Source organism: Leucobacter viscericola (assembly GCF_011299575.1).
Taxonomy (GTDB): Bacteria; Actinomycetota; Actinomycetes; order Actinomycetales; family Microbacteriaceae; genus Leucobacter; species Leucobacter viscericola.
The window spans coordinates 2415164-2472834 of sequence record NZ_CP049863.1 but is presented as its reverse complement, the minus strand read 5'-3'; the positions used below and the strand labels follow the sequence as shown (position 1 = coordinate 2472834).

The window sequence follows — 57671 nt, the reverse complement described above, 5'->3', positions numbered from 1 at the left end:
AGTCACCGTGAACGGCTCGATCTCGCCCGCAAAGAACTCGGAAGCGGCCGCGGCGCGCTGGTGCGACTTCGCGGCGATCTCGTCCTGCTGCTCACGGGTGATGCCGAGCGGGGTGTTGCCCTGTTCGGTGAGGGCGCCCATCGCGGTGCGCTCGAAGGCGTCGGTCAGCCCGTCGTGGTCGACGGTGTCTACGAGTTGCGCCGTTCCGTACTTGGTGCCGGCGCGCATCGGGATCACGTGGGGCGCGAGCGACATCGATTCCTGCCCAACGGCGACAACGATCTCAGCCTCGCCCGCGTTGATCAGGCGCACGGCCTGCGAGACCGCCTCGGTGCCCGAGAGGCACACCGCGTTCAGCGTGATGGCCGGTACGTTGAGCGGGATTCCCGCTCCAACCGCCGTCTGCCGCGCCGGGTTCTGACCAGCGCCACCCTGCAGCACCTGGCCAGCAACGAGCGTGTCGACCTGATCCGCTGCAACACCGGCGCGCTGCAGCGCAGCCTTCACCGCGTGCGCGCCGAGCACGGTCGCGGGCTGCGCGGCCAGCTGTCCGGTGAACTTGGCGAACGGGGTGCGGGCGTATCCCGCGATCAACGCAGTCATCAGATTGGCTCCTCACGAGCAATTGGTTGGACCCTGGTCTAGCTGGATCGGGCAGTGGTTTCACACCCTCACCAACAGTGTGCCTGATCCTCGCTGCAATGGGTTGGCTGACCTCGCACGGCACAGCCGCCACTCAGTGTGCAAAGTGGACCACAGCGGGACTCTTACATCCCGGTCGCCTAGGCTGGTTCTGTGACTCTCCCAGGCTCGAGCGCCACGGCTCCAATGACTCCTACGCCTCCCGCACCCGCAAAGCGCAGGGGGCTGCGCGCGACGGTGGCGATCCTCGCTACCCTCATTCTTCTGCTCGCGGGTTACACCTTCGCCGTTGCGAGCGCTGCGCTGCCGGAGCCAACCGTCAAGCTCGAAATGAGCGCGGAGGAGACCTTCACGGCCGCGACCGACGATGTCCAGGCCGCCGTCGACGCGCAGACGCTGCCGACCGCCATTGGCTGGGCCGATCAAGACGAGGTGTGGTCGAACGATCCCAAGACGTACCCGCTCGCGAGCATCTCCAAGTTGATCACCGTGCTGGTGTGCCTAGAGAGACAACCGCTCGACCCCGGCGCGGACGGCCCGGTCCACATCTGGAGTGAGGCCGACGCCGCGCGGCAGCAGGCGTATCTCGCTGACGACGGGGTGGCCTACCCGATTCCGGTTGGCACCGAGCTCACGCTGCACCAGATGCTGACCCTCATTTTTCTGCCCTCGGCCAACGATTACGCCGCGGCATACGCGTACTCCGTATTTGGTGACAACGACTCCTTCGTTGCCGCCGTCAACGATTGGAAGCAGCGTCACGGCTTCGACTCGGTAACGCTGGTTGAGCCAACCGGCATGGACGAGTCCAACATCGCGAGTGTCAGCGACATTCTGCGTATTGGCCGTCTGGCACTCCAGAACCCCACGATCACGGAGTTCACACGCATGCCATCGGCCGACATGCCGTGGGGCATCGGCACGATCGAGAACACGAATCCACTTCTCACCGAGTTGCCTGGCGTCCTGGGCCTCAAAACCGGCCGTTCGAGCTCCGCCGGATTCAACTATCTCGTCGCACAAGAAGGTGAGGCCTTCGGGCGGCCCCTCGTGAAGATCGCGGTCACCTTTGGCCGCGCTTCCAAAGAGGGCCGCGCACAGTCGGGGCGCGACATGCTGGGGGCGCTTGAGGGGCTGCCTCAGCAGGTCGAGGTGGTCGAACAGGGTGCCCGAGTGGGTGTGGCGACCACGGTCGATGGTGTTGAGATTCCGCTCGTTGCGGCGGAAACTGCGAGCGCGGTGCTGCTGCCGGGCGAGGTCGCGACCAGAACGACCAAGGTTTCCGACGTGGGTGCCGCGAAGGCGGGCGCCAAGGTCGGCTCGATCGGGATCGCCTCCCCCACGGGCGACACCCGGATGGATGTCACCACGGCCGCAGCCGTCACGGAGCCCGATTTCTGGTGGCGCTTCACGCACCCGGCCGCCGTGTTTGGCTGGGCGTGATCCTCGACTCACATTCTCGATCAGGCTACGAGCGCACCCTCCGCTAGGCGGCGCACCACGCCCGTGAGCTGGTGGAGGCCATCGATCAGGTCTTCCTCGCGCGTGAACTCGTCGAGGTTGTGCGAGACGCCGTCGACGCTCGGCACAAAGAGCATCACCGTCGGCACCTTGTCTTTCATGTTCGTCGAGTCGTGGCCCGCCACGGTCAGCACACGGTCGTTGCTGAGGCCCAGTTGCTCGGCCACCTCGCGGGCCAGCTCGACCCCGGGTTCAGAGTACGGATTCCGGTCCCAGCTGTGCTCGGCGATGATCTCGATGCCGACACGATCCTCGTGTTGCACCTTCTCGACCGTCGCCATGAGCGAGGTGTACGCCGCTTTCAGCACGTCCTCGCTCGGCGAGCGGAAGTCGAGCAGCAGCTTCACCTGGCTCGCCACCACCACGGGAGAGTTGGGGTAGACGTCGATCTCGCCGCAGGCCGAGTGCAGCATGCCCTGCTCGAACTCGTCGACCAGCTCGCGCACGGCGACGATCAGGCGGGCAGCGCCCAGCAGAGCATCGCGACGATCAGACATGAGTGTCGAGCCGCTGTGCGCCTGCTCACCCGTGATCTTAAACTCAAACTTGTGAGCCGCCCAGGTCGCGTCAACGAGGCCGATCGTCACCCCGTCCTGCTCCATGCTGCGCCCCTGCTGCACGTGAATCTCAGCGTAGGACGCCACGTCGAGACCTTCAAAATTACCGCGCTCACCCAGAGCGTCGAGGGCCTCCACGACGGTCACGCCGCCGCGATCCTCGGTCGCCAGCGCCGCCTCCAGAGACAGCTTGCCGGTAAAGACACCGCTGCCCATCATGGAGGGCTTGAAGCGGGATCCCTCCTCGTTAAACCAGTTCACCACTGCAAGGTTGAAACGAGCGCTGGCAGGATCGGCCCGCAGTTCGTCGGCAACTCGGAAACAGGCGTGAGCCGACGCCATCACACCGTAGGCTCCATCGAAGCGACCGGCGGTGGGCTGCGAGTCCATGTGGGATCCGGTCAGAACGTACGGTGCACCGGGTACGAGCTCGAGTAGCCCGAACTGGTTGCCGATCGCATCGCGCTGCACCGTGAAGCCGCGCGATTCGAGCAGCTCAGCGAACCAGCGGCGCTGCTCACCGTCGGGTGCGGTTGCGGCCTCGCGGTCGACCCCGTGGGTGCCAGCGACGGCGCCGAAGGCTGATTGCACGGCCCAGTCGGCGAGAAACGCCTCATCGTGTTGTGTCATGGTTTAGTCCCTTCCGCGGGCGTCGTAGCTGAGGTTTCCGCCGAGCACGGTGGCGACGATGTCGAGTTCTGCGATGCTCGGTGCATCGAGTGGCGAGGCAGAAAACACCGTGAAGTCGGCGAGTTTGCCGCGCTCCAGGGTGCCCTTGTCGGCGAGCTGGCCTGTTGCTCGCGCCGCCCACTCGGTGTGGGTGCGCAGCGCTTCCTCTCGCGTGATCGCCTCGCTCGCGGTGAGCACCGCGCCGCTGTCGGTCACACGATCGACGGCAGCCTGCATGCCGCGGCGCAGGTTGTTGTCGGCGACGGGCAGATCGGAGGATCCGGCGAGCACGATCCCCGCGTCGATCACCGACCGTCCGCGGTACAACCAGTCGGCGCGCTCCGGCCCGACCATCTGCGCCATCTGATCACCGATCGGCCCGATGAAACCGGCCTGCGGGGTCACGGCGAGGCCGAGCGCCCCGGCACGCGACACCTGGTCGGGCCGGGCGATACCGAAGTGTTCGATGCGGCAGGGAGCCGCCAGGCGACCGTAGCGGCTCTGGGCCTCCTCGATCAGGTCGAGCGCGAGGTCGATCGCGGCGTCTCCGATCGCGTGGAGCGCGAGCGGCCAGCCTGCGCGATAGGCACCCAGCACGCGGTCGCGGTAAACCGCTGGATCGTCGAGCAGGTATCCGGTGTTGTGGGAGTGCCCGCAGTAGTCCTCGGTCACCGCGGCCGTTGCGCCGAGCAGCGAGCCATCGAGAAACACTTTGACGTGGCCGAAGCGCACCAGGTCATCACCGAAACCGTAGCGAATGCCGAGGTCGAGACCCGATCCAGATCCCTCACCCGCGAAGTCGGCCGCGTGCGCCCGCAGCGGGTGGAGCGCATCGAGCGCGGGCATCAGCTGGGCCCGCGCGTGCAAGCGCCCGCGCTCGGCGGCCGCCTGATACGCCGCAACCTCAACGGGGCTGTGGCCGATCCAGCCCCCGCCGACTCCCGCCTCAGAGAAACTCGTAATGCCCTGTTCGGCGTAGCGCGAGGTTGCGGCCTCCAGCGCCTCGACCAGCCGATCGGTTGCGTAGGGCAGCAGTAGCGCCTGCACGAGCCCCTGGGCGGCTTCTTCGACGAGCCCGGTCGGGGCACCGGCAGCGTCACGCACAACCACCCCGCCCGTGGGGTTTTCGAAGCCGGGCTCGAGGGCGCCCACGAGCCGCAGCGTCGCCGTGTTAGTGATGGACGCGTGCCCCGAGGTGTGCCGCAGGTAAAGCGGGCGGTCGCCGGTCAGCTCGTCGAGGCGCGCGATGTCTGGGAAGGCGCCACCGTGGTGAGCCTGGTTGAAACCGGTGCCGTGCACCCAGGCGTGCGGATCATCGGCCAGGCGTTCAACCTCGGCTTCGACCAGCGCGTAGATCTCGTCAAGCCCGCGCGCCTTGCTGAGGTCGATCGCGGCGAGGCCGAGCCCCCACCACGCCGTGTGGCAGTGGGCGTCGATCAGGCCGGGCGTGACCGTGGCGTCACCGAAGTCCTCAACGCGGACGGCTTCGCAACCGTCGAGCTCCGCGTCGAAGCCGACGATGCGGTCGCCGATCACGCCGACACTGGTGGCAACGGGGTTCGCGGGGTCAAGCGTCAGAATCTGCCGCGCCCGCACAATCAAGTCGAGTTTCATGGTTACACCTCACTCGATGCCGGGGGCATCACCGAAGAATCAATGACAACGTGGATCAGCGCAGGCCCGTCTGCGGCGAGCGCTCTGTCGAGCGCAGCAGCGAAGTCTTCGGTGCGCTCGACGTGTTCGCCGTGCCCGCCAAAGGAGCGCATCCAGTCCGCGAAATTGGGGTTCGCCATGCGAGTGCCCGAGGGCCGCCCCGGGTACTCGCGCTCCTGATGCTGCACGATCGTGCCGTAGATGCCGTTGTCGACGACGATCACCAAGGGTGCGCCGCCGTGAGCGAAGGCGGTTGCGAGTTCCTGACCGTTCATCAAGAAGTCGCCGTCGCCGCAGACCGCAACCGCGCGGCGCTCGGGAAAGGCGAGAGATGCGGCAACGGCGGCGGGAACCGCGAGGCCCATGGCGCCGTTGCGGGCACCGACGAGGCTCGCTGGGGTGAGGTGCCGCACGAAGCGGTGCGCCCAGATGGTGGCGTTGCCCGCGCCAAAGGTGAGGATCGCCTCGCCCCCGAGCCGGTCGTCGAGTATGCCGAAGGCGGTTCCGAGGTCGACGCCGAGGTCGACTGTGGAAGTGGTACCGGCCACGACGGCGGCTGGCCCGGAGGCTTCCGCGATCCCGACCCCCGCGTTCACCGACGCATCGGAACGGTGCTGCGCAAATCGCAACTGGGCGTCGTGGCGGCCGGCCATCCAGTCGTCGCTTCGTGCCCCACGCGCCGCGGCGTGATCCGTCTCACCAAGCGCGCGGGCAAAGGTCTCCGGCGTCGCGAGCAGCTGCTGGTCGATCCGCCCGGCGTGAGTGGCCGCGTTCGGGTCGGCCAGCACCAGTACGGTCTCGGTGTCGAGCCCGCGCGTATACCCGTCGCTCAGCACGTCGGAGCGGGTGCAACCGACAAACACCAGCAGATCGGCTTCCGCGTACCCGGCGGCCACGGCGTCAGCGCGCCCGTAGCCGAGCCAGCCGGCCCAGCTCGCGGCGTCGTGCGGCACGGCGTCGTAGGCGCGCCAGTCGGCAAACACCGGGATACCGGCGGCCGCAGCGAACGACGCAAGGTCGCGACCGCAGCCGCTCTGCCAACCGTCGCCGCCGACCACCAACGCGGGGCGCTGGGCTCGCGTGAGGCGATCTACGAGCGAAGAAACGTCCGACTCCGCTGGAACCGGCCGCGCAGCCGCAACAGGCGTGGGCACAGAAGCATCGGTCACGTGCGTCAGCACGTCTTCGGGCAACCCCACAACAACGGGCCCGGGTCTACCACTCGCGGCGATCCGCAATGCCTCGTTGACGAGTTCGCCTGCCCGCGACGCATCGTCGATCGTCATGACGCGCTTCGCGGTGGAGCCGAACCAGCCGGTCAGACTGAACTCCTGAAACGCATCGCGCTCGCGATCGGCAACGGGCACGAGCCCGACGAACAGCACCAGAGATGTCGCGTCTTGCCAGGCCGTGTGCACCGCGATCATGGCGTTCGCAGCGCCCGGCCCGCGAGTCACCATCGCGATCCCGGGCTGCCCGGTCAACCGCCCCTCGGCCAGGGCCATGAAGCCCGCCCCACCCTCGTGACGGCACACGACCGTCTCGATACCTGAGTCGTGCAGGCCGTCGAGCACGTCGAGATAGCTCTCTCCGGGCACGGCGTAGACCCGTCTCACTCCGTGGGCTTCGAGGGTGCGCACGATCAGGTGACCGGCTGACTGTGACATGTTGGTTTCTCGTTTTCTGAAGGGCGGTGGGGGCTGGCGGGGCGGTGAGCGGGTAGCGCTAGTGCTTGAAGCCTGGCAGCTTCACGCTGAGGCGCGGCGCGATTGATCCTGCAACCGCGGTAAACAGCGACAGGAACACGAGCATCGCTGCAGCGGGCCACCAGTGGTTCGCCGCCGCGGCAACAAATCCGGTCGCGAGCAGCGGGATGAAGCCCGAGAGCATGCCAGCAACGTTCTGCGCGAGACCAACGCCGGTGTAGCGGGTCTTCGCGGGGAAGAGGCCGGTGAGCACGGTGCCCGAGGCGGCGTAGGGAAGCGACAGCGTGCCAACGGCGAGTGTCATGGCGAGCACCACGAGCACCGGAATGCCGGAGACCAGCAAGAGGAAGGACGGCACCGCAACAACAGCGGAGGCGATCCCGCCCCAGAGAATTACGCGGCTGGCACCGTACTTGGCGCCCAGGTGTCCACCCCACAGAAGGGTAAGAATCTCGACCGCCGCCGCGACCATGCTGCCGAGCAACATCAGCGTTGACGGGTAGCCGAGCACATTGACGCCGTACCAAACGCAGAACGCGGTCACGAGGTAGAAACCGCCAACACCGAGCAGCGCGGCTGCCATGCCGACGATGATCTGGCGCCAGCTGTACTTGAAGGTGTCGAGCACCGGGCTCTTCACGATCTCGCCCGACTCTTCGAGCTGGCGGAACACGGGGGATTCCTCAAGCTTGCTCCGAATGTAGACGGCAATGAGCAGCAGTGGCAGCGCGATGAGGAACGGGATACGCCAGCCCCACGCGTCAAAATTCTGCTGCGAGAAGATGAGCGTCATCACGAAGAATCCACCGGACGAGAGGATCGTGCCAATCGGCGATCCAATCTGCGGAATTGCGGCGTAGCGTGCGCGCAGGTGCAGCGGAGCGTTCTCGACAACCAGCGTCATCGCACCCGACCACTCACCACCAACAAAGAGGCCCTGCAGCACACGCAGCAGTACGAGCAGCACGGGCGCTGCGATGCCAATGGCGGCGTAGGTCGGCAGCATGCCGATGAGGCCGGTCACGAGGCCAATACCCACGATCGTGATCATGAGCACCTTGCGGCGGCCGACGCGGTCTCCCATGCGGCCGAAGATCATGCCGCCGAGCGGGCGGGCCGCGAGGCCCACGCCAAACGTGGCGAACGAAGCGAGCGCGGCGGCTGTTGCGTTCTCGCTCGTGAAGAACTGCACGTTGAACACCAGCGCGGCGGCGGCGCTGAAGAGGAAGAAGTCGTACCACTCGAGCGCGGTGCCGATGAGGGCGCCCAGGGCGACCTTGTTGGCGTCTTTTACGCTGAGTTCTTGGGTGGCATCGTATTCGATCGATGTCGTGTGTGTGAGCTCGCTCATGTGTCTCTCCGTTGAGGGGCGGGTGGGGATCGGCAACGCCCAGCACACGGGCCCAGCGTCTAGGTTCGAGCATGCCAGGGAATGCGCCCGCTTTGGCGCGTCATAGTCACCCGATTATCGCGCAGAAACAGTGCATATGCACATAAACTGTAGAAATGAGTCAGGATCACCCGCTTCCCCTCAGCGGCACACCCCTTCCAGAGGACGCGCGACGCTGGCGAGAGCTCGTCAATCAACTCGACGTTGACGAGCTGACGGAAACGTTTCTCGCACTCATCAGCACGGTCCCGGACTACGATCCCCCGCCGGTTCCACTCTCCGAGGTTCGGCGCACCGGCCGCCTTTCGTTCGAAGCTCTGGTCGTGGGGCTCGGTGCCGGCGGAGAGCTGGAACCCGTGACCGCAGCGAGTGATGTGGGTGTTTCGCGCGCTCGCGCGGGGATCCCGATTACGTCACTCATGACGGCGATCCGGCTCGACTTTACGGTGCTGTGGGAGGCGCTCACGAGGGTGGCGCGCCCCTCGGACGCTGAGCTCATCGTGCGCCACACCGGAATCGTGCTCCGCACCGTCGACGGGTACGCCGGGCAGACTCAGCGCGCGTATGTCGCGGAGCAGCAGCGCATGCACGATGAGGCCTCGTCAGTGCGGCAGGGGCTGATTGCGGGGTTGTTTCAGGATCCGCAGCCCTCCGAAGAGCGCCTATCGGTCATTGCCGACGGACTCGGCATTCCAGTCTCGACACCGCTCGCCGTTGCTGCGGCCGTCTCAGAAGACATCGCGGCGCTGCGCGTGTTTGTGTCGGAGGCGGAGCGCGCGGGAGCGACCGTGTTCACCCACCACCTCGGAGACACCCTGGTGGTGTTTTCGCGGCTGCGGCCCCTCCCCGGCTCGCGGCTCGAGAAGCTCGGCCACCGTCTGAACGCCCTCCGTATTGGGCTCCTCACCTCAGAGTCGGGGTTGCGCGGGCTGCGGCAATCCGCGACAACCGCTCGTGATCTCGCCCGCATTCTCGGCCCCGACGAAGAGGGCGCGATGACCTGGTCTCGCGGCTGGGCACGACTCGCGAGTCGGTGCCTGCTCGAGATCGGTAATCCGATCCTCTCCGACGTGGTCGCGGCTCTCGCAAGCTGCGGCGAGGCCGAGCGCACTCGACTCGAGGAGGCCGTGCGCAGTTACCTCGCAACGGGCAACATCGGCGAGACAGCCGCGGTCCTCTACTGCCACCGCAACACCATCACGAACCGCTTGCGGCGCTTCGCGATCCTCACCGGCGTCGACCCGCTCGTGCCTACCCAGGCGGCGCGACTCGTGGTGGGTTGGGCGTGATCCTGTGCCTACTCACCGTACAACCGAAGCGGCGCGACCTCGGCTATGTACTTGAAGTCTCGATCTCGATGGAATAACACCGCATCTCCGCGAATAGCAACTGCCGCGATGAGACAGTCGCTCAACCCCCTAAGGGGATGTCCATTCTGCAGAGATGCGACAAAGAGCTGCGCCGCGGCCCGGTAGTCGATCGCCGCATCAATAGGAATCACTCGAAGACCATTCGTGAGCTGCGAAATGCGCGATTCACGGAGCGGTGTCGTTGCCCCGGCGAGTAGCTCCATAATGATTGGCTCGGTGATTCTGACGTCTGCTTCTCTCATGAGCAAACGGTCAAGCTCCTCAACGACGGGGTCATCAGAATCGCGCAGATACTCAATCCATACCGAAGAATCAACGAGGATCAATCGCGCACCCCATTCACGGGAACGTCACGCATGGCATCAAGGTCTCCATCCCAACCGATACCACGCAGATCACGCAGAAAGCCTTTCGTCAGCGGGACTCCCACAAGTCGTCGGAGCGCAAGATCGACAGCTTCCCGCTTAGTCGACACTTGGAAGCGGCTCATCACCTCCGCGACGAGTGCGTCATCAATATCAATGTTTGTGCGTCCCATACACCAAGAATACACCACAGGATCACATGAGGCCAGAAGCGGCACCAGCTTCGAATTCGCCCCGAGTCCGCGGGATACCGGGACGGATCACCACCCACTCCCTTAGCCTGGAGGCATGAACTGCCCTACTGACGGAACAACCCTCCTCATGAGTGAACGCCAGGGGATCGAGATCGACTACTGCCCGCAGTGCCGGGGCGTGTGGCTCGACCGTGGCGAGCTCGACAAGATTCTTGAGCGCGCGAAGGCCGAGTCCGACGTTGCCGCCGCACCCGAGGTGCCGCAGGCACCGCAGATGCAGGCGCCGCAGCAGCCGCTGTACGGCCAGCAGCAGCCTTACAGCCAGCAGCCGCCACAGCAGCCACGCTACGACGACCGCGGATACGACGACCGCCGTGGCCACGACTCCCGTGACGACCGCCGCTACGACTCGCGCGACAACCGAGGCTACGACTCGCGCCAGGGCGACTACCGCAAAAAGAAGAAGAGCCCCTTCGATTTTCTCGGCGACATCTTTGAGGGCTAGCGTCTAACCGACACGCTCGGCAACGATGTGGCGCAGCGCGGCAAGCGAGAGCTCAATTGACGTGAGGTCAATCCGCTCGTTGTGCCCGTGCACGCCCTCGCGATAGCGCTCGTACGGCCACTCGGGTCCCAGCAGCCCAAACCCGTACGCGGGCACACCGATCTCGCGGAAGAAGCGCGCGTCCGATCCGCCCGCCGCCATAATCGGCACCACTGGCGCAGAAGCCACCGCTTCGACGGCCCGCTCGATCGCGGCGAACAGGGGCGTTTCGGTGCTTGATCCGGTCGCGTCCCACCCGCGCAGGTGGGTAATCTCGGTCACGTCAGCGAGCGGTCCCAGCACGGCGCGCAGCAGTTCATCCACGTCTTCGTCGCTCGTGCCCGGCAGAGTGCGGATGTCGAGCTGCACGGATCCTGACCCCGGGATCACGTTGTGGGCCGATCCTGCCCGCAACACCGTCGGCGAGATCGTCACCCGTGACACCGCGTACGCGTACCCCGCGATGCCTCCAAGCTGCGCAATGGCGCTGTCAAGCCGCACGGGATCTCGCAGCCGCTCAGCCAACTCGGCGTCGCTGATGCGCGCCGTCACAAACGCGTCCCACAGCTCGCCCAGTTCTGCGGCAGGCACGACCTGTGAAAGCTGCTGCAAAATCTCGCCCACCGCAAACACTGCGCTGCGGGAACCGTACGGGATCGACGCGTGACCCGGCTTCCCCTGCACGGTCAGCAGCCTGCCCGCGGACCCCTTCTCGGCCACACCGATCGCCACGTGCGAGCCCATGCGCATGCCGCCGGATTCCGTCAGCACCTCACTCACATCGACGATGTCGGGGTACTGCTGCATCAACCACTTCAGACCGTAGTCTCCCCCGGCTTCCTCGTCAGCGACCGCGAGGAGCACGAGATCGCCGCGCGGCTTCTCGGGCGCGAGCGCGACCTCGCGCAGCACCGTCGCAAAGGCCGCCGTCAGGTAGAGCATGTCGACGGCGCCGCGACCCCAAACCTCGCCGTCAATCAGGTCACCGCCGAACGGATTGCGGCTCCAGCCGTCAGGATCAACCGGCACCACATCAATGTGCCCGAGCAGGCCGAGTGCGGGAGCCGTCGGATCGGTGCCACGCACGCGCGCGATCAGCGAGGCCCTGCCGGGTGCCGCCTCCAGCACGTGCGTCTCGACGGGAACATCGGCGAGAAAGCGCTGCAGCACCCGCACATTGCGAATCTCTTGCCCGGAAGCTTCCGTGCCCTCGTTGACACACGCCTCACGAATCATCTCGCGCAGCAGCTCAACGGTTGCGTCAACTGCCGCCTCAACCCCCGCGTTCTCCGTTGACACCCGGTGCACCTCCGCTCGCGATTGGGCCACGCCCACTGATCGCTCCAGCTTACTCGCCGAGGTCTTGCGCAGACCGCTCAATTGAGTCGAGGATCGCGGCGACCCCCGCCCGATACACCGTGAGGCCATCGATGGCGAGCAGGGCGTCCCGGTGCTCACGCACGAGCGGATACTGCGCGAGATCCACCGCGCCAAACGTGCTGATCCAGGGGGTCGAACCGTCCCTGGCCGCAGCACCGTTGCGCATCACCTCGTGCGCGAGCGCCGCGTTCTGCGAAACCGCAAACCCAGACACTGCGGCATACGCGCGGATCAGCGCAGCGCCTTCCAACCCGGCCTCACTGAGCAAACCGAGAATCAGCTCGTCAGCGGACACATCTCCGGGCCCAGCCGGGTCAAGCACCGCACCCTCAATAGCGACCGAGGGATACTCCAGGCTCAGCTCGGCGGCCCGCGCCAGGTAGACCTCAAGTCGTTCACGCCAGGATCCCTCGGCGGCGAGCGCGTGGGCGACCGCTGTTTCGGCGAGGCGGTCGAGCGCGGCCCTGGTCAGCTCGTCCTTGTTGCGAAAGTGGCGGTACATGGCGGTCGCGTCAACGCCCAGGGCCTCTCCGAGCCGCTTAAAGGTGGGGCGAACACCGGGTTCAGCACGAGCGAGTTCAAGCAGCGCGTCGACAATCACCCTCTGGTCGAGGCGAGTGCGCCGCGGGGCTGCTGCTGTCATGCGATCTCCGGTTCTGCAGGGTGCCCTCAGTCTAGCGAGGGGTCTTGCCCGCCCCCTGCCCCATCCCCCACTGCCCCACCCACCCAACCCTGCCCGACCCAACCCTGCCAGGCCCAACGCTGCCAGGCCCTGCCCTGCCCGGCCCGCCTTGCCCGGTCCGGTCCGCCTTGTCCGGTCCGGTCCCACCCAACCCCGCCCGTCCTGCCACCCGCAGAGTTGGGGTCAGTTTCAGGTATTAAACGGGGCTTTAGTGCCTGAAACTGACCCCAAGTTCGCAGGTGGCAGCAGGGTCGGATCACATTTTCCACACGCACCCCACCCAAGGCCATTAGGCTAAACAGCATTCAATGAGGAGGCCCCGTGCAGAGTGACCATCAAGCAGACGTCGTATTCGAAAACGGCTGGGTGTACACCGGCCTAGACTCCGCACCATCACCGGGTGGCCTCGCGATTGCAAACGGCAGGATCCTCACCACCGACCCCGACGAGGTCGCAGCCCTCGCCACGACCGCCCACGAGCGCGTCGACCTGGGCGGCCGCCTGGTGGTTCCGGGTTTCCAGGATGCCCACGTGCATCCCGTGATCGCGGGCATCGAGCTGCTGAGTTGCGATCTGTCGGCATGCTCGACCGCGGAGGACACCCTCGAGGCCATCGCACAGTATGCAAAAGCGCACCCAGAACTCGATTGGATTCTCGGCGCTGGCTGGTCCATGGACGCGTTCCCCGGCGGCACCCCCACCAGGCAGGCGCTCGATGCGGTCGTCGCGGACCGCCCGGTGTTTCTCGAGAACCGCGACCACCACAGCGGCTGGGCGAACTCGCGCGCGCTCGAACTCGCGGGTCTCAACGCAGATACCCCAGACCCTTTCGACGGCCGCATCGAGCGTGAGCCCGACGGCGCTCCGTCCGGAACCCTGCACGACGGCGCAATGAGCTTTCTCCATCAGACACGACCGCGAGCCACCCCCGAGCAGGCGTACGCGGGTCTGCTCGCGGCGCAGGATCACCTCATCGCTCAGGGCATTACCGCCTGGCAAGACGCAGCGGTTGGTGAGTTTATGGGCAGCCCCGACACGGTGCCGGTGTACCGCCGCGCGATCGAAGAGGGAACCCTGAAGGTACGGGTGCGCGGAGCGCAGTGGTGGGATCGAGAGGCGGGTCGGGATCAGCTCGCCCCGATCCTCTCCCGGCGCGACGAGGCCGCGGCGGCGTTCGACCCGCAGAAGTTTTCGCTGGAGTCCGTCAAGGTGATGGTCGATGGTGTCGCCGAGAGCTTTACCGCGGCGATGCACGACTGCTACCTCGACCACAGCGGGCACGCCACGCAGAACCGTGGCATCTCGTTCTTCGATCCCGAAGAGATGGCCGAGTTTGTCACCGACCTCGACGCCGCGGGAATGCAGGTGCACTTTCACGCGCTCGGCGATCGCGCGGTCACCGAGGCCCTCAATGCCGTGGAGCGCGCGCTCGCCACCAATGGCCAGCGCGGCAACCGCCACCATCTTGCCCACTTGCAGGTGGTGCGCCCCGAAGACGTCGAGCGTTTCGCCCCTCTCGCGGCCACCGCCAACATGCAGGCGCTGTGGGCGTGCCACGAGGATCAGCTCGACGAGTTGACACTGCCGTTCCTCGCCGACGACGCCGAGCAGCACCACTACCCCTTCGGCGATCTCGCAACGACCGGGGCGCACCTCGCCGCGGGCAGCGACTGGCCGGTGTCGAGCCCTGATCCGGTGCAGGCGATCCACGTTGCAGTGAACAGGGTCTCCTCGGCGGGCAATAGGCCGCCGCTCGGGGATCCGCGCCAGCGCCTCACCGTGGCGCAGGCACTCAACGCCTACACGCAGGGCACCGCGCGCGTGAACCACCTCGACGAGGTCACCGGCAAGATCGCCCCCGGGTTCTTCGCGGATCTCGCGATCCTCGACCGCAATCTCTTCGAGCTGGCTCCCGAGCACATACACGAGGCAAGGGTCGACGAGACCTGGATCGCGGGCGAGCGCGTGTACGCGCGGGGCTGAGGCCTCGCGCACTCATCCAACCCAACTCACTTGCCCCGTCCTTCCCGTTCCTGCCCGCCTCCCCACCTCACCCCTCCCTCACCCCTGGTGTGAACGCGTTTCAACATTATGAACGCGCATAATGTTGAAATGCGTTCACGCCACAGGCGGCGCGGCGTCACGGCGACCATGCGGAGGTTGGGAGATGCGGCGACGGGTTCGGGGCGGGATGCAGGTTAACCGGGCCTAATAAGTAGGCCTACTCCTCGTCCTCCGCGGGAGCGCGCACAGCCTTGCGGTCGGCGAGCAGCGTGTCGCGCACGCGACGACGCAGCACCTTGCCGATGAGCGACTTCGGCAGTTCCTCCCACACCAGGTAGGTGCTGGGGCGCTTGTACTCGGCGAGCTGCTCGCGGGCGGCCTCGCGCGCCGCATCTTCGTCGAACGTTGCGCCGGGCTCGAGGATCACCGCGACCGTCACAACCTCCGCACCGCCTCCGCGCGGGATACCAACCACGGCAGACTCCGCAACGCCGGGCACGCTGTTCACCACACGCTCGACCTCACTCGGCGACACGTTGAATCCGCCCGTGATGATGAGTTCCTTCTTGCGGTCGACAACGGTCACAAAGCCGTCCTCGTCTTGCACCACGAGATCACCGGTGCGCAGCCAGCCGCCCTCGAGCAGCGTCGCCGCGGTGTCTTCCGGGCGTTTCCAGTAGCCCTTGAACACCTGGGGTCCGTTGATCAGCAGTTCGCCCACCTCACCCAGCTCGACCTCGCGGGTCGGCTCCTCAGGGTCAACAACGCGAATGTCGGTCGACGGGAACGGCAGCCCAATGGCCCCGATCTTGCGCACGTCGCTAAAGGGGTTCGCGAGCGCAACCGGGCTCGTCTCGGTGAGACCGTACCCCTCGTTGAGCATGCTGCCCGCGAGATCCTCCCAGCGCTTCACGATCGCGGGGGTCAGCGTCATCGCGCCCGAGATCGCGTAGACGACGCCCTTCAAATCAAGCTGACCGTCGCGCGCGACACGAGCGAGCCGGTCGAACATCGGCGGCACCGCGGGCACAAACGTAGGTGGAAACTTCTTGGCGGCCTGCGACACAAGCTCGGGATCGAAGGTCGGAAACAGCACCGCGCGCGATCCGGTCTCGACCGAGTAGATGACCGAGAGCAGCAGCCCGAACGCGTGGAACATCGGCAGCAGCCCGTAGATGCTGCCCTCGCCTCGAGTGAACTCGGGCATCCACGCGGCACCCTGGCGAGCGTTGGCCCACAGGTTGCCGTGCGTGATGATCGCGCCCTTCGGCGTGCCCGTGGTGCCCGAGGTGTACTGCAGGCAGGCGATGTCGTCTTTGGTGGGGCGCGGGTGGCTGCTCGGGATCGGCTCCTCGCGCTCCAGCTTGTCGAACGCGATGGTGCCGGTGGTTGCCGTCGTCAGCTTGTCGCGTGACTCGCGCGCCTTTTTGATCGGCAGGCTGAGCGCCATGCGGGTGCCGAAAGGCATAGCCTTCGTGACGTCGACGGAGATGATCGTGTTGATTCCCATATCGGCGGGCAGGCTCTGGATCGTCTCAACGACCTTGCTCCACGCGATGACGACGGTGGCTCCGTGATCCCGAAACTGCACCTCGAGCTCATCGCGCGTGTAGAGCGGGTTGTGCTCGACAACGACGGCACCGAGCCGCAGCACCGCGTAAAACGCGATCACGTGCTGGGGTGCGTTCGGCATGATGAGCGCGACGCGATCCCCACCCTTCACACCCAACTTGCGCAGGGCGTTGGCGACACGAGCGACGCGATCGCCGAGGTCGCGGTACTTCGTTGTTGCGCCGAAGAAAGCAATGGCGTCGCGATCCGCCCACTGTGTGCAGCGTTCGTCGAGCAGATCGACCAGCGAGCCGGTGACGGTCTCGATATCAATGGGCGTGCCGGGTGCATAGAAGCGGTTCCAGGCACGCGTTTCGTTCATGTGCATGCTTAGAGGGTACCGGCCCCCAAGCAACTACGACTTCGGAACTGGCGGACCCAACCAAAGCAGCACAACAAAGACCACCGTGACGCCGACCACAAGAATCAATACCGACAACAGCGGGTGGCGCAGCACCCAGGCCTGCAGCTTCTCGATGAAGCCTCGGGGTGCGTCGCCGCCCGGCGACAAGCGCCAGGTTCTGCTGAGCAGGCCGCGGTGATCCACCACGAGTTCGAAGGGAAGTGTTGCGAACGGGATCACCGAAGACGCAAGGCCAAGGATGCCGGTCGAGGTGCGCCAGCGCTCGTTCACCCACACAAACACCGTGATGACGCAGTAGGCCAGAAACACAAAGCCGTGCAGGCCACCGGCGATGCTCACCAGATCGGCGGTGCCAGTCGCACGGAGGATCAGTGCGGTGATCAGCCCCGCCCAGGTGACGACCTCAGCCGTTGCGAACGTGCGAAAGAGAAGGCGCGGCGACATGCCTCAACCGTAGCCGGTGGGCGCTGAGAGAGTGGTTGATGGGGCCGAAGGGAATCACTCGAGCGGCCCCATCAACACATTGTTAACCGGCGAGGCTGATCTCTTCGGAGCCGGAGAACCCGCCGCCGCTCACCTTGAGCGTCGTCGCAACAACGTCGGCTGGCAGGTCGAAGACAACACCGCCCTCGATGGCGTTGCCGGGGTTGATCTCGGCGACGAAGGTGTCTGCGTTGGACTGATCGTAGAGCGTCGCGGTGGTGTCGGCGTTGAAGGAGCGTCCCTTCTGGTCGACAATCGTGAGGTCGTTCGTGAAGAAGTACTTCGGCTTGTCACCCACGTTGGCAACCTTCACGTTCACACGAACGTAGCGCCCCTGGGCGGTCTCGCTCATGAACTGGTTACCGACTGTTGCGCCGATCTCTTCGATGCTCACCGCGGTGAACTCGAAGTCACCACTCTTCACGGCGGTGCCGAGTCCGGGCTTGGACTTCTCAGCCGGCTTCGAGTCCTCCTTCTTGGGCTCTTCGGCGGTTTTTGCGGAGTCCTGGGTTGAAGTCTCCGAGGTCTTGGTGGTGGCAGCGTCGGCCTCATCGGAGCCACCCTTGCCACCGCTCGCAGCGACCGAAATGATAATGATGAGCACGAGGGCGCCACCCAACCCGGTCAGCACCTTGTGCCGCGCAAACCAGGAGCGCTTCTTCTCGGGAGCCGGAACCTGCGGAGGGGCCGGCTGCTGTGCGTACTGCTGAGGTGCCTGCGGGGAAACCGGCATCTGTCCGGGCTGTTCCGGGGGCATCTGCTGCGACATGGGGTACTCATTTCTGAAGAGAATGATGGGGGTGGTGACGCGGTTCTCCCGCGCTCCCTCTCAGTTCACCTCGTGCGGCATCACTCGCGCAGCCCTCGATCGGTCACTCGCGCGGATCGTTCGGTCATTTTCGGCGGGCACATTCGGTTCGTTCGAAGGCCGCAGCCGTTGTCAGGGTTTCGTAAGATTGGGCTATGACCGTTGCTCCTCCCCCAGCGCAAAAGAGCGCGTGGGCATCTCGCGCAGGCACGATTACGCTCAACGTACTGATCGTGGCCACAGGCGTGTTCCTTTCACTCGTTCCGATGACGGAGCAGGGCCAAGCCGGAATGAACCGCTTGCCCTTCTATCTCTCGATCGTTGGTTTCTTCGCACTGGGTACAGCGTCTGTGCTGCTCATCTGGCGGCGCACGCTTGCGGTGCAGATCACCCTTGCGGCGAGCCTCGCTGCGATCCTCCTTCCCGCGACCCCCTTCGTGGCATTGGTTGCGCTCGTGACCGTGTTCAAACAGCGCACGTGGTCGACCATCATTCAGCTGACTCTGTTGGTGGTTGCCGCGACCGTCGCAGGGGGTCTATGGGATCTCTCGGCTGGCCCTCACGCGTTTGCTGCGGCGTTCTCGCAGCAAGACCCGCTGCCCACCGCCAAAGAGCTGTTCGCAAACGCTGGCTGGATCTTGCCCCTCGGCACAGTCATTTGGATGTGGCCGTTTGTGACCTGGGGCCTCATTTCCCGCACACTCACCGACCGGGATCGCGCGCGCAACGGCGAATCGCGCGCCGAGCACGAAGCCCAGGGGTTGCGCGATGCGGCGTCAACACAGGCAGCCCGGCAAGAGGTCGCTCGCGAACTGCACGACACGATTGCGGCAAAACTCAGCACGGTGTCGCTGCACGCCGGGGCCCTCGAGGCGCAGGCCGGCGAGAACCCCGAGTTGCTCGACTCGGCTCGGGTCGTGAGGTCTGCGGTGCACGATTCGATCGAGGATCTGCGGCACGTTGTCGCGCAGTTGCGCGATCCCGACCCTGAGGCGAGCCAGCGGCAGCACCGCTATTCGCTCGGCGATCTCGACGAGCTCATCGAAGAGGCGCATCGCTCGGGCAACAGCGTTCGATCCCGCATCAGCCTCTCCGATTTCAGTCTCTGCGATCCGGCCATCGCTCACGCGAGCTACCGCATCGTGCAGGAGTCGCTCACCAATGCCCGCAAGCACGCACCCGGTGCGCCGCTTTCGGTGACGGTGCAGGGTGGTCCCGAGAACGGCATTTTTATTAAGGTGCACACGGAGGCGATGGCGAGTGACCCGGCGGCCGCTTCTGCCGGCTTCGTGGATCCCGCGCTCACTTCCCCCGGGGCTCCTACGACTCCGGGGCACGGCTTGATCGGCATGCGTGAGCGGGCTCAGCAGCTCGGTGGAAGCCTGAGCGCGCAGTTGGCCCCGGAGGGTGGGTTCCGCGTTGACGGCTGGCTACCGTGGACGCCGGGCGATCCTGAACCGAGTGCGCCAACCGCGTAGACTCGAATTGTGCCCCTCACACAAACCGCTGCGAATCACGCTTCCGCAGAGCCTGCGAACCCGTCTCAGAGCGCGCCGACCATTCGGCTCGCGATCATCGACGACGACGCGCTCGTGCGGGCTGGGTTTAAGGCCCTGCTGACCGCCTCGGCGGATCTGCAGATCGTTGCTGAGGGTGAGAGCGGCCTCGATGTGTCGCGCATCATTCGGGATCAGCGGCCAGATGTCGTGCTGATCGACGTGCGTATGCCCGGCATGAACGGCATCGATGCCGTGCGCGCGGCAAAGGGGTTCGCGCACGGCACACCCGCGTTTCTCATGATGACCGCGTTTGACGAAGACGGCACGGTGCTCGAGGCGATTCTCGCGGGGGCCGACGGTTTCCTACTCAAGGACGAGGGACCCGACGAGATCGTGCGCGCGATTCGGCACGTGGCCCGCGGTGAAGCGAGCTTCTCTCCGCGCAGCGCACGTCAGCTGCGTGACTGGGTCTCGCGATCCCCCTCGCTCGCGGCGCAGCGGCAGGCGGAGGCGCAGCTCACCCTGCTGACCGAGCGAGAGCGCGATGTCGCCATCGCAATCGCCACGGGAGCCTCCGACCGCGACATTGGCGCCCAGCTCTTCGTCGCGGAGTCGACCGTGAAGTCGAGCCTGCGAGCCATCAATGTGAAGTGGGGCACCGAGAACCGCGTGCAGGTGGCCGTGATTGTCGCACGGGCGGGTGTCGAGCTGTAGCTTCGTTGGTTACTTCGCCCGCAACAGCGAAGCGAGCTGCCTTGGCGCCGCCGTCGGCAGGTAGCACCGGCCGAGCGCAAACCCGATTGCGGGCAGCGCGAGCGAGTCGCGGTAGGCGAGATACATGGGCTGCGAGTTCGAAGAGAACTTGGCCTTGAACCGAGCAAGCGAGCGGAATCCGTATGACGGTTCGAGCCCGCGACTGAGCAGCTGCATGAGGCGGTTGAGCGTCGAGTCGGCGGCGGTCGCGGTCTGGGCAAGGGGCGAACCCGAGAGGCTGACCAGAGCAAGCTCGTCTTCACCGAACTGCCGGATCGTGTCGGCGATGAGAAACTCCATCGTGCCGTTGGGGGCTGTGGATCGGCGACGCATCACGTCGAGGGTGCGGCCGGTGACGATCCCGTTCTGGTACATCGGCAACCAGCTCGTGATCGCGAGCACGTTGTCTTCTTCGTCGAGCACGATCGCAACGAGCACGTCGGCATCCTGCAGCTCGTCGAGACCACCGAGGGTAAACGACAGCTCTGGCAGATCCTTGTTGGCGACCCACTCCTCCGAGATGTTCGTGATCTGCGTGGTGATGCGCAGCGGCAGGTCGGTCCAGGTGGCCATGCGGGTGCGCAGGCCGGTGCGGTTGGCCCGGTTCACTGCCGTGCGAAGATCCTGCGCGCGCTTACCGCTGAGCGTGAAGGTGCGCGGGTCGAGGATCGTCTCCTCTGCGACCTCGAGGGTGGACCAGCCAGCCCTACGAAGCGGCTCGGCCGTGGAATCGTGGATGCTGTAGAACGCGGGTTGCAGGGCAACGCTGTCGCAGTACGCGATGAACTCGTTGAGGGTGGCTTGTGTGTTCTGAGCGGTGTCGGCCGCACCGAATGGATCGGAGATGGTGATGGCAAACCCGTTCACGGCGCGATAGGCGACTGCGTTTTGCCCGTCGGTGGTCACGAAAGTCTGGTTGCCCGGCCACGTGGCCATCCAGCTGAGGGTGTTGCCGTTGCTGCGCAGTAGCGCGTCACGGTCACGAGTGTGGGCGGCGGCCCCGGCGCGAGCTCTTGGCGGAAATGCGCGACGCTGCCAGATGAGAACGATCATGAAGGCCACTGGGATCGCGATGCCCGAGAACAGCCAGAGCGCGGTTTCAAGCCCGTGTCGCTCGGAGAAGGTCTCGTCACGCGGCGCACTGATCAGGCGCGTTGTCACGATGACCGCCGCCGCGGCCGATAGCACCACCATGGTCCACAGCGCGAGGCGGCGCCCCTTGAGCAGGCCCCACGCGCAGAGCAGCAACAGCACGGCGACAATCACCTGCACCCCGATGAGCGCCGGGTTGTGGTCCCAAAGCAAGACGCCCGGGCAGGCGAGAGAGTTTGCGCCGGGCGGGCAGGGCCCCAGTTCGGGTCGCGAGGGCAGCTCTCCGAACATGACCTGTCCGAGGGCAAACGCCCTCTGGTGGGGCGAAGAAATGAGCCGGAACAGTGGGCCCGCCGCAAGCACCGCCGTCACGGCCGCGAGGAGGCTGCGCACCTCGTGACGCGAGCTTGAAAAGGCCGCGCGCTTCGGTCGGCCGACGCTGATCCTGCCGCCCAACAACCCAACACCCACCGCGATCGCAAGATACAGGTAGGCGGGAGAGCTGCGGTACAGCAAAAGGGTCGCCGCGACGCCGATGAGCAAGACACGAATGCGTCGCCGCCACAGCGGTGAGGCGGAAGCGCTCGCCCACGCGAGTGTTCCCGCGAGTGGAGTGAGGGGATCAAAAGTGTCGATGTGCCGCACTGAGATGGCCCAGTACTCGTCCAGGCGCGCCGACACGAGCTGCAGCCCCAGGCCGATCAGCGTCGCGGTGGTTCCCGTAATCACAAAGGCGATGATCGTGCGCAGACTGCCGATGCGCCCCTCTGCCCAGCCGAGTCCCGCGAGCAGTGCAACCACCGACACGAAGAGGTTCACCCAGCCCACAACAAGCAGCTGAGAGGTGACGAACGTCCACCACTGCCGCTGGGTGATGCTGGTGAGGTCAACGGTGAGCTCTTCAAGCCGAGCGTGCGGGCCGAGGATCAGCAGTGCGGTGCCACCGAGGAGAACGATCGCCGTGATCGTGAGGGTCACCGGGCGGGTCTGCAGCCAGCGTTTGATGTTCTGTCTCATGGCTGCTCCGGCGTTGATTGCTCGGACGCTGACTGCTCGGGTCCCACGTGAAGGTGGGTCAGGATCGGCTCAAGTGAGTTGCGCATGACCCACTGCACGGTCTGCCAGCTGTGCGCTGTGTTGGGCGAAACCACCCTGGTGACGTCCATGCCCGCGTTGCGCGCCGCCTCCGAAACCGTATTCACTCTCGGACCATACACCCCGTCGAGTGACCCCGATCCAAACACCGCAACGGTGTCGCGGTAGGGCGCGTTCTTCTTGAGCAGGTTGAGCGGCAGGGCGGCCTCGTAGGCGGTGGTGCTGCCGTCGAACCCGACCTTGATGGTGTGAGCCTGGGATCCATTGGCGGGTTCGACCTGGCCGGAAACGTCGAGGATCGCCGAGAATATCTCGGGGTGAGCGCTGCCGAGCTGGATCGCGCACGTGCCTCCCTGCGAGAACCCTCCGATGGCCCAGTTTTCAGGACCCCTCAGAACGCCGAGGTTCGATTCGATCCACTTGGGCACATCGACGGTCAGGTACGTGGCGGAGTTGCCGAGTTTCGAGTCAACGCACATGGGGTTCGATGCAGGATCGCCGAGCTGGTCGGGAACCACAACGATCGGTGCGCGCCCGTGATCCTTTGCGGCCCAGGCGTCCATGATTTCTCTGAGGGAACCGGCCTGGACCACGTTTTCGGGGGCCCCGGGTTGGCCGGAGAGCATGATCATGACAGGCATGCGTTCGGGGTGGGACCCGAGGGCCGCAGGGGGGAGATAGACGTAGGCGTCTCTGGCCGGGAACTTGGAGACGGTCGCGGGGATCTGCACGCGCGAAACGAGTCCCTGTGTCGGCATGCTCTTAGCGTCTGCGCCGGCAGCCGCGTTGGTTGTGCCCGCCGTGGGCGCCAACCGGTGCTGCGAGGCAATCACTGATTCCGGCATCTTTCCAGAGATCGGTGCATCAACGAGAGATCCCAGCGTCGGATACTGTCCGAATTGGGCGTTCACCCCGAGCGCGGCAGAGAGCAGCACCAGCGGGATCGCGAACGCCGCAAGCACCCGCCGCTTGGCCTTGCCCCGCACCAGAGCGACGACCATGGCGGCAACCAGCGCGAACCCGCCACACATCCAGGTGAGAGCGATGGGGTCAAGAACGGTGTCGAGGCCGATTGGGCTCTGCACAAAGGGAATGAGCGCGATCCCGATCCCCGCGCCAAGCAAAGCCGCAGCGATGGTGATGAAGAGCCAGCGCCGTTTTCCCCTGCCGAGTAGTGCGATCACAACCAGCAGGAATGCGAGCGCATACACCGAATAGGGCAACCACCCACCCATAATGTCGACGTTATTCATGCATGTACCTTCGTTAAGGCGCCCCCGCATTCCTTGCCGCCCTCACTAATAATGGGACCTGTTTTTATGCGTTTGGTGGGAGTTTTGGAATCTTGATTGCAGCACTATTTGCTGCAATAATTGCTGCATGATCGCAACCGATTCGAAAACCGTGCGGCGCATTTCCATGCCGCTCACCGAGCGTGACAGTCAAGATCTTGCGCTCATCCGAAACTCTCCCGAGTTCAAACGAGAGCTCAACACCACCTCGGATAGCGAAGGCGCCATCGCGCGTGCAGTATTTGAAGAGGGTGTCCGCGCCGTAATGGAGCGGCTCGCAGAGCGCGCCTATCAGCAGATGGGTGAAGACGAAGAGGAAGCCGCGCGTAGCCTGGCCAATCGCCAGCGCCTGGCTCGCCGGGGTCGCGACCGGGTTATCGGTTGAGATGGATCTCATACGCGGCCGCGTCTACATGGCAGACCTTGAGAGTGGCGAACTCAAGCCCTGGGTTGTAGTTTCCAACAACAACCGAAACCGCTCACTTGGCTCAGCACTCGCGGTCAGAGTCACCACCACAAACAGGTTCGCCGAGCTGCCGTCAGTGGTTGCGCTGCCTGACGGAGAGTGTGTGAGCGGATGGGTGCGCTGCGATAGCCTGACGACTCTGTACGCGGACGAACCCACGAAGGCCTTACTTGGCCTGTCGCGCCCCGCAATGGCGTTGATCGAGGATGGGATCAAGGCTGCGCTTGGGATGGGGTAGCGGCCGGTTTCATTGATTTTGACGGCACAATTACCGGCGTCGCTCACTAATTCTTGCGCCGCCCAGGGGCTTCTCTAATGTCCAACCAACTTAATTGCCGTGACGCTATTACGACAATCTACTAGTCGGAAGTAGCTCGACCGAAGCTCAATCAAACCGAGCGGTCAACTGCAGCCCGGCGAAGCCACAATTTCGTACTCAGAACAAGGTTAACCCCAGAGCATAATGATTACTTCGCAGGAAACCCCAGGCCCGCTCAGCCGCTCGGAAGATTCCCCACATTCCCACTATTCCTCCTGAAGCGAGGGATCCTGCGGCCCCTTAAGCATCGATCATCCCCTACCTGCCTCTCCAACCCCGAGGACTCAATCTGCGAGCGTGGCCCGGGACACTAATAAAAGTTTGTTCTTCGCCATCAGCATGAAGTAGAACGCAAAGATCGGCAGCTAACGAAACCTGAGCCCCGGGGTTTTGCAGACTAAGTCATTTGGGTGAGTGCCTCGCCTGCTCCTGTAACAATGCTTCGCTCCCCTGCGGCCCGTCATGCATCGCTCGACAATGTACGCGGCAAATGGTCCGCGGCTCTGAGCTTGGTTCGATGCTTAGCGTCGTTTTGACCTGGGATTCATACCTTCAAGTGTTGGCGGGGAGAAGTCGGGCATGGCATAGGCAGCTTCCTGGCCAAGCTCCGTAAGCTCGTTAGCCACCTGTCGATGCAAGCGGTCAATGCGCACCGCGAGGGCAGACACGTGATGGTCACATAACCATTTGAGCGTCACGGCCCTTTCGCGCGACAACCGCGACAGTCTCGTGTGCAACTCACCGAGGAGCTCAATGCCCGCCTGTTCTTGCGCAGGGTCTGTGAGGTCAGCAAAGACTGTCGTCGCCTCAAAGCCGTTCACTGAATGCGCTATGTACTTGTTGCGCAGGTCAATGAAGTACATATGCGCTCGAACGCTCTCAGCATCGAGGCTCGTCATTTCTACACGTCCGGCATGGCGCTGACCAGTGCCGAATGCCCTTCCGTACGCCGTGACAGCTGCGATCCACAGGGCATCTGTGGGCGACGGTGATTCGGCATCGTCTTCGATCTCAGATGCGAGGTAGAAGTCGAGGAACGATGCTGCCAGCATGAAGTCTCGGCGAAGGCTAGCGAGGTCCCGAAGCTCATTCAAAGAAGGTGTCTTGACAACAACACGTCGCCTTCCGGCCTCAGGTTGCCGGTAGGGGGTATCAGTAGGAGACTTCTCAGACATGATACGAGCATAGGACTCGCTCCACTCAAGAAGCCCTTTGCCCACTCTCTTGCGTGAGATCCTCAATGCTCATTTGCATCTCCCCGCGCGGCAGCGGCTGGACTCAAACCGAAAACCTCACAGGGGTTCGTTCGCTTGAGTTCCTCATGGAAGCAGGCGCGCCGGGAAACCATTGATTGCGAAGTAGACTGACGCCAGTAGAACTACTAAGGCAAGCAGCGCTAGCGTCTTGTCGCTCGCCAATCGACTCAACGTTCACCGCATGGCGGTCGGGAAACACATCAATGACTCTCGAGGGGAATCATGAGACAAAAATGAATTCTCTGCACAACGCCGTGTCGCACTCTTCAATTTTTCCACGTCATCCCAACCCCGCATACGCCGGGGTCAGCTCTACCACGACCGAATCTTGAAGAGCCGTCCCTCCACGCCTTCATCATGAAGTCGAAGCACGATCTCGTCCTCCGAAAATACCGGTTTGCCGTCGACCTCCGGCGGCATATCAGTATCGATAAGAGTAATAATCTGCTGAATCCCTAGATTCGAGTACCCTCGCATCACATCTACCAGATTCGATTTCTTTCGCTTATCTAGCGACTCGAATACACCATCATGGTAGACAAATGACGGAAAACCTTGACCGAGATGCGCCCAAAGCATGGCCAGATCAAACGCTATACACAGCAATTTCTTGTAACTATGCCCTCTTTGAGCACTCGTCGAGTTTCCTGATTCGTCAAGGATTTCTGCCTCGAATTCAGGGTGGTGCTGTTTATTCAACGATGCGGTTAGAAGTGCATTCTGATCAAGAACCTCTTCGATGATTGCGTCGAACTGCAGGCGAATCGTCTTATAGATACTGTCGTTTGACGGGCTATTCTTCTCTTCAAAGTCCCTCTCGAGTCGAGCTTCAAGGTGATTCTTCTCTTCAACAGCCTCTCGAATTTCAGACCGGAGTCGCTGGAGCGTCTGAAGATGTTCGCGCTGACGAGTCAATGAGAGCACATCGGAACGCAACTCGACGAGATCATCCGACGCCTCCTTATATTTCCGGACAACATCGGTGTCGCTCAAGAACGAAAGGATCTCAGATCGGCGCTTACCAAGCCTATTGAGTTCCGCCCCCACCTCTCTGAGACGCGCCTCAACCTCCGCTTTCTCCTCAAGTAAGTACCCTTGGCGTTCTTCAGTGATCGCCGCATTAAATGAAATCAGTTGCTCGTAATCACGCTTAATTTGGCCTTCAAAAAGAACACCAACTTCCTCGAACAGACGCGCCGCCCGCTCCGGCTCAAACACCATCTCTCCTGCTTCTAGCGAGGAGATTATTTTCTTCCGGTTGTACATTAACGAATATCGTTCAGTGTTTAAATCCGCGATATCTTCATCGACACGATCAACTAGATCTCTTGTCTTTGATTTATCTTGATCCCGGAAATCGAAGCCGTCCAGCTTCGCCTGCTGCTTTTCAGCCTGCTGGCGCTTAAGCAGCAGAAGCCCCTCGATCCTACTGAGGTCCTCAATAGAACCGCCCAATTCTGACTGAATGGTGCTTTCGTTCGCGCGAAGATCAGAGATCAATGCTTCTTTTGCGTAGAAGTTTGCGATCAACTGGGCATCGAAGCCAAGCAGGTGCGCCACATACGGCTTCCAATCGGCATGTTCGGAAGCAAAACGCCTTAATTGGAAGACGTCGGAATAGTCGTCTTGCGTACGGAGAAAATATCCGAGTCCTTTACGGAAATCCCAAGGTCGCACTGCGGTCAGGTCGAGCAGCCCATCAAGGATCGCCTTTGACCTTTCGAAAGCAACCTTGTAATGATCCCACTGATCTTCGGGCAGGTCTTGAAAGTCCTGCCCGGGAGCAACATGTCGCTTAAAGCTAATCTTTGATGCGTCCTCAACCGCTCGTCGAATGGTCACATAAGAACCTGACGAAAGTTCAATCTCAAGGTAGAAGACAAAGTCCTTGAAAAGTTCCTCGTGCTTGAAAAGGAACATCTTTGCATCGCGTCGAGCAAGCAGGCAGAAATCGAGAAGTAGTCCGAGGGTGGTCTTCCCCAGGTTGTGAGTGTCTTTGTTTCTATTCTCGGGTACTCGAATTTCTGCCACGACCACGTTCAGTCCATCTCGGAAATCGATTGGGCTGAAGCGTTCTTCGTAGTTCGCGTAAAGTCTAGACAGTTTCATTTGGGCCCACATATTCGAAGGAGTCGGTCTTTGGCCGATACTCAATGAGTCCCATTAAATAGAGAAAATTAACTGCGGGGAGAAACAAAATATCGCCGCCCGAGACTCGCTTTTTTGCTGTCGACATAAGTGTCGAGTAACTTTCAAGTCTCTTCTTCTTGAGCACGTCAAGTGCGATGAGAGCAACGTTGAGAACAGTCCGATCAGGATGCGAGTGCTTCGTGGGTTGGAGCATGATCGTCCTCCTTCGTTCCAATGTCGCAGTTCCAGTACATATAGAAGAGGAGCGCCCTCGTTAACCGCTTATGCTGCCGCTGTCTCAAGATAGGATCCCGTTCGAACAACAGATCGATCAAATAGTCCATGACCTGATCGAATGATTGATAATTCTTCCGATGAGCAATGATGCGTAGCTCAAACTCGTCGACGGCCGCTTCGTATGCCTGTAACAATTCATCGTTTTCCGGAGCGGCCAAGAAAGTTCGAATTTGTTCCGTGTCTTTCAGATACTTGCGCCGAAGAGCCTTCGAGTAGTCATCACTCATCCCGTTTAGGCGGTCCTTTGTCGCCAGATCGACTCGAGCCACAGGGGGGTCGTCCAGAATCGTAAACATTCCATCGCGACGCTCAGCGAATGCTGAGACGATCTCTGCAATGTCCTCAGGGCTCACGATCAATGGCGAGTCAATCGGATCGATGCCAGCAATATTTGGGATTTCCGAAAATCTCTTCAACCATAGTTCGATCTGCTCAATGCCACACAGGTAAATGGAAGCCGTGGGCACGCCGCATGTCTCAGACAACGCATTGCGAATCTCGGACTCACCATTTCCAGTCAGCCGCCTATTCGAAAAGAGCATGTAATGGTCTAGTTCGCCGCGCTTTTTGAGCGAGGCGATCCTAGGAAATTCTTCAGCCAGGACGGTCGTCGTGCTTCCGCTGCTATAGAAGTCTGACTCCGTGAACGACTTATTAAGGCCATTAGTGTGTTTGGCCTGAATAATGACCCGCCCCTTCCAAGGTGCGGCCGCACTTGGGTGGAGTTGGGCAGTACCTTCAAAGCGGGCGTCTCGGCCACCGTCTGGGCCTCTTGCAAACCCCTGGACACTAATCCCAAGAAGTTCCTGGCATATTAACGTGACAAGGGTCTCGAACTGGTCGGCAGATAGATTCTCGTAAGCATACTTCACAAGTATTTCTCCCTTCCGCTCGTTCGACACCGCTAAAATTTGGCCGAATCAAATGACATCCTTGTCAGCCTGATCCTACCCGACTCCACCGACAGACGTCTTTTTCTCGCCGAGTAGGCACCTCGTATCATCACCCCCGTTCTTCTCCATCTAATGCGACCGAGACCGGAAGCCTGCTTACAGGTTTCGTCGGGGGATAGTCCATTGGAGAGCCCTCGTAGACGTCGATCGCTGGTTACCTTGTGCTGGTTGTAGGCATGCAGTACGGAGTGGTGGGCTAGCTGGTATTCCGTTGGCTGGCGCTAGGCCGTGACAGTTTTCGGGTTCCCGATTGGTGAAGATCCGGTGATGCCACAGCGGTGGCGATAGAGCGCGATGGTTGCCATGTGAGTCGTCCTGTCACCGCAATCGGCCTGAGGCAGGCTTGCTCCTCCGAGCCTGTTCATTCATGCAGCGTCAGCGTTGATGGTGTCTTGCGCGAACTGTCGTGTGACTGCCTAAGCAGACGTCTGCCGGTCTTGTAGCACGGCCTGCATGTCGTAAGGGGGCCGGGCAAGAGTCAACATCAGACCAGTGACACGCGGCCCGCCTACGTTCCTCCCCCGCGGTAGGAGCTTGGTAACCTGGTCGAACATTCACTCAGGATGCAGGACTGGGTCATGCGCGGCATCGCTCGACATTGGCCGGGGTAGGAACTGCAGGTCAGGTCACCAGAGCCAACACAACCGAGGGCGGACCCGATTGTTTCGTACTCGAGGCACTCATGATGCACGCCTGGGGACGCTGACGACCATTAATGAGCCCTCGTTCCCTGCCGAATGAATATCAGCGTTCATCCACGTCCTCCTTTGTTCAGTGACAGGGAGCACGAAAAAGTGGCCGGGTCCTGCAGAAAGCTACAGGACCTGGCCACTCGTCAGCCTTTTCTGGCCTCACCTGAAACCTAGAACTCTAGAAGTCCCAGTCCTCGTCTTCGGTGGCGACTGCCTTGCCGATGACGTAGGAGGATCCCGAACCACTGAAAAAGTCGTGGTTCTCGTCCGCGTTCGGCGAGAGCGACGACAGGATCGCCGGGTTGACGTCGGTCATCTCCTTCGGGAACATCGGCTCGTAGCCAAGGTTCATGAGCGCCTTGTTCGCGTTGTAGTGCAGGAACTTCTTGACGTCTTCGGTCAGGCCGACGTTGTCGTAGAGATCCTGCGTGTAGAGAACCTCGTTCTCGTAGAGCTCGTAGAGCAGGGAGAAGGTGTAGTCCTTGAGCTCCTGGCGGCGCTCCTCGGTCTCGTTCTCGAGACCCTTCTGGAACTTGTAGCCGATGTAGTAGCCGTGCACGGCCTCGTCGCGAATGATGAGGCGAATGAGGTCGGCCGTGTTGGTGAGCTTCGCGTGTGCCGACCAGTACATGGGCAGGTAGAAGCCCGAGTAGAAGAGGAAGGACTCGAGCAGCGTCGAAGCGATCTTGCGCTTCAGGGGATCTTCGCCCTCGTAGTAGTTGACGATGATCTGCGCCTTCTTCTGCAGATTCGGGTTTTCCATCGACCAGCGGAAGGCGTCGTCAATCTCGGTCGTAGAGCACAGCGTCGAGAAGATCGACGAGTAACTCTTTGCGTGCACCGACTCCATGAAGGCAATGTTGGTGTACACCGCTTCTTCGTGCGGGGTGATCGCGTCGGGGATCAGCGAGACCGCACCAACCGTGCCCTGAATGGTGTCGAGCAGCGTGAGTCCGGTGAACACGCGCATGGTGAGCAGCTGCTCTTCGGGCGTGAGTGTTGCCCATGACTGCACGTCGTTCGACAGCGGCACCTTCTCGGGCACCCAGAAGTTGTTGACGAGGCGGTTCCACACCTCGAGGTCCTTCTCATCCTGGATACGGTTCCAGTTGATCGCCTGCACAGCGTGACCCAGTTTGAAGTTCATCGCTTCCTTCTTCAGTCTTTTCAGTTAAAACGGGGGTGGATCCTGAGCCTCACTCGGCGGGCTCAGGATCCGCGAGCGCGAGCACTACAGCATGCAGCTGACGCACTCTTCCATGTCGGTTCCCTCAAGCGCGAGCTGGCGCAGGCGGATGTAGTAGATCGTCTTGATGCCCTTGCGCCATGCGTAGATCTGCGCCTTGTTGATGTCGCGCGTCGTCGCCGTGTCCTTGAAGAACAGCGTCAGCGACAGGCCCTGGTCAACGTGCTGGGTTGCAGCCGCGTAGGTGTCGATGATCTTCTCGGGCCCGATCTCGTACGCATCCTCGTAGTACTCGAGGTTGTCGTTCGTGAGGAAGGGGGCCGGGTAGTAAACACGACCGAGCTTGCCTTCCTTGCGGATCTCGATCTTCGAGGCGATCGGGTGGATCGACGAGGTCGAGTTGTTGATGTACGAGATGGAACCGGTGGGCGGCACGGCCTGCAGGTTCTGGTTGTAGATGCCGTGCTGCATGACGCTGGCCTTCAGCCCCGTCCAGTCTTCCTGGGTCGGAATCTTGACGCCGGCCTCAGCAAAGATCTCGCGCACTCGTGCGGTGGCGGGCTCCCAGACCTGGTCCGTGTACTTGTTGAAGAACTCGCCCGAGGCGTACTGCGAGTCTTCGAAGCCACCGAAGGTGACCTTGCGCTCGATGGCAATCTTGTTCGACGCCTGGATCGCGTGGAACAGCACCGTGTAGAAGTAGATGTTCGTGAAGTCGATGCCCTCTTCGCTGCCGTAGTGCACGCGCTCGCGAGCCAGGTAGCCGTGCAGGTTCATCTGGCCGAGGCCGATGGCGTGCGACTTGTCGTTGCCGTCTTCGATCGAGCGCACCGAGCTGATGTGGCTCATGTCGCTGACCGCGGTGAGGGCGCGGATCGCGAGGTCGACACTGCCGCCGAAGTCGCCGCCGTCCATCATCATCGCGATGTTCATCGAACCGAGGTTGCAGGAGATGTCTTTGCCGATCTCCTTGTAGCTGAGATCTTCGTTGTAGGTGGTCGGGGTGTTGACCTGGAGGATCTCGGAGCAGAGGTTCGACATGTTGATGCGGCCCTTGATCGGGTTCGCCTTGTTTACCGTGTCTTCGAACACGATGTAGGGGTAGCCCGACTCAAACTGCAGCTCGGCGATGGTCTGGAAGAAGTGGCGCGCGTTGATCTTGGTCTTGCTGATGCGCGCGTCGTCGACCATCTCGTGGTACTTCTCCGACACCGAGATGTCGCCGAAGGGAACGCCGTAGACCTTCTCCACGTCGTACGGGGAGAAGAGGTACATGTCTTCGCCCTTGCGCGCGAGATCGAACGTAATGTCGGGGATCACAACGCCCAGCGAGAGGGTCTTGATGCGAATCTTCTCGTCAGCGTTCTCACGCTTGGTGTCGAGGAAGCGCATGATGTCGGGGTGGTGCGCCGAGAGGTACACCGCACCCGCGCCCTGGCGTGCGCCGAGCTGGTTTGCGTAGCTGAAGCTGTCTTCGAGCAGCTTCATGACGGGGATGATGCCCGAGGACTGGTTCTCGATCTTCTTGATCGGGGCGCCCGACTCGCGAATATTCGAGAGTGAGAGGGCCACACCGCCGCCGCGCTTCGAGAGCTGCAGCGAGGAGTTGATGCCGCGTGAGATCGACTCCATGTTGTCTTCGATGCGCAGCAGGAAGCAGGAGACGAGCTCTCCGCGCTGTGCCTTGCCGAGGTTCAGGAAGGTCGGGGTTGCGGGCTGGAAGCGGCCCGAGATGATCTCGCGGGTCAGGCCGCGTGCGAGATCCTGATCGCCCTGCGCAAGACCGAGAGCAACCATAACCACACGGTCTTCGAAACGCTCGAGGTAGCGCTTGCCGTCAAACGTCTTCAGCGCATAGGAGGTGAAGAACTTGAACGCACCGAGGAAGGTCGGGAAGCGGAACTTCATCTTGTAGGCCTCGTCGGTGAGGTCTTCGACGAACTTCTCCGGGTACTGCTCGAGCAGTTCCTTCTCGTAATAATCGTTGTCGATCAGGTAGCGCATGCGTTCTTCGAAGTTGTGGAAGAACACCATGTTCTGGTTAACGTGCTGCAGGAAGTACTGACGCGCGGCTTCGCGATCCTTGTCGAACTGGATCTTGCCGTTCGCGTCGTACAGGTTGAGCATCGCGTTCAGCGAGTGGAAGTCCATCTCGCTGATCTTTGACGAGTCGAGCCCCGGTTCCATCACTGCTGTTTCCAAAACTTATCCAATCCTTCTTGGACGGCGGTGACGTCGTCCGGTGTTCCAAAGAGTTCGAGGCGGTACAGATGCGGTACTTTGCATTTTTGGGCGATGATGTCGCCCGCGATGCCGTACGCTGCACCGAAGTTTGTGTTGCCGGTTGCGATCACTCCCCTGATCAGCTTCCGGTTTCGTTCGTCATTCAGAAAGCGAATGACCTGTTTTGGCACTGCTCGGAGTGCCGGGCCACCCCCGTATGTTGGGACGAGAAGCACAAACGGCTCCGTCACAACGAGTGGATCGTCGCTCGCATAGAGCGGGATTCGTAGCGCTGGTCGTCCCAACTTCTCCACGAAGCGGCGGGTGTTCTCCGACACGCTAGAAAAGTAGACCAGATCTGGCATCACGTTTGCTCCTCCCCGCGCACCCGGTGGGTGCGCCGAACGCCCGCAATCGATCCAAAGGCGCGAGGCCTGAGCATCGGCTGCGGGCCGGGCTTCGCTCCGTGTATTGCTTACTTCTACTGCGTCGACTCTCGTGCCCCGTGGGCGGTGAGCACCAGGGTGCTCCGAACGAGTGTTAGTCGGCGAGGCGGCTAGCAAGCTCCGAGATCTTGTCGGGGCGGAAGCCCGACCAGTGCTCGTCTTCGGTAACCACGACGGGAGCCTGGAGGTAACCCAGCTCCTTAACTGCCTGCAGCGCTGTCTCGTCTTCTGAGAGGTCGAGTACGTTGTACTCGATTCCCTTGCTGTCGAGCGCCCGGTACGTCGCGGTGCACTGCACGCATGACGGCTTGGTGTACACCGTGATGGCCATTTCACGCCCTTCTCTAAAATCACACGCGCCTCGCTTGAGGCACTACATATAGTGAACCATACCCGAGGCGACCACAACATGCAGTAGTTACATCGATGTAGTTTTCCACTCGATATCCCCCACTTTTGGGCTCGACCTGGGGACAACTTTCGGCACGGTTCTGCCCCTCTGCGGGGGTTATCCACAGGCGGGTCACCCCGGAAGATTTTTCCTCCCCAGGCATGTCTCGGCGTGTCGCGCAGAGACCCCGTTACAACGCAATTGGCCATAACATCTCCGTCCCGTCAACTTGGAACCAGCGCATCATCAACATCGCATCCGCGGCCTCCATCGTGCCCTCCGCATGTGACCCCCGCAGCACCACCCGCACGCGCTGACCCGGATACACCGTGCGCGGCAACGACAACCCGAGCATGCCCTTCCCCGCGAGTGCGAAGCGCACCGAGTGCAGCGGCGTCGAGCCACAGTGCTCGACCTCAATGACCCCCGAACGCGAGCGGGTCACTACTTGCCAGGGAACGGCCACCGCTTCGCTCGCGGGAACCTGCGCCTGCGGCGACACTCGGGGCGCCGCCTGCACTCGTGAGGTGAGTCGAAACGGGTTCATGAGGTGAGGGTATAGGGACCCTCGGACATTGACGGGGGTGTGACGCTGGGCAGATCCGCGATCACACGTGGTGGTAGGGACGACCCCCAGAAATCTCCTGCGCCCGGTACAACTGCTCGGCGAGGATCAGCCGCACCAGCTGATGTGGAAAGACAAGCTTTGACAGGCTCCACACGAAATCGGCGCGATCGCGCACGCGATCCTCAGCCCCGTATGCCCCGCCAATAATCACCACAACCGCGCGACCGGCGTCGAACGCACCCTGCAGTGTCGCGGCAAGCGCGGGGGAATCGACGTTGCGTCCGCGCTCATCGAGCAGCACAACGAAGGCTCCGCGATCCAGCTTGGCGAGAATGCGCTCGGATTCTTCGGATCGGGCCGCATCGCCCTCACGCGCGGAGTGCGGCAGCAGTTGCCAGCTCACGTCGAAGGGTTTGCGCAGGCGCTTTTCGTAGCGCGCGATGCCCTCGGTCACCCACGACTCGTGTTTTTTGCCAACGGCGAGAATCTTGACGCTCACGAGACGCGCACCCCGTCGAGGTATTCGGCGATCCGCCCGATCGCCTCGGTGAGCACCGGCACGGTCGGCAGCGTGACGAAGCGCAGGTGATCCGGCGTCGCGAGGTTGAAGCCGCGGCCGTTCGTAACCAGCACCCGGGTCGCACGCAGCAGGTCGATGACGAAGGCCTGGTCGTCGTCGATGGGATATTGCTCTGGTTCCAACCGCGGGAACAGGTACATGGCGCCGCCTGGCAGCTCGCAAGTCACGCCCGGGATCGCCGAGAGCAGCCGGTGAGCGGCGTCTCTCTGCTCGCGAAGCCGGCCGCCCGGGGCACAGAGCTCGCCGATCCCCGACCCGTTTGTGGCCGCAGCGAGAGCGACCGGGATCGCGTGCTGCGCGGGCACGTTCGAGCACATGCGCATGTTGGCGAGCAGCGTGAGGCCCTCGAGAAAGTCGGTCGCGCGGTCGCGATTGCCCGAGATCGCGAGCCAGCCGGCGCGGTAGCCCGCGACCCGCTGCGCCTTCGAGAGCCCACTGAAGGTGAGGCAGAGGGTTTCCGTCGTGTGGGCTGCCGCGTGCTCGTGGGTCGCGCCGTCGTAGAGGATCTTCTCGTAGATCTCGTCTGACATCAGCACGAGGCCGTGCTTTTCGGCGAGTTTCGCGAAGCCTCTGACGAGCTCTGTCGAGTAGACGGCGCCCGTCGGATTGTTGGGGTTGATCAGCACGATGCCCTTGGTGCGCGGGGTGACGAGCGCTTCGGTGGCGTCGAGATCGGGCATCCAGCCGTTCGATTCGTCGCAGGGGTAGTGCACGGCGCGGCCGCCGGAGAGGGTGACCTGGGCGGTCCAGAGGGGGTAGTCGGGTGAGGGGACGAGGATCTCGTCGCCGTCGTCGACCAGGGCCTGCAGCACGAGCGAGATCAGTTCGCTGACGCCGTTGCCTATGAGGATGTCGTTTGACGTTACGCCCGCGATGCCTTTTGCTGCGTAGTATTGCGCGACCGCTTCGCGGGCCTGCAGGATGCCTCGGGAGTCGCTGTAGCCCTGGGCTGTGGCGAGCGCGCAGGCTACGGCTTCCCTGATTTCTGCGGGTGCTTCGAACCCGAACGGCGCCGGATTACCAATGTTGAGCTTGAGGATCTCATGCCCCTCACGCTCAAGCCGCTCGGCTTCTTGCAAGATAGGGCCGCGCACGTCGTAGCGCACCCCGCTCAGCTTTCGGGACTGGGTGATGAGGCGCACACTGGGAATTATGGCATGGGATCGGGGTTGAGTATCCGCTTGAAGTAGATTGTCCCGGCGTCTCGGTGGGTTTCTGCGAGTCCTGATTTTCTGAGTACGCCTTGGGAAGCTCTGTTTGATTCGGTTGTGTCTGCGAGGATTGCGTACGCTCCTTCGGCGCTGGCAATTTCGACGGCCGCTTGCAGCGCTTCCGTGGCGTATCCCTTATTGCGGGCGGATTCGACGAGGCCGAAGCCTACTTCGACGTGGCCATATTCGTCTGGCGGCCCGAAGAAGCCGAGGCCTCCGATGGCTTGTCCTGTTGCACGCTCGCTGATCCGGTACATCGTGAAGGGGTGCGGTTCGTAGCCCGTCTTGGTCCTTTTGATGAGGCCTTTGAGTGGATCGATCTCGTCTTCTAGCGGGTAGTCGCTTGCCCAGTTATCTTCGGGGATCGGCGAGCGCGCGATGATGCGTGCCGCCTCTTCGGCGCTGATCGCGTGGAGGGTGAGGCGCTCGGTCTGGTGGGGGGTGGTGTGGCCTATCGGTAGCGGAGGGATTTGCGCTCGGGGTTGAGGTGGAGTGCGCGGATCAATGCGCCAAGGATCATACAGAGGAAGAACGCGACGGGGATATCGCCGGTTGCTATGGAGTAGTAGAGGATTCGGGTTAGTGCCGAACCGAGGAGGTCTTGGGGTCCGTAGCTCGCAAGCTGAGAGAGCAGGGCGTATGCGGCGGCGAAGATGAGGGTTGCGATTACCGAGGAGAGGACGATTGATCGGAGAGTGAGATGGCTTCGCGGCAAGAGTAGCGCCAGGCAGGCGCACAGAAGTATTGAGGCCGCCAGTGCTGGCCAGAGGTGCTCTAGGACGCTTCCTGGCCCTGGCGCAACCCAGGTCGAGAACATCGTTTGAATGATCACTCCGCAGACAAACATGATCACAGCGAGGGCCCGATTGCCGTTGGACAGCTCTTTCCAGGGAATGGTGGGAGTCATGGTGTTGAGGTACTTTCTAATTGCGTTCGCTCAGCCACTGGGGTCTACTGAAGATGCACACATGATGATTATTTCACGGAATTTGTGCCGACCGCGGGCCATCAGCACTGCCACGGCTGGGCACTCCCGCTGCGCAAGAAGGAGGCAATCAGACAGACACGCAATCACGAACGACATCCATTCCGCATAGCGGAAACGTTTGCATTTACGATAATTATTTAGGAACCATTACAGAACGCACACTGCGCAAAAGTCTGCATTCTTCCCATTCAGCGTTGAAGGGACTCACCATGTCGACAAACGCAACGATCAGAAATTAGGCGGGCGGCCAGCCTTCACTACCCTCAGAACGGAACACGTCACCCCACGCAACCTCAGGCCACATGCAACTTCGAGCCGCCCTGAGCGGCGACTCTGACTCCGCGTTCGAGCGGTTCGACTTCGCGATCTACTGTGCGCTCTCGGCAACGAACTTCCCACAGCTCTTCTTCAGCGGACGCCGCGAGGCTGGCGGGCTATCGATCTCGACGCCGCTGTCGCGGGCGCAGATCAGGGATCAGATCAGCTATCTGCGATCGAGAGGTGCTACCTAGTGAACCTGCAGAACACGTGAGCGTTGCTGGAGAGGCAGTTGGTGTTTTGCGGGGTGGGTAGGTTGCTGTCCAATGGATGATGAAGCGAATCAACGCTTCACCGCGGGGCTTCAATAGTCCCCGGTTGAAGTAGATCAAGCTGAAAAACATAAGTAGCTGAACTGCGCAGCAAGAGCCTTTCCTTGGCTGGCTGCTTAGACAGCCGCCTGGCTGCCTGTATTTCTCTGGCTCATCCAAATCGGTCAGCGTGCAGAAGCTGGAATTCTTAAGGCCCGTTCCTGGACTTGAGCTGGCCCGTGAAAACTACCCTGCAGATAACCAGATCTGAACCACGATCATTGACTTTCAGGCACTTCTCCGCATATGTAGATATTAACTCAGCAAGACCAGCTTCATGCAAAAATAAAAGGCAATACCTCTGCATGTGCGGAGAATCAGAATGCATCGTTCTCGTCAAGCATCCAAACATTGAAAATACCTCCGCATGCGCAGAGAAAAGGTTTGTTGGTAGGCGAGCCTAGCGAAGAACAGGGAGATACCTCCGCGCACACGGAGAAGAGATCCAGCCGAGGGCCAGGCCCAGAGTTACCCCGGAAATACCTCCGCGCACGCGGAGAAGAGCACCTGTAGTGCAGGCGCTGCGTCGCTACACTGGAAATACCTACGCGCACGCGGAGAAGAGTTGAGGTGCAGGTTCCCGTCGACGAGCTCTCCGGGAATACCTCCGCGCATGCGGAGAAGAGGTGAACTCTCGTGGCGATCTGCCTCAGGCATGGGAAATACCTCCGCGCGCGGAGAAGAGGCAAGTACCGGGGTGCCCGCTGGGGCGGCGTAGGAAATACCTCCGCGCACGCGGAGAAGAGGGATCACGTACGCAGCTTTCGCGGCCTCCCACGGAAATACCTCCGCGCACGCGGAGAAGAGAGCTACCGCCGCACCTCCCACCAGAGTGAGAAGGAAATACCTCCGCGCACGCGGAGAAGAGTGAATCACGGTCAGCTGTCTTCTTGATGGCGAGGAAATACCTCCGCGCACGCGGAGAAGAGTGAATCACGGTCAGCTGTCTTCTTGATGGCGAGGAAATACCTCCGCGCACGCGGAGAAGAGCACCCGTCCAGGCTGGCAACGTGATCGGTTACGGAAATACCTCCGCGCACGCGGAGAAGAGCATTGGCAAGTACGGGCTGCGCGAGGATGGAAGGAAATACCTCCGCGCACGCGGAGAAGAATCTGAGCGGTAGTCGGGTCGAGCTCAACACCCGGAAATACCTCCGCGCACGCGGAGAAGAGGACCGGCAATGGTCGTATCTTGCGGTGGCTGGGGAAATACCTCCGTGCACGCAGAGAAGAGCTGCCGGACATTACCGCACTTCAGCCAAACTCGGAAATACCTCCGCGCACGCGGAGAAGAGATCTGTTTGCCCACGATACGTGGGTCTCGGTCGGAAGTACCTCCGCGTGCGCGGAGAAGAGCGGCACGGCAAGCTCGTCGAGATCACACTCTGGGAAATACCTCCGCGCACGCGGAGAAGAGTCGTCCTCAATTGTGACCACCTCGATCACGTTGGAAATACCTCCGCGCACGCGGAGAAGAGTCAACGATGCCTTTAATGACGGCTTCGGTAATGGAAATACCTCCGCGCACGCGGAGAAGAGGAGCGCAGCGGAAGACGGGCGAGCCTTGGAGCGGAAATACCTCCGCGCACGCGGAGAAAAGTCCACGCAGATGGTGAGCCATTCACGGGCTTCGGAAATACCTCCGCGCACGCGAAGAAGAGCGGCAATGTAGGCGGCAGGGTCGGCGGCTTTGGGAAATACCTCCGCGCACGCGGAGAAGAGCGCCAGGTGCGCGTCATCCCTGTGGACGCTTTGGAAATACCTCCGCGCACGCGGAGAAGAGCACGGCCGACGCACCGTCAAAATACGCATCTCGGGAAATACCTCCGCGCACGCGGAGAAGAGCCCTCAGTGAGTGTCACTGATCCTCACTCATCGGAAATACCTCCGCGCACGCGGAGAAGAGGGTTAATGCGTTCCGTGTATTCGGTGAACGCCGGAAATACCTCCGCACACGCGGAGAAGAGCTGACGCCACGCTCTGCATGGTCGCGCATAACGGAAATACCTCCGCGCACGCGGAGAAGAGGTCGATCGCGGCTACCTCTGCCACAAGGCCCAGGAAATACCTCCGCGCACGCGGAGAAGAGGGATGGTTCGCAGATAAGTCTGAGCCTAAGAAGGAAATACCTCCGCGCACGCGGAGAAGAGCGTGATTCGGGTCTTGATTCGGCTGAGTCGACGGAAATACCTCCGCGCACGCGGAGAAGAGCCTTTTGAGTTGGCCTTAATGGCGCTCCATTTGGAAATACCTCCGCGCACGCGGAGAAGAGAGGCAGTTGCCAGCGGCCGCGTTGTGACCGTAGGAAATACCTCCGCGCACGCGGAGAAGAGACTAACTGATCTGGGGTTTTAGCCAGGAGAAAGAGCGTTTTCTCCCAGATTCACCGAATCTTGGCTGTCACTAGGCCGATAGAGATGGGCGATAAGTTGCAAGCCATCGAGGTCCACAACCGCAGGAGGGTTGGGGCCCGCCGTGAGGAATGAATAGCCCTGTTCCAAAGTATTGTCGGTAACTACGAGCGCCATATTTCCGGTCACTAATACTTCAGACGCGCGCTTCCAAAGCCGTTCTGCAACCACTCGACTCGTCCTCCCTGCAAACACGCCGGGAACTACTTCCGTCAAAAACCTTCCGAAGTATCCTCGCAGATGTTCTGGAACGGCTTTTGCTACCAGGACCGCGATCACTCGTCGCCCCCGTAATTAGTATGCCCTTGGATTTCGGATTCGTCGCCAACAAGCCGATCATCGTCCTGACCCGGCAAGTGAGGTGACAAGACAGTCATCAAAGTTTCCACCATACCCGCCATCACTTTTTGTTTGTGGATCGCCTTTCTAACCAGCCTTCGCACCGCCCCCGCAGAATCTTCCTCAGCAGCAGAAGCAAATGCTGCAGGGATAGTAATTTTTGGCTTGTAGAGGTCAGCCAAATCAAAGAGCAACGATCTACGATTCCCACGGTGAATGATTCCGAGAGCAGGGTTGACTCCAATCGCACTGCAGGCCGCGGCGGCGCACCCGTACAGTATTGAGTTCCCAAGGTTCAGCCCAGTATTGACTGGGTCCTCTGCCGCAACCTCGCGGCGAAACGATTTGATGCCGTGCTGCTTGGCAAGCTTCTTATATAAGTCTCGAATCGCTCTGCCCTCAAGGCCTCGCATTGTGTTGATGCTACCGCCCGGGAGCACGTCAAGCCCAAGCTGTTGCTTGTAAAGCACGATCGCCGCCTGCTTGGTTTCTTCTTCGCGGGTCACCAGATGAGCTTGAGCCAATGCCCAACGAGATGAGGATGTGAGTGGTGTTGCAGCTGCATAAGCATTATTTCCACCTCCGCCAGCAAACACAACCGTCGCTCCCGATCTCGTGAGCGACATCATCGCCGGGTGCGTAATTGAAGTACCCGGGCCCAGCGCAAGTACCGCGATTCCTCCCACAGGAAGCTGAATTTGCAGTTGCACAAGCTCATCGGCTTCCTCTTGCATCGCCCAGACCCCAGTACGGTTCTGCAATACGACCGCCTTTTCTATGTAGGCAAAGGAGACGCGGTCTTCAAATCGGACCTGATGACTGACAGGCAACGTTGAGAACGCAATCGCATTGTCTGAATAACTCATTTCGTGTCCTTAAGCCGAACTCCCAAAAGTGGATCGTAGGTTATCGGGCTGCTGCTGAGCACAACTGGCCACATCGATGAGATCACTCGCGATTTAGGTAAATGGCACCATCGTTCCCCACCGTCGTAGCTTGAAATGACCGCCCTCGCAATCTTGCCACTCAGCGGCACACTCGCTTCCATAGCAAGGCGTATTCGGGCATGATCAGTTGCATCAATTTCTTCAAGTTCGTGCAGGCTCCCGTGCCATGCTCCTGGAACACCAGCAGCACCGTCTTCGTCAATTACTATCGCGGTGATGCTGGGCTGGTCAATGAGTCGGGTGCACGACTCTTCTTCGACGTCTTCACCCGTTAGCTTGCTGAAGTCCAAGAAGTCAACACCCTCGTATTGCAAGTCAGCGACGCTGATCTTGATACCTTGCGAAGTAATTACCTCACGGGAGATATTAGCGAGCTCCCTCAGGTTCTCCTCGCTTACATCGCCCAAAGTCACCGCGGTGCCGTCGACAAAACTCTGGCTTTCATCGGGCATTACCAATGAGCGCTTATAACGAAGATATTCACGAACTCGAGTCATTTCTGAAGCAAAGTAGGGCAGTGAAGGACCAACCCCTTCTGCATAAACTAGATGGATCGGCAGGTTTGCTTTGCCAGGAATCCGTCGCCTGCGACGTTGAACATGTTGCAAACTACGATGTCGCCAAACGCGACCAGCTCGCTGAATGAGGGAAGCGGCTGGCGCAACATCACTCGAGAGCGCGTCAAGATCGATATCAAGCGACGCTTCTACTGCCTGACTGCCAACAAGCACCTGAGGTAATGTTTGTTCGTTCGCCTCTGCCAAAGGACCTAGCGTGCCAAGTAGCGCGTTGGTGGCATCTCTGCGATGTCCAGCGGTCATGCGAGAGTGCAAGACCGTAACTGGAATATCCTGTTCACGGAGGCTATTCGCAATGAGTTGCACCCTGTCGACAGTATTCGCGATTACCCCCAGCCGGGCAAATGGAAACCGGGTTCGGTGTTCTAAAACCCACTGCATATGTATGTCAGATACTGCTTCACGAGAATCGCCCAAAGCCTCGGATGCCTCGCTCAAGTCGAGATCAATTGTGTAACTCTGCTGTTGCAGTAGCTTGGCTTCACCGGGCAGTTCGTGGTGCGATGGGAACAGGATCTGGGGCAGTTCCTTTGCCCCTTCACTCGTCAGGCCCGCAGCCCGCGCTCCTGCCAAATATGCTTGAGCAAACAGATCCCGCTGCCATGTTGGCAACGTTGCAGTGAGAATTGTCACACGTGTACCGGTAGCTCCCCACCACTGCATGAGCTGCTCAGCAAGCGCGCTTTGGTAGTAATCCATGAGGTGAGCCTCGTCAAGCACCACGTGTGCGTTCGCAAGCGTCAAGAGACGCAGATGAGCCCATTTCGTTCTAAGGCTGCCAGCAAGCACTTGATCGATGGTTGAAACGGATACTGGTGCAAGAAGTCGGGCCGTTCCGTTTCGCAAGAATTCTGAGGGAACGAGGCCTGAGGCCATCCCGGCTGTTCCAGTCCCGGCCGAAATGTCATCAGTAGCGGCTACTTCCTCGGAACTCCTTGCATAGAAATCCTCGATGGACGCAAGCCGATGTGCAAGTTCAGCAACATTCGACCCACCAGCAAATACATATTGAATTCGTTTCATCATCGCGTTTGTCGTCGCTTGCGTCGGAAGCGCAAAAATCAAGCGTTCGTTGCAGGTGGAGTGGCGAAGCAAAGCAGCCTCCGTTTTGCCGCTGCCAGTTGGCGCCATCGCAAACCAGAGACCATCACCACACTTAAGAGCAGCTTCTTGTAATGGACGGAGCTCAAAGTCGCCAACTATCGCAGTTCGGGCGGCTGCAGGATCACTGAAGTTCTGATAGATACCAAGAGTTTCCTCGAGCCGAGACGCGAAGTAGTCACGCTGCTGGCTGATCCAGCCCGCCGGATCGTTCAATCGCAGAGCTCCCGCTCTCATGCGCGCCTGAGCTTGAGTGACAGAAGCGATCTCTGAGGCCGTACGGTCCGCAAGGATCACCAGACCAGCAAGCAATGTCGCGGCGACCCCGCCTATAGGAGGTGGGTCGGTGTCTGGCAGCAAGCCACATACCTCACGCAGAACCCGCGTATTCTGGGCACGCTCAACTTTCCATCTACCACCCGCATGGTCCCGGAAAGCGTTTCTATCGGACTTTGTGCCAGGAGTCTGAAACTTTCCGTGGTGACCGAGGGCCGTGAGCGAGATCCAATTCGATGCAATCTCACCGCCATCCTTGATATCTGCGCTTGCGAGTTCAAGCGCCGAAACTCGCTCATGTCGACGCAGTCTCTCTTCGCGTTCAAGGGGCACACTGCAGCCAAAGCCCTCTTGCTCAAGCCGCTGTCGAAATGTTGTACTCCAGGGCTCGGATCTATTTGAAGAAAGCTGAAGTTGGAACACGGGATTTGCTTTTCCTGTGTCATGCTGACCAGCAACATACGCAAACCAAGATCGCGCCTCAGGACCGAGCGTCGCTTCGAGTAATTTACACAGATCAGGACGCAGCCAACGATCCCAAAGCGCCTGAGCAGACGCTGCTGTATCGAGCTGATGACTTAGAAGAGGGTATTTCTCGTCTAAGCCTTGGCTTTTGCTCCACAACACGTCATATGGCCTTCGTTACTAATATAGTCACTAGCTCAATGGCCGAAGGGACAGCAGCCCGCAACCATAGCTCTTTGCTCGCCCAACCCCGTGGATCAGCATCTGCGCCAATTTTGCCGAGTCTTCAACGATTGCAAAGCCATCGACGAGGTCCGTTTGCACTGTGCATTTGGTGCCTACCCCAAGAACCTGACGATCATGGTTCAAAATTTCAACACTCGAAAGCCCCCCCGCAAGACGCGCGCTCAACCAATCAGTCATTGTGGTGCCGTCTGGTGCTGGGTCGTCATCTCTCGGCACTGGCGTCAATATGGTTTTGCGTTTGGCGGTTGATGACTCGACGCTACGCCTTCTGATTGCGTTTATGGCAATCCGAAATGCAACCGGCGTGCCTGCAGGCGGCACGGGACCCTCTTGGCGCGTTTCAAGACCTTCAGCTGGCCGGCTTGGAACAATGCTGGATCGGATGAGCACTGTTGCAGCCTGATTTCCATGTGGCGGATCAACACGGAACAGCACGTTTGTGTCAGCACGCACGGTGTCGCCCTCGATATGACCAAAAAGGGACATTACCTCAGAGTGTTGTTGCGCAGGATTATCTGTGATGTGCCTGCGCGTACGAGCACCGCTCTTCGCTGAAAGTGCATGCAACGGTACGCGCGACAGAAACTGCGAGACTGGCACTAGATTTCTCCTTTGCGAGTTGCAAACTTGTTTAACGAATCATTGGCTAAAGAAACGGTGCGTTGCGGCAGCCTTGCCTCTTTACGCCACCATGTCAGGCGTTCTTCTAGGGATGCCGTCTCGACCGTTATCGAGTTCCGAGGGGCATCTTCATCTTCTCCAGTGAGAGAGTGGATCGCGATAGCTCGTTGTCCAGGCACCCTTGCTCCGCCTAGCACTGTGGGAGCACTCATAAGCAGCTCAGCAGGCCCCTTACCGAGCAGGAAAGGAAAGCTCGGCGCGAATGCCTTTCTACCGAGGTATGGGCTAAACCTCGGGCCAGCACAGGCCGATGCTATTTCATCAAGGCGATCAGAATGGACAACTCGGACGAGAAATTCTGCACCAGCGAGATAGCTGCGAATGACAATCGAGGTCCCTTTCTCGGCATCTGGCGTAAATGAAGAGGGGGCGCTGCGCTTCAGCCCAGAAGCTATCCAGATGCGCTCCGCAAATCGCTGGTTCTCACCTCGCGGGTTGATGGTTTGATAGTCCCGCTGCACAGTACCCGCCGATTCGACACGTACATCGAGCGCGGTCTGGTGTAACCATTCTGGCCATTCACCCTGTGGGGCACCAAGCGCGGCAGCGAGCACTCCAAGGGTGCCACTACGGGTCGGGATCAGGGCTGTGTGCACATGGTTGCCTGCGATTCGAGGCCCCGCCCAAGATTGCAAAGCACCTGCAAACCGTAAGTACAAAGCACTCACGCCAAAATCCAATCAACCGCGTTAGCCACCAGCCGATCTAGATCGACCTGTTCAGCGGCAATCTCGAGGCGAGCAGCACTGGTGCCAGCAACAGCGCTGCGTCCAAAATTGGCGGCATCAAACGCACGAGCTGCTTCAACCTGTTGCGCAATCGTCTTGACGGCTTGCTCACCATAGCCACCGTCGGCTTCGGCCAGGACCGGTGTTTCAAAGTCATACGCGACACGGTGTGCTTGCTCTTCACTCAGCACGAGTAACGGCTGAACGTACGGGGCGGTCACATTCTTCTTGCCGCTCGGCAGTCCGTAGACAAGTGAATAAACCATCAAAGAGAGTTGTTCGCGGGCGTTCTCTGAGTCATGGCCTGTCCAAGCTCGGCGAAGCTGCGCACGGTCGATTGTTATCGAACGGTAGAAAACCCCTGAGGTATATGACGCAAGTCCAAGGTAAGAAGCACCGGCGTGAGAAGCTTTTGGATCGTCATCAACCGTTGAAAAGTAATCTGTTTCAATGATCGTTTTATGTACGGCGATTGCAGGGCTCACGGCCACCGCGGCATGAGTGTTTGCCTCAGGTGCTAACGCAAACATTCGCCCGAATGCCGCAATCGAGAGTGAACCCGTTTTTCCTGGCTCGACGAACTCAGTAAGTTTCTCTTTACCCTGAGCCTTTACCATGAGGCGATCTTCTGCGACAGCCGCAGCAGCCGTCTCAATTTCTTCAGCGCTGAGCCACGACGATATACCCGGCTCTTTCGACTCGGATTCATCCACAGCAGGCCTAGCAGTTTTCTCCTTCTTAACGAGAGCAGAAATCAGTTTCTCGCTGTCCTTCAATGCTTTTTTGGGGTCAAGTTCCACATTGATTTCGCACGCTCTATTAGCGATGATGCCCGCAAGGTTGGTCGACCGCAGGCTCTGATCTCCAGAACGAAGCTCATAATCGGTACGCACGGCGCGCTTGATCGACTGACTCGAAAGCATCGCGCGAAGCGTGCCTCCAATAACGGCACGCTTCGGCGTGCCGGTGTCGTCTCTATTCAGATTGCTCCAAGGGATTGTATTTATGAAGTGGAGGGTGAGGTTATTCATTTTCTGCTTTCGTCTATGCGGGTGAGTGCTGACAATCAATCATCAACAGATTCGATGGGGGCAAACGACTTGATCGACCAAGCCCCGTAATAGTCGCCAAGGGTTCGCCGACGAACTGCCAGCGATGCCTCGCTTTGACCACTGCCCCAGCGGCTAAGCATGCGCGCAAGTGCAAAGTAATTGACAGGAACTTGAACCTTCTTGTTCAAATCAAAAAGTCTCCGCAGCGTGTCGACGGCTCCGTCAAGATCTTGATCTTGGAGAGATACAAGTCTCGCCGCAATGGCATCATGCTTCTGGTAGGTTTCATCGTCTACTCTTTTACCGCTACGTTGTTCGCTGAGCACTCGAAAAGACTGACCTAGCGTGGGCTTGTCGCTATGCGGGATATTGGGATAACTCGCGACTAAGCCCGCGACTCGCAAATAGACAACTTGCTCATAGGGCGACGGCACATGCGGCAGTACCCAAGGATAGGCATATTGCTCAGTCAAGGGATTCAATCCACGCGAAACATTGGCGCGAAATCTTGAGTCGGTTTCTCTCCGTCGCAATACCTCCCCCACAAGCATGTGCAATGAATTGACGCTCTCTGACATCAAAATTTCCTCTCGCTTGTAAGCGAAGCCGCAGCAGCTTCAGGAGTTTTCTGCAAGGTTCAGAAGCCTTGCGATGTTATGACCGACTCGATTTCGCGCGATTGACAATGCAGGTGCAATTTTTGAATGCGGAACCGACTGAGCGACAGTGTCGAACGCCTTTAGTGCTGCCTCGCGTACTTCTGCCCATACATTGGGATCAATGCTCACATCGTTACTTCCGTTCACGATGTAGTGCGCAAAGGGCACCCGTACCTCTGCCCAGAACTCAGCCTCGACATCACCTCGCCTATTTGCAATCGCTGCCAACCGTCCCTTCTTTGAAAAGGGCTTGCCGAGCTCAATCATTACCAATTTCACTTTGGTCGAGGCTTCCGAAACCGCATCAGCCCGACTCTCACTGATCTGCCAGCGTGATCGCGCGGAAACCAGAATCTCACTGCGCCGAACGACTGGAGATGAAGCGCTCCCCTGTACAAGATGTCTCAGAAAAACGAGCGGTGCTTCTTCATCAACCATAATTCGTCCCTGAGAGTGGTTCCGCAGGGCCGCAGAAAGATTCTTAGCGTGCCATTCCGCTTCAAGCTGAGTCGCCCCATAACCAAAGTCAAGTCGCTGCGCTTTTACCTCCATAGGGGAAGCTCCCTTCCCTCCCGAGGTATCCTTGACAGGGAGGTAAAGGTAGAAGGGATCATAGGTATTTCGGAGATCCCACCATTTCTTCGCCTCATGCTTCTCCGTTCCCATGAGCGGCGGCCGATACGGTGATCCACCAACTGCTGCGGCGACCATTTGAAAGTCCCGCCACTGGCATCGCGCAGTGTTAGACCCCCAAGTCGCACGCCACAGCGGGTGTTCCGCAATTTTCTGATCCTTCAAAGCTGTGGCCCCAAGAGGATCGGCCCAGGCTGGTAACCCTGTTCCTTCTACCCAGCTCTTAGGGACGTTGAAACAAATGAAATCAAACAAGGAGCCACCATGCCAAAGAACTTCTGTCGCAGTGAAGTCTTTTCCCGGGTATCGAATGCCTGGCGAGCCATTTACGCATGCACGGCCATCTAGGCGGTTGTTACCGCCGAAACTGTAATAACTATTTATAGCTAGAGCCAACACAGCCTCAGGTAAATCAAGGCTCCTGGGTTGCTCACTTGAAGACCAGAACTCTTCAGCGCGGTCAGGCGGCATATAGGGCAACAACTTCTTGACCGAACTTGTAACTGGTATCTCGAGGTCGGCCGCAATTTGCAGAAACGGCTTCTCTGGATGAAACAGGTCGGCGTATTCACTGAGTTGATTTATTGCAGCATCAATTGCCGCCTCACTGAATTTCATGGCTCTAAACTTGGAGAACGGCCGCCTGGGGTCTTGATTTCGTATGACAATAGCTGCGACGGAAAACAGGAACCTAGAGATTGCACCGAATTGCACTCCGTTGAGCGAGGTGTCGATTCCCTTAAAAATATGGGCTTGAAGCAGAGCCTCTCGCACGGTAACGCACCGCGTCGATGTGGAACCGTCAGCAGCATCTTCAAACAAACGGATCCAAGCAACATCCTTGAGTACGTTAACGGACTGGTGTTGATTTTCACTCCGTTGAGACACGACAACCTTTCGACCGCATTTTCGGCACGGGAACTACGCTAGACAAAAATCCACACTTTCAAACTAGCATTCCCTCTTTATTTTCGTTGCTCTCTTTGAAGAAAAATTACAACGAGTTTGATAACTAGAAACAACCACACAAGATCTCAGAACTTCAGCCAACATCTCGCCCCCAACCCTCACCCAGACCCACCCGCTAGATTATGAGGGTGCCAATCAATCCCGCCGTACCTGTACTTCGCGCGGTCACGGGACCCCTCGCTGGCACACCAGATCTCGTCTCACTCGCCGATCCGAGCGAGCCACTACTGTGGATCCGCGGGGATCGCGGTTGCGTCGGAATAGGCGAAGCACTCAGGCTCACCTTCACAGGCCCCAACCGCTTCGCCGAAGCAGCCAACACCTGGCGCGCGATCGCCAAGAACGCTCAGATCGACGACCCCGTGCAGATGCCCGGCACCGGACTGGTCGCGCTCGGCACCTTCGCGTTCGCCGACCACAGCGAAGCCGAAAGTGTTCTGATCGTGCCGCGGTTCCTCGTCGCGCAGCATCGCGAGGCCGCGTGGATCACGGAAATCAACGAGATCACAAACTCAACACAGGCCGCAGAAGCCGCAAGCCAAGAAGCGCCCGCGATCCCCACCCCCAAACCACAAAACCCCTGGCACGCCACAACCTTCGAGGCCGCCACAGACACGGTCAACCAATACCTCGAAGGCGTCCGCAAGGCCACCGAAACAATCGACCGGGGCGAAGCCGAGAAGATCGTCCTAGCCCGCCAGATCACGGGCACACTTGCAGACGATGCAGACCTGCGCACCCCGCTCAAGCGTCTCGCCGACCGCTACCTCGACTGCTGGACCTTCGCCGTCGACGGCCTCATCGGCGCGAGTCCCGAAACCCTCATTCGCACCACCGACGGCGCGGTCTCAGCAAGGGTGCTCGCAGGCACACGAGGCCGCCATCCGGAGTCCGACAAGCGCGACGCGCAGGCCCGCGACGAACTGTTGACGAGCGCAAAAGAGCAGCACGAGCACGCCTTCGCGGTGCAGAGTGTGGTCACCGCACTCTCTCCGCACGTCAACGAGCTGCGCACGAGCGAAGCGCCCTTCCCGCTCCAGCTGCCCAACGTGTGGCACCTCGCGACCGACCTCGGGGCGACGCTCAAAGAGCAGAGCTCCTCGCTCGAACTCGTCGACGCGATCCACCCCAGCGCCGCCATCGCGGGCACCCCGACCGCCACAGCGGTCGCAGCGATCAATACGCTTGAGCCCTTCGACCGCGGTCGCTACTCGGGCGCCGTCGGTTGGATCGACGCCGACGGCGACGGCGAGTGGGTCATCGCGCTGCGTTGCGCACAAGTCGAAAAGGCAGAGGGTGGCCAGCGCAGGATCATCGCCAGCGCAGGCGGGGGAATCGTCGCGGGATCGGATCCCGAACACGAGCTCGGCGAAACGGTGTCAAAGTTCCGGCCGATCACCGAGGCGTTTGGGGCGTAAGACCGGGCGGGTTCTTCTCAAATGTTATGGAGTCATTCCAGACCCCTCGACATCAGTGAGCCTGAAGCCTCATGAACAGCCGCTAGCCTTTAGCGTCAAACCATTTCTTCATTCGTTCAAGACTTTCAAAGTGGGTGTCTACGAAGTCTTTTTCGATGCCGTAGAGGATGCGTCGCTCCGCTTCTGCCCGGCCAGTATCGATCTGGCATTGCCAGTCAGCTACCGCGATTTCTCGTTCCCTGTCGTACAGCTTTTCATACGCCCCCTTGTCGGGTTTATAAGGATCTGCACTACTTCCTTCTTCAGCAATTTTGTCCATCGACGCTTCTGAAGCAAGCGTGTCAAACTCTTCGACAATGGAATCTTGAGCTTGATCCCAAGAAGAAAAATCGAACCCTCCCGAACTCATACATTGAGACCAGCGTTCGAGTACTTTTTCCCAATCCTTATCCTGTGGGATTTGCTCTGGCAGAGCATTCATCTGGTCGATGAGATCATCAAACTGTGTCGTTTGGGCATTCTCAGCTTGCTCACCTTGCGAGGCACGTTCTTCAATCAGGTGCGTCGCTTTTCCATCGCAGCCACCTCGCCTCCAATCCCAGTCCACTTCTTCGCCCGTTTGAGATGCGGCGGACAATTCGTCCCAGATAGTGCCGGATAGGACGCGCGTGTACTCCTCGCGCATTTCGTCACTCATCATTGAGAAGTACTCTTCGTTTGGTCCGAGGGATTGTGATGACGCTTTATATAGCTTGTCGTATGGCAAAACGATCCCATATCCGTCACGCGCTCGCTTGGAGAGTTCCTTGTCGTCATCAATGGCTTCAGAGCCGGTGACGTCTTCGTCAGGTTCTGAAGTTGGCCAATACTCGAAGCCTTCTTCTTTCATGCAGGCTGCCACGATCTCGTCGTAGGTGAGAGCAGACTTGTCTGCACTGGCTTCGGGGTCTTTTATCCGCAAGGACCCCTCTTCAATCGCGTTCTGGTACGGCAAGAGAGGGGACTCCGCTGGCGGCTGAGCCCCCTCGATTCCTGAAGCGCATGACACTAAACCGAGTGACAGGGAAAGCGCCACAATTATGACAGCCTGGCGACGTCGCATCATTTCAACCCTTGCCCTCTATTCAGCTCCCAGCATGAACGACCATTTGCCTTCACCAGCGGTATCGACGTCGATGTTTGCTGAAGTGACGCCCGACGAATGTACGTCCACTCTCTTTCGCGTCATTTTTTCATCGCATTCAACGGTTTCCACGTTGGTTTCTGTAGTGCCCGCCACCTCTTGGTCAAGCGAGATCTTCAGCGTCACGCCTTTCTGGCAAACGTACTGAACGAAGTACCGCTTTTTTAGAAGATCTTTCAATGGCATGGAATACGCACCAGACAGCTCCGACACGACCCCATCGACCCAGGATTCACCCGTTTTAAGATCCCACAAGCTTGTGTTGTAGAGGCTCGTGTCGGTATCTGCTGTACTCGCCGGCTTTGACTCGATCCCTTCAATGAGCTCTTTCGCCGAAGCCTCTTTTGAAGACTTGGTTGGAGTAGTTTCCTGGCTCGATGCGCATCCAACGCAAGCTGTCACAAACAGCGCGCTTAAAAGGATGCCTGCAGGCCTCATGATTCGGTTCACAGTACGTACGATTTCCAGATTGAGGTGCGAGCAGGAGCCACTCCATAGATTCGGTATGTCGTGCTGCTTCTTGAGAGAAGTCGACCATTGGAGCGAGCAAGCTTCTTGTAAGTGGTGGTTTTGTCAGTTCTGAACTGTGTGACCTCGACGCCGAGTTCACAAGCTGCGCGTTTTCCCTTGGGAATGTCGAAGCTGAATGAGCTACCCACTGAAGTGCTTGTGCTCCAAGACGCACCACCTGAGATCGTGGCCGACACTTTGGCGAAGATCCAGGCACTACCCTCAGCTGAAACCGATGCGTTAATCGAGTATGTGGTGGTAGAGCTTTTGTCAGATTTACACGTCGCTCTTACATTCTTCACACCATTTGCTTGAAAGACCTGCTTGTATCCAGAACGAAATGTCTTCGACACCTTCACCGGATTCGAGAAGCAGGTTTCAGTGACGAAACGCTCCTTCGTGGTCACCCGCGTAGTGATGCTCTTGCATGGAGACGGTGCTGCGGCGTGCGCTGCCGAAGCGGGAAAGACGATAGATGAGGCGAGTCCAACTGCAACCGCAGAGAGGAGCACCATGATCGTCATCCCGCGAAATTTAACGCCGGGGATGGAATGCTGTCTGGTCATCAATTACCTCAAACAGGGGAGGAAAATAGCGGGAAGGCGTAACTATAAAACTAATTACACACGAGTTCTTACTTTCTAGTTTCAAAAATTACCAGAAAAGCTCATTCGCCAGGTTGCTTGAGAATAACGATTAAGTAACAGTGATGGGTTATTTATCGGGCAGTGCAGTTTTCCTCTTGCGGGCGGATGTCGCCGGGCCGCGGTCGTGGGATCACGACCGCCCCAAAACCACCCCTACCCATAAACCTCGCGATACCGATCCCGAGCCGCAGGGTGCAACGGCACCGCGCCGGTGTCGATCAGGCTCACGGGGGTCAGGAACTGCGCCCCCACCGATCCCTTCGGCACGAGCCTGCGGGCGTCGAACACGAGCGCATCAACAATGAGTCGGGCAATGTCGTCGGGAAGGTCGGGGCTCGCGAGCAACAGGTTCGGGATGCCGAGCGTTGGTGTCGGCACCGCCGACCCGTAGACATTCGCCGGGATGGTCGACTTCAGGTAGACAAGCGGATACTCAGCCTCAAGCTTCTCCGCCGCGGTCGACAGGTCGAGCAGGCGCAGCGGCACCTCAGCGCTGAACTCCTCGATCTTGGGGGTCGACACCCCTCCCGACCAGAACATCGCGTCGATGCGGCCCCGCCTCAGCTCCCGCAACCCGGCTTCCAGGGTGTGCTCGACCTGCCGCGGACCCCCATCCGCCTCACCGAGACCGGCGAGCTCGAGCACCCGGCGGGTTGTGAACGAGCTGCCGGATCCACTCGCGCCCGTTGACACAACCTTGCCTCGCAGGTCCGACAGACCGCGCAGCCCGCCCTCTCCAAGCACCGCGCACTGCAGGTAGTTCTGGTAGACCCGGCCAATCGCCACGCTCGTGCGCCCACCCGCCGCGCGACCCCCGTCGGCAAGGCGCGCGTTTTCGTGTTCCCGCACAATGTCGGCCAGCGCAATCGCGAGATCCACCTCTCCGTCCTGCAGCAACTGCAGATTTTCGGCGCTGCCATTGGTGGTGAGAGGCTCCAACTGCGCCGCCACACGCGCAGACCCCCAACCGCCGCTGCTTGATGCGCGCCGATCAACGGCAGCGCTCAGCAGCTCCCCGAACTGCAGATAGATGCCTCCCGGCTCACCGCACGCCATCTTCAAGTGGTGCACGGGCGACGCGGCACACCCCGCGAGCATCGGGATCGCCCCCGCCGCCAAACCACCGACGATCCCGGCAAGCAGCCCTCTTCGGGTCACAGAACCCACATCCACTCGAACCCCGCTCACAGCGCCCTCAGCTCGATCTGCGTGCGCAGTCCGCCCTCTGGTGCGCGATCCACCCTGACGGCAGCCCGGTTGCCATACGCGATCTGTTCGACGATCGCGTGCCCGAGCCCCGTGCCGGGTTGCTCACGGTGCTGCGGTGCTCGCCAGAACCGGGTGCCGATCTGTTCGAGATCGCGATCGCTCAGACCCGGCCCGGAGTCCGAGACCCGCAGGATCACCCGGCCACGCTCAGGCTCGCGGCTCATCGCAACAGTCACCGTTGCACCCGAACCCGCATACTTGCTCGCGTTGTCGAGCAAAATCTCGACCATCTCTTCAAGGTCGCTTGGGTTGCACGCAATCCTCACCGGTTCCGATTCCCCATCTAGCGAGAGCTGAACACCAGCTGCGGCGAGCGCGTGCCGGTGCGGCTCAACGAGGGTCGCGATGGACACGAAGCTCTCCTCGAACGGAGCCGCTTCATCCCCGCCAGCTGGGCCGGCAGGAGCATCCCCGCCGGAGCGAGCAGCCCCAGAGGCGCCGACTGCGCCAGCACCACCGGCAGCCCCACCAGCACCAACAGTCGCAACCTCGGCCACCTCACTCTGCCGCCGACTCGCACGATGCTCCGCGTGAGCAAACTTCAACATGCGCTCAAGCGTGCTTTCGAGGCGGTCGAGATCGTGCATGATCGCGGCGATGTCGTCGGCGGTAGCGCCATCTACGACATCACCAGGGGCTTCCCGAGAAGCACCAACGACACCCTCACCAACACCGTGAGGCGCAAGCGCATCAATCCGCAGCCGGATCGCAGCCAGCGGGTTGCGCAGTTGATGTGAGGCATCGGCGATGAGCCCGCGCTGTTGCTCAAGAGCCGCCTCAACGTTGTGGGCCATCCGCTCAAATGAAGCGGCGAGCCGCCGCAGCTCAGGCGGCCCGGTCACGCCGGTCGACTCCACCCTCCGTTGCTCTGCGAGCGCGTTCGCCGCGGCATCGAGCACCCGCACGGGGCGCAGCACCCAGCGGCTCCACGCGACACCGAGCACAAGCAACCCCGCGATCAGCATCAGGCCGACACTTCCGAGCTGCACCCAGCCCAGGGCGACGTCTTGACGCGCTCGCTCCTGCGAGACGCCAATCACCACAACACCGGCCGAGACATTCCCCTCGGTCTTCAGCGGGCGGGCTGCAACAACCGACGCATCACTCCAGGGGTACACCGTCGGCAGTTCGAGCTGCGGGATCCCGCGCAGCGCGTCACTCACGGCCGCGTCAGTCGCCGCGCCCGCAGGCATTTGTCCGACTGAGGTCAGCATGACTCCGGCACCATCGGCAACCATCACGGGCTCTTGGTATGTGTCGTAGAAGCGCTCGAGGTATCGATCGAGCACCGCGAGATCGGCGCCCGATCCTGACCCGCCCGCCGCCACGGCAGCATAGGAGCGCTGCACAATCTGGTCGAACGCCTCCACCCGCTGCCGCTCCAACTGTTGCGTGCGCTGCTGCGCAATCGCGACCGCCGCCGGAACCACCAGCGCCCCAATCGCGACCAGTCCAAACGCAAGCAGCGGAACCAGCAGCCGCAGCCTCACGCCGAGGGCTCCGGCCGCGCAGCGCCCGAGGCCTCCGAACCCGACGCTTCCAGGCGAAAGCCAAACCCCCGGATCGTCACAATGCGCAGCATCGGCAGTTTGTTGCGAATCTGCGCGAGGTGCACGTCGAACGTGCGCGATTCAGCGGGGTAGTCGTCACCCCACACCCGTGCGACCAGGTGCTCGCGGCTCACTGCAGATCCCACCTTGCGCGCGAGTTCGGCAACGAGCGCAAACTCAGTGGGGGTCAGTTTTACTTCCTCGCCGCGAACGCTGACGAGCTGCGCTTCAGGATCAATCCGCAGTTCCCCCACCACCAGCTGCTTCGACACTTCGCGCGCGTAGCGACGCGTAACGGCAGAGATGCGGGCGAGAAGCTCGTGCAGGCGCAGCGGCTTCACGAGATAGTCGTCGGCGCCGAGACGCAACGCTTGCACGGTGGATCGCTCGTCGTCTCGTGCGGTCACCACGATCACCGGCAGGTCGCTGTGCTCACGCAGGCTGCGGAGCACGTCGATGCCGTCCATATCTTCGAGCCCGAGGTCGAGCATCAGCAACTCAAACTCGCGGTGCCGCTCGAGCACATCGGCGCCGCGAGCAACACGCGTGCAGCTGTAGCCAGCTTTGGTGAGCGCGCCCGAGAGTGCGGCCGCCACCGACGGATCGTCCTCGGCGACTAAGACACGCATGTCAGCAGTTTAGCCGCGGGCCGGGCCGCGATCCCGCCAACGTAAAGGAAGCGTTAAGGCCAGGGGCGCCACCGCGCGCCGCCAAGAATACTGGAGGGAGCACGTGAACAAACCCCGATTCAGAGACGAGCACACCCATGTCAACGACGACACTCACCTCGCCCACTCTGCGGCGATCCATATCAAACACGCTGAAAGGATCGGCCGGCAATCTGGTCGAGTGGTACGACGTTTACGTCTACTCAGTGTTTGCAACCTACTTCGAATCCCAGTTCTTCGCGGCGGACGAAAAGAACTCGACCATCTACGTGTGGGCCATCTTTGCGGTCACGTTCTTGATGCGCCCAGTTGGATCGTGGTTCTTCGGCCGCTTCGCCGACCGCCACGGGCGGCGCCTTGCCCTCGCGACCTCGGTCTCAGTGATGGCGGCGTGTTCGGCGATCATCGCCATCGCACCCACGGCCGAGATGATTGGCGGCGGCGCGGTCGTCATCCTCGTGTTTGCGCGGCTCGTGCAGGGCTTCGCGACCGGCGGCGAGTACGGCACCAGCGCCACCTACATGTCTGAAACCGCGATCTCTGGTCGCCGCGGCTTCCTTTCGTCGTTCCAGTACGTCACGCTGGTCGGCGGTCACGTGCTGGCCCAGTTCACCCTCATGGTGATGCTGCTCACGCTGACACCCGAGCAGATGACCTCGTGGGGATGGCGCGTAGCATTCGGGATCGGCGGAGTCGGTGCAGTGGTCGTGTTCTGGGTGCGCCGCACCATGGATGAAACGCTGAGCAGTTCTGACCTCGCCGCAGTGCGCTCGGGTCAGGCCAAGCAGGCAGGATCGATGCGCGAACTCTTCGTGAACCAGTGGCGCCCGCTGCTGCTCTGCTTCTTGGTCACCGCCGGTGGCACGGTCGCCTTCTACACGTACTCGGTCACAGGGCCGAGTATCGTCAAGAACGCGTTCTCCGACGGCGACGTGATCGCGGGCACGATTATCAACCTGATCGCGCTCATCATTCTGATGCTGCTGCAGCCGCTCGGTGGATGGCTCTCCGACATCGTTGGCCGCAAGTCACTGCTGGTGTTCTTCGGGATCGGCGGGCTCTGCTACACCTGGTTCCTGCTCACCGCGCTGCCTCAGCAGCAGAACCCGATGACTGCGTTCCTGATCCTGGTCGGCGGCTTCATCATTCTGACCGGCTACACCTCGATCAACGCGGTTGTGAAGGCGGAGCTCTTTCCGACCCACATTCGCGCGCTGGGAGTCGGCCTCGGCTACGCGCTCGCCAACTCGGTGTTCGGCGGCACAGCCCCGATGCTGCACGCGGCGGCCGGCGAGAGCGGCCACCTCAACACGTTCATCTTCTACGTCATGG

At 60.9% G+C, this 57671-nt stretch carries 52 protein-coding genes and 1 CRISPR repeat array (2 of these 53 running past the window's edge); of the genes, 11 read left to right on the top strand and 41 right to left on the bottom strand.

Features of this window, described 5'->3' with window-relative positions; genetic code table 11:
• A protein-coding gene (locus G7068_RS10810) for an acetyl-CoA C-acyltransferase (protein ID WP_166291969.1) crosses the window boundary here: on the bottom strand, positions 1 to 603 show its 5' portion. Its footprint begins 567 nt before the window's first position; the window shows 603 of its 1170 coding nt (coding positions 1–603); its start codon is at positions 601 to 603; its stop codon lies beyond the left edge, outside the window.
• A gap of 192 nt (positions 604 to 795) precedes the next feature.
• On the opposite strand from G7068_RS10810, the gene G7068_RS10805 reads away from it, so the two are divergent.
• Positions 796 to 2085, top strand: a complete 1290-nt coding sequence (locus G7068_RS10805; RefSeq protein ID WP_166291967.1) for a D-alanyl-D-alanine carboxypeptidase family protein — start codon at positions 796 to 798, stop codon at positions 2083 to 2085.
• Positions 2086 to 2105: 20 nt separating this feature from the next.
• Here G7068_RS10805 and G7068_RS10800 read toward each other — a convergent pair whose 3' ends face one another.
• Genes G7068_RS10800 through G7068_RS10785 form a run of 4 tightly spaced genes read right to left on the bottom strand, consistent with a single transcriptional unit; the run spans position 2106 to position 8099 of the window.
• Positions 2106 to 3350: a M20 family metallo-hydrolase gene (locus tag G7068_RS10800; RefSeq protein WP_166291965.1), complete on the bottom strand. Its 1245-nt coding sequence runs from the start codon at positions 3348 to 3350 to the stop codon at positions 2106 to 2108.
• Positions 3351 to 3353: 3 nt separating this feature from the next.
• A complete protein-coding gene (locus G7068_RS10795; protein WP_166291963.1) occupies positions 3354 to 5003 on the bottom strand; it encodes an amidohydrolase in 1650 nt (549 codons plus the stop codon).
• A 2-nt stretch (positions 5004 to 5005) separates the two neighbouring features.
• A complete protein-coding gene (locus tag G7068_RS10790; RefSeq protein WP_166291961.1) occupies positions 5006 to 6709 on the bottom strand; it encodes a thiamine pyrophosphate-dependent enzyme in 1704 nt (567 codons plus the stop codon).
• Positions 6710 to 6767: 58 nt separating this feature from the next.
• Positions 6768 to 8099: an MFS transporter gene (locus G7068_RS10785; protein WP_166291959.1), complete on the bottom strand. Its 1332-nt coding sequence runs from the start codon at positions 8097 to 8099 to the stop codon at positions 6768 to 6770.
• Between the two features lie 155 nt (positions 8100 to 8254).
• Here G7068_RS10785 and G7068_RS10780 point away from each other — a divergent pair, with 155 nt between their 5' ends.
• Positions 8255 to 9427, top strand: a complete 1173-nt coding sequence (locus tag G7068_RS10780; RefSeq protein ID WP_166291957.1) for a PucR family transcriptional regulator — start codon at positions 8255 to 8257, stop codon at positions 9425 to 9427.
• Between the two features lie 8 nt (positions 9428 to 9435).
• Here the strand turns inward: G7068_RS10780 and vapC are convergent, their stop codons facing one another.
• Entirely contained in the window at positions 9436 to 9834 is a 399-nt protein-coding gene (gene vapC, locus G7068_RS10775) for a type II toxin-antitoxin system VapC family toxin (RefSeq protein ID WP_166291955.1), read from the bottom strand.
• A complete protein-coding gene (locus G7068_RS10770; protein WP_166291953.1) occupies positions 9831 to 10046 on the bottom strand; it encodes a type II toxin-antitoxin system VapB family antitoxin in 216 nt (71 codons plus the stop codon). The genes vapC and G7068_RS10770 overlap by 4 nt, the downstream gene beginning before the upstream one ends.
• Positions 10047 to 10161: 115 nt before the next feature.
• Between G7068_RS10770 and G7068_RS10765 the strand changes: the two genes are divergently transcribed.
• A complete protein-coding gene (locus G7068_RS10765) occupies positions 10162 to 10572 on the top strand; it encodes a TFIIB-type zinc ribbon-containing protein (RefSeq protein WP_166291951.1) in 411 nt (136 codons plus the stop codon).
• Positions 10573 to 10575: 3 nt separating this feature from the next.
• Here the strand turns inward: G7068_RS10765 and G7068_RS10760 are convergent, their stop codons facing one another.
• Together G7068_RS10760 and G7068_RS10755 are read right to left on the bottom strand one after the other, a co-directional pair.
• Positions 10576 to 11910, bottom strand: a complete 1335-nt coding sequence (locus tag G7068_RS10760; protein WP_244304452.1) for a M20/M25/M40 family metallo-hydrolase — start codon at positions 11908 to 11910, stop codon at positions 10576 to 10578.
• A gap of 49 nt (positions 11911 to 11959) precedes the next feature.
• Complete coding sequence (locus tag G7068_RS10755; protein WP_166291947.1) at positions 11960 to 12634, bottom strand: TetR/AcrR family transcriptional regulator; 675 nt, start codon at positions 12632 to 12634, stop codon at positions 11960 to 11962.
• Between the two features lie 360 nt (positions 12635 to 12994).
• Between G7068_RS10755 and G7068_RS10750 the strand changes: the two genes are divergently transcribed.
• Positions 12995 to 14656: an amidohydrolase gene (locus G7068_RS10750; protein WP_244304450.1), complete on the top strand. Its 1662-nt coding sequence runs from the start codon at positions 12995 to 12997 to the stop codon at positions 14654 to 14656.
• A 238-nt stretch (positions 14657 to 14894) separates the two neighbouring features.
• On the opposite strand, the gene G7068_RS10745 is transcribed toward G7068_RS10750, so the two are convergent.
• The 3 genes from G7068_RS10745 to G7068_RS10735 all read right to left on the bottom strand — a co-directional run bounded on the left by G7068_RS10745 (position 14895) and on the right by G7068_RS10735 (position 17904).
• The gene (locus G7068_RS10745) at positions 14895 to 16616 is read right to left on the bottom strand and encodes a long-chain-fatty-acid--CoA ligase (RefSeq protein ID WP_166291945.1); all 1722 of its coding nucleotides are present in this window, start codon (positions 16614 to 16616) and stop codon (positions 14895 to 14897) included.
• Between the two features lie 27 nt (positions 16617 to 16643).
• Positions 16644 to 17096, bottom strand: a complete 453-nt coding sequence (locus G7068_RS10740; RefSeq protein ID WP_166291943.1) for a DUF3817 domain-containing protein — start codon at positions 17094 to 17096, stop codon at positions 16644 to 16646.
• An 82-nt stretch (positions 17097 to 17178) separates the two neighbouring features.
• Entirely contained in the window at positions 17179 to 17904 is a 726-nt protein-coding gene (locus G7068_RS10735) for a DUF4352 domain-containing protein (protein WP_166291941.1), read from the bottom strand.
• Between the two features lie 194 nt (positions 17905 to 18098).
• Between G7068_RS10735 and G7068_RS10730 the strand changes: the two genes are divergently transcribed.
• A complete protein-coding gene (locus G7068_RS10730; protein ID WP_166291939.1) occupies positions 18099 to 19421 on the top strand; it encodes a sensor histidine kinase in 1323 nt (440 codons plus the stop codon).
• 9 nt (positions 19422 to 19430) lie between these two features.
• A complete protein-coding gene (locus tag G7068_RS10725) occupies positions 19431 to 20156 on the top strand; it encodes a response regulator transcription factor (protein WP_166291937.1) in 726 nt (241 codons plus the stop codon).
• 9 nt (positions 20157 to 20165) lie between these two features.
• Here G7068_RS10725 and G7068_RS10720 read toward each other — a convergent pair whose 3' ends face one another.
• Together G7068_RS10720 and G7068_RS10715 are read right to left on the bottom strand one after the other, a co-directional pair.
• The gene (locus G7068_RS10720; protein WP_166291935.1) at positions 20166 to 22304 is read right to left on the bottom strand and encodes a bifunctional lysylphosphatidylglycerol flippase/synthetase MprF; all 2139 of its coding nucleotides are present in this window, start codon (positions 22302 to 22304) and stop codon (positions 20166 to 20168) included.
• On the bottom strand, positions 22301 to 23635 hold the full coding sequence (locus G7068_RS10715; protein WP_166291933.1) for an alpha/beta hydrolase-fold protein: 1335 nt from the start codon (positions 23633 to 23635) through the stop codon (positions 22301 to 22303). The genes G7068_RS10720 and G7068_RS10715 overlap by 4 nt, the downstream gene beginning before the upstream one ends.
• Before the next feature lie 127 nt (positions 23636 to 23762).
• Between G7068_RS10715 and G7068_RS10710 the strand changes: the two genes are divergently transcribed.
• Positions 23763 to 24059, top strand: a complete 297-nt coding sequence (locus G7068_RS10710) for a hypothetical protein (protein ID WP_166291931.1) — start codon at positions 23763 to 23765, stop codon at positions 24057 to 24059.
• Position 24060: 1 nt separating this feature from the next.
• Entirely contained in the window at positions 24061 to 24378 is a 318-nt protein-coding gene (locus tag G7068_RS10705) for a type II toxin-antitoxin system PemK/MazF family toxin (protein ID WP_166291929.1), read from the top strand.
• A 602-nt stretch (positions 24379 to 24980) separates the two neighbouring features.
• On the opposite strand, the gene G7068_RS10700 is transcribed toward G7068_RS10705, so the two are convergent.
• From G7068_RS10700 to G7068_RS16500, 13 genes are all read right to left on the bottom strand, one after another.
• A complete protein-coding gene (locus G7068_RS10700) occupies positions 24981 to 25634 on the bottom strand; it encodes a hypothetical protein (RefSeq protein WP_166291927.1) in 654 nt (217 codons plus the stop codon).
• A gap of 393 nt (positions 25635 to 26027) precedes the next feature.
• Positions 26028 to 27824 (bottom strand): DUF2326 domain-containing protein, encoded by a 1797-nt coding sequence (locus tag G7068_RS10695; RefSeq protein WP_166291925.1) that lies wholly within the window; start codon positions 27822 to 27824, stop codon positions 26028 to 26030.
• On the bottom strand, positions 27811 to 28059 hold the full coding sequence (locus tag G7068_RS16655; RefSeq protein ID WP_166291923.1) for an ABC-three component system middle component 8: 249 nt from the start codon (positions 28057 to 28059) through the stop codon (positions 27811 to 27813). Before G7068_RS16655 ends, G7068_RS10695 begins: the two co-directional genes overlap by 14 nt.
• Positions 28028 to 29044, bottom strand: coding sequence for an ABC-three component system protein (locus tag G7068_RS10685; protein WP_205881280.1), 1017 nt, complete (start codon positions 29042 to 29044; stop codon positions 28028 to 28030). The genes G7068_RS16655 and G7068_RS10685 overlap by 32 nt, the downstream gene beginning before the upstream one ends.
• Positions 29045 to 29965: 921 nt before the next feature.
• On the bottom strand, positions 29966 to 30934 hold the full coding sequence (gene nrdF, locus G7068_RS10680) for a class 1b ribonucleoside-diphosphate reductase subunit beta (RefSeq protein ID WP_166291921.1): 969 nt from the start codon (positions 30932 to 30934) through the stop codon (positions 29966 to 29968).
• A gap of 84 nt (positions 30935 to 31018) precedes the next feature.
• Positions 31019 to 33160 (bottom strand): class 1b ribonucleoside-diphosphate reductase subunit alpha, encoded by a 2142-nt coding sequence (nrdE, locus tag G7068_RS10675; RefSeq protein ID WP_166293129.1) that lies wholly within the window; start codon positions 33158 to 33160, stop codon positions 31019 to 31021.
• Complete coding sequence (nrdI, locus tag G7068_RS10670; RefSeq protein WP_166293128.1) at positions 33160 to 33561, bottom strand: class Ib ribonucleoside-diphosphate reductase assembly flavoprotein NrdI; 402 nt, start codon at positions 33559 to 33561, stop codon at positions 33160 to 33162. Before nrdI ends, nrdE begins: the two co-directional genes overlap by 1 nt.
• A gap of 175 nt (positions 33562 to 33736) precedes the next feature.
• Positions 33737 to 33973 carry a glutaredoxin-like protein NrdH gene (nrdH, locus tag G7068_RS10665; protein ID WP_166291919.1) on the bottom strand — a complete coding sequence of 79 codons (237 nt, stop codon included), beginning with the start codon at positions 33971 to 33973 and terminating at the stop codon, positions 33737 to 33739.
• 250 nt (positions 33974 to 34223) lie between these two features.
• Positions 34224 to 34580: a hypothetical protein gene (locus G7068_RS10660; protein ID WP_166291917.1), complete on the bottom strand. Its 357-nt coding sequence runs from the start codon at positions 34578 to 34580 to the stop codon at positions 34224 to 34226.
• Positions 34581 to 34641: 61 nt separating this feature from the next.
• Positions 34642 to 35100 carry a 23S rRNA (pseudouridine(1915)-N(3))-methyltransferase RlmH gene (rlmH, locus tag G7068_RS10655; protein ID WP_205881279.1) on the bottom strand — a complete coding sequence of 153 codons (459 nt, stop codon included), beginning with the start codon at positions 35098 to 35100 and terminating at the stop codon, positions 34642 to 34644.
• Entirely contained in the window at positions 35097 to 36323 is a 1227-nt protein-coding gene (locus tag G7068_RS10650; RefSeq protein WP_166291915.1) for a pyridoxal phosphate-dependent aminotransferase, read from the bottom strand. Before G7068_RS10650 ends, rlmH begins: the two co-directional genes overlap by 4 nt.
• Positions 36324 to 36331: 8 nt before the next feature.
• Positions 36332 to 36847 (bottom strand): GNAT family N-acetyltransferase, encoded by a 516-nt coding sequence (locus tag G7068_RS16505; protein ID WP_280116219.1) that lies wholly within the window; start codon positions 36845 to 36847, stop codon positions 36332 to 36334.
• The gene (locus G7068_RS16500; RefSeq protein WP_244304838.1) at positions 36844 to 37299 is read right to left on the bottom strand and encodes a hypothetical protein; all 456 of its coding nucleotides are present in this window, start codon (positions 37297 to 37299) and stop codon (positions 36844 to 36846) included. The genes G7068_RS16505 and G7068_RS16500 overlap by 4 nt, the downstream gene beginning before the upstream one ends.
• Positions 37300 to 37682: 383 nt before the next feature.
• On the opposite strand from G7068_RS16500, the gene G7068_RS10640 reads away from it, so the two are divergent.
• Complete coding sequence (locus G7068_RS10640) at positions 37683 to 37892, top strand: MHS family MFS transporter (protein ID WP_166291913.1); 210 nt, start codon at positions 37683 to 37685, stop codon at positions 37890 to 37892.
• 833 nt (positions 37893 to 38725) lie between these two features.
• Positions 38726 to 40342: a CRISPR direct-repeat array (repeat unit 29 nt; unit sequence GGAAATACCTCCGCGCACGCGGAGAAGAG).
• A gap of 18 nt (positions 40343 to 40360) precedes the next feature.
• Here the strand turns inward: G7068_RS10640 and cas2e are convergent.
• The 8 genes from cas2e to G7068_RS10600 are packed head-to-tail and all read right to left on the bottom strand — an operon-like array spanning position 40361 to position 49013.
• Entirely contained in the window at positions 40361 to 40699 is a 339-nt protein-coding gene (gene cas2e, locus G7068_RS10635) for a type I-E CRISPR-associated endoribonuclease Cas2e (RefSeq protein WP_166291911.1), read from the bottom strand.
• Positions 40696 to 41625, bottom strand: coding sequence for a type I-E CRISPR-associated endonuclease Cas1e (gene cas1e / locus G7068_RS10630; RefSeq protein ID WP_166291909.1), 930 nt, complete (start codon positions 41623 to 41625; stop codon positions 40696 to 40698). Before cas1e ends, cas2e begins: the two co-directional genes overlap by 4 nt.
• Positions 41622 to 44288, bottom strand: coding sequence for a CRISPR-associated helicase Cas3' (gene cas3, locus G7068_RS10625; RefSeq protein WP_166291906.1), 2667 nt, complete (start codon positions 44286 to 44288; stop codon positions 41622 to 41624). The genes cas1e and cas3 overlap by 4 nt, the downstream gene beginning before the upstream one ends.
• Positions 44289 to 44318: 30 nt before the next feature.
• Complete coding sequence (gene cas6e, locus G7068_RS10620) at positions 44319 to 44972, bottom strand: type I-E CRISPR-associated protein Cas6/Cse3/CasE (RefSeq protein WP_166291893.1); 654 nt, start codon at positions 44970 to 44972, stop codon at positions 44319 to 44321.
• Complete coding sequence (gene cas5e / locus G7068_RS10615) at positions 44972 to 45721, bottom strand: type I-E CRISPR-associated protein Cas5/CasD (RefSeq protein WP_166291881.1); 750 nt, start codon at positions 45719 to 45721, stop codon at positions 44972 to 44974. Before cas5e ends, cas6e begins: the two co-directional genes overlap by 1 nt.
• Positions 45718 to 46812, bottom strand: a complete 1095-nt coding sequence (gene cas7e, locus G7068_RS10610) for a type I-E CRISPR-associated protein Cas7/Cse4/CasC (RefSeq protein ID WP_166291877.1) — start codon at positions 46810 to 46812, stop codon at positions 45718 to 45720. Before cas7e ends, cas5e begins: the two co-directional genes overlap by 4 nt.
• Positions 46813 to 46847: 35 nt before the next feature.
• Positions 46848 to 47411: a type I-E CRISPR-associated protein Cse2/CasB gene (gene casB, locus G7068_RS10605; RefSeq protein WP_166291873.1), complete on the bottom strand. Its 564-nt coding sequence runs from the start codon at positions 47409 to 47411 to the stop codon at positions 46848 to 46850.
• A gap of 39 nt (positions 47412 to 47450) precedes the next feature.
• On the bottom strand, positions 47451 to 49013 hold the full coding sequence (locus G7068_RS10600) for a type I-E CRISPR-associated protein Cse1/CasA (RefSeq protein WP_166291870.1): 1563 nt from the start codon (positions 49011 to 49013) through the stop codon (positions 47451 to 47453).
• Positions 49014 to 49222: 209 nt separating this feature from the next.
• Here G7068_RS10600 and G7068_RS10595 point away from each other — a divergent pair, with 209 nt between their 5' ends.
• Positions 49223 to 50512 carry an isochorismate synthase gene (locus G7068_RS10595; RefSeq protein WP_244304447.1) on the top strand — a complete coding sequence of 430 codons (1290 nt, stop codon included), beginning with the start codon at positions 49223 to 49225 and terminating at the stop codon, positions 50510 to 50512.
• An 82-nt stretch (positions 50513 to 50594) separates the two neighbouring features.
• Here the strand turns inward: G7068_RS10595 and G7068_RS10590 are convergent, their stop codons facing one another.
• The 6 genes from G7068_RS10590 to G7068_RS10565 form a co-directional block, all read right to left on the bottom strand.
• Complete coding sequence (locus G7068_RS10590; RefSeq protein WP_166291865.1) at positions 50595 to 51506, bottom strand: hypothetical protein; 912 nt, start codon at positions 51504 to 51506, stop codon at positions 50595 to 50597.
• Positions 51507 to 51632: 126 nt separating this feature from the next.
• A complete protein-coding gene (locus G7068_RS10585) occupies positions 51633 to 52145 on the bottom strand; it encodes a hypothetical protein (protein ID WP_166291862.1) in 513 nt (170 codons plus the stop codon).
• Positions 52142 to 52729 carry a hypothetical protein gene (locus tag G7068_RS10580; RefSeq protein ID WP_166291859.1) on the bottom strand — a complete coding sequence of 196 codons (588 nt, stop codon included), beginning with the start codon at positions 52727 to 52729 and terminating at the stop codon, positions 52142 to 52144. The genes G7068_RS10585 and G7068_RS10580 overlap by 4 nt, the downstream gene beginning before the upstream one ends.
• A 276-nt stretch (positions 52730 to 53005) precedes the next feature.
• Positions 53006 to 54010, bottom strand: coding sequence for a TAXI family TRAP transporter solute-binding subunit (locus G7068_RS10575; protein ID WP_166291857.1), 1005 nt, complete (start codon positions 54008 to 54010; stop codon positions 53006 to 53008).
• Between the two features lie 26 nt (positions 54011 to 54036).
• A complete protein-coding gene (locus G7068_RS10570) occupies positions 54037 to 55611 on the bottom strand; it encodes a sensor histidine kinase (RefSeq protein WP_166291855.1) in 1575 nt (524 codons plus the stop codon).
• Positions 55608 to 56300 carry a response regulator transcription factor gene (locus G7068_RS10565; protein WP_166291853.1) on the bottom strand — a complete coding sequence of 231 codons (693 nt, stop codon included), beginning with the start codon at positions 56298 to 56300 and terminating at the stop codon, positions 55608 to 55610. Before G7068_RS10565 ends, G7068_RS10570 begins: the two co-directional genes overlap by 4 nt.
• Positions 56301 to 56437: 137 nt before the next feature.
• Here G7068_RS10565 and G7068_RS10560 point away from each other — a divergent pair, with 137 nt between their 5' ends.
• Positions 56438 to 57671, top strand: partial view of an MFS transporter gene (locus tag G7068_RS10560; protein ID WP_166291851.1) — the 5' portion only. It continues 179 nt past the right edge of the window; only the first 1234 of its 1413 coding nucleotides appear in the window; it begins with the start codon at positions 56438 to 56440; its stop codon lies off the right edge, out of view.

Bases quoted from the DNA above. Each gene is read 5' to 3' on its own strand.
- G7068_RS16655 (WP_166291923.1), bottom strand. From the start codon at position 28,059: ATGCTCCAACCCACGAAGCACTCGCATCCTGATCGGACTGTTCTCAAC.
- G7068_RS10765 (WP_166291951.1), top strand. From the start codon at position 10,162: ATGAACTGCCCTACTGACGGAACAACCCTCCTCATGAGTGAACGCCAG.
- G7068_RS10745 (WP_166291945.1), bottom strand. From the start codon at position 16,616: ATGCACATGAACGAAACGCGTGCCTGGAACCGCTTCTATGCACCCGGC.
- cas7e (WP_166291877.1), bottom strand. From the start codon at position 46,812: ATGAATAACCTCACCCTCCACTTCATAAATACAATCCCTTGGAGCAAT.
- G7068_RS10705 (WP_166291929.1), top strand. From the start codon at position 24,061: ATGGATCTCATACGCGGCCGCGTCTACATGGCAGACCTTGAGAGTGGC.
- G7068_RS10780 (WP_166291957.1), top strand. From the start codon at position 8,255: ATGAGTCAGGATCACCCGCTTCCCCTCAGCGGCACACCCCTTCCAGAG.
- G7068_RS16500 (WP_244304838.1), bottom strand. From the start codon at position 37,299: ATGACTCCCACCATTCCCTGGAAAGAGCTGTCCAACGGCAATCGGGCC.
- cas1e (WP_166291909.1), bottom strand. From the start codon at position 41,625: ATGAGTTATTCAGACAATGCGATTGCGTTCTCAACGTTGCCTGTCAGT.
- nrdE (WP_166293129.1), bottom strand. From the start codon at position 33,160: ATGGAACCGGGGCTCGACTCGTCAAAGATCAGCGAGATGGACTTCCAC.
- G7068_RS10660 (WP_166291917.1), bottom strand. From the start codon at position 34,580: ATGAACCCGTTTCGACTCACCTCACGAGTGCAGGCGGCGCCCCGAGTG.
- G7068_RS10735 (WP_166291941.1), bottom strand. From the start codon at position 17,904: ATGTCGCAGCAGATGCCCCCGGAACAGCCCGGACAGATGCCGGTTTCC.
- nrdF (WP_166291921.1), bottom strand. From the start codon at position 30,934: ATGAACTTCAAACTGGGTCACGCTGTGCAGGCGATCAACTGGAACCGT.
- G7068_RS10715 (WP_166291933.1), bottom strand. From the start codon at position 23,635: ATGAATAACGTCGACATTATGGGTGGGTGGTTGCCCTATTCGGTGTAT.
- G7068_RS10640 (WP_166291913.1), top strand. From the start codon at position 37,683: ATGCAACTTCGAGCCGCCCTGAGCGGCGACTCTGACTCCGCGTTCGAG.
- G7068_RS10565 (WP_166291853.1), bottom strand. From the start codon at position 56,300: ATGCGTGTCTTAGTCGCCGAGGACGATCCGTCGGTGGCGGCCGCACTC.
- G7068_RS10755 (WP_166291947.1), bottom strand. From the start codon at position 12,634: ATGACAGCAGCAGCCCCGCGGCGCACTCGCCTCGACCAGAGGGTGATT.
- G7068_RS10770 (WP_166291953.1), bottom strand. From the start codon at position 10,046: ATGGGACGCACAAACATTGATATTGATGACGCACTCGTCGCGGAGGTG.
- G7068_RS10700 (WP_166291927.1), bottom strand. From the start codon at position 25,634: ATGTCTGAGAAGTCTCCTACTGATACCCCCTACCGGCAACCTGAGGCC.
- G7068_RS10580 (WP_166291859.1), bottom strand. From the start codon at position 52,729: ATGACGATCATGGTGCTCCTCTCTGCGGTTGCAGTTGGACTCGCCTCA.
- G7068_RS10795 (WP_166291963.1), bottom strand. From the start codon at position 5,003: ATGAAACTCGACTTGATTGTGCGGGCGCGGCAGATTCTGACGCTTGAC.
- G7068_RS10800 (WP_166291965.1), bottom strand. From the start codon at position 3,350: ATGACACAACACGATGAGGCGTTTCTCGCCGACTGGGCCGTGCAATCA.
- G7068_RS10695 (WP_166291925.1), bottom strand. From the start codon at position 27,824: ATGAAACTGTCTAGACTTTACGCGAACTACGAAGAACGCTTCAGCCCA.
- G7068_RS10790 (WP_166291961.1), bottom strand. From the start codon at position 6,709: ATGTCACAGTCAGCCGGTCACCTGATCGTGCGCACCCTCGAAGCCCAC.
- G7068_RS10730 (WP_166291939.1), top strand. From the start codon at position 18,099: ATGACCGTTGCTCCTCCCCCAGCGCAAAAGAGCGCGTGGGCATCTCGC.
- nrdI (WP_166293128.1), bottom strand. From the start codon at position 33,561: ATGCCAGATCTGGTCTACTTTTCTAGCGTGTCGGAGAACACCCGCCGC.
- G7068_RS10710 (WP_166291931.1), top strand. From the start codon at position 23,763: ATGATCGCAACCGATTCGAAAACCGTGCGGCGCATTTCCATGCCGCTC.
- nrdH (WP_166291919.1), bottom strand. From the start codon at position 33,973: ATGGCCATCACGGTGTACACCAAGCCGTCATGCGTGCAGTGCACCGCG.
- G7068_RS10740 (WP_166291943.1), bottom strand. From the start codon at position 17,096: ATGTCGCCGCGCCTTCTCTTTCGCACGTTCGCAACGGCTGAGGTCGTC.
- G7068_RS10720 (WP_166291935.1), bottom strand. From the start codon at position 22,304: ATGAGACAGAACATCAAACGCTGGCTGCAGACCCGCCCGGTGACCCTC.
- casB (WP_166291873.1), bottom strand. From the start codon at position 47,411: ATGTCAGAGAGCGTCAATTCATTGCACATGCTTGTGGGGGAGGTATTG.
- G7068_RS10785 (WP_166291959.1), bottom strand. From the start codon at position 8,099: ATGAGCGAGCTCACACACACGACATCGATCGAATACGATGCCACCCAA.